This window comes from Acidobacteriota bacterium (assembly GCA_016196035.1).
Taxonomy (GTDB): domain Bacteria; phylum Acidobacteriota; class Blastocatellia; order RBC074; family RBC074; genus JACPYM01.
Genome location: JACPYM010000090.1, coordinates 1 through 57,671, shown reverse-complemented (window position 1 = coordinate 57,671; position 57,671 = coordinate 1). Strand labels below are relative to the sequence as shown.

Annotated in this window: 33 protein-coding genes (1 of these 33 running past the window's edge); 5 read left to right on the top strand and 28 right to left on the bottom strand. The window is 58.8% G+C overall.

What is annotated here, in order from left to right; translation table 11 throughout:
* From HY011_26130 to HY011_26095, 8 genes are all read right to left on the bottom strand, one after another.
* Positions 1-3,285, bottom strand: the 5' portion of a protein-coding gene (locus HY011_26130; GenBank protein ID MBI3426424.1) for an immunoglobulin domain-containing protein. 564 nt of this gene lie to the left of the window's left edge; the window shows 3,285 of its 3,849 coding nt (coding positions 1-3,285); it begins with the start codon at positions 3,283-3,285; its stop codon lies beyond the left edge, outside the window.
* Entirely contained in the window at positions 3,282-5,075 is a 1,794-nt protein-coding gene (locus tag HY011_26125; protein ID MBI3426423.1) for an alpha/beta fold hydrolase, read from the bottom strand. The genes HY011_26130 and HY011_26125 overlap by 4 nt, the downstream gene beginning before the upstream one ends.
* 128 nt (positions 5,076-5,203) lie before the next feature.
* The gene (locus tag HY011_26120) at positions 5,204-6,505 is read right to left on the bottom strand and encodes a Gfo/Idh/MocA family oxidoreductase (protein MBI3426422.1); all 1,302 of its coding nucleotides are present in this window, start codon (positions 6,503-6,505) and stop codon (positions 5,204-5,206) included.
* 307 nt (positions 6,506-6,812) lie between these two features.
* Positions 6,813-7,337 (bottom strand): DoxX family membrane protein, encoded by a 525-nt coding sequence (locus tag HY011_26115; GenBank protein MBI3426421.1) that lies wholly within the window; start codon positions 7,335-7,337, stop codon positions 6,813-6,815.
* On the bottom strand, positions 7,330-8,328 hold the full coding sequence (locus tag HY011_26110; GenBank protein MBI3426420.1) for an FAD:protein FMN transferase: 999 nt from the start codon (positions 8,326-8,328) through the stop codon (positions 7,330-7,332). The genes HY011_26115 and HY011_26110 overlap by 8 nt, the downstream gene beginning before the upstream one ends.
* Positions 8,328-9,266 (bottom strand): hypothetical protein, encoded by a 939-nt coding sequence (locus HY011_26105; protein MBI3426419.1) that lies wholly within the window; start codon positions 9,264-9,266, stop codon positions 8,328-8,330. The genes HY011_26110 and HY011_26105 overlap by 1 nt, the downstream gene beginning before the upstream one ends.
* A 142-nt stretch (positions 9,267-9,408) precedes the next feature.
* On the bottom strand, positions 9,409-13,014 hold the full coding sequence (locus HY011_26100) for a carboxypeptidase regulatory-like domain-containing protein (protein ID MBI3426418.1): 3,606 nt from the start codon (positions 13,012-13,014) through the stop codon (positions 9,409-9,411).
* 145 nt (positions 13,015-13,159) lie between these two features.
* A complete protein-coding gene (locus tag HY011_26095; protein MBI3426417.1) occupies positions 13,160-16,804 on the bottom strand; it encodes a TonB-dependent receptor in 3,645 nt (1,214 codons plus the stop codon).
* Positions 16,805-17,239: 435 nt separating this feature from the next.
* Between HY011_26095 and HY011_26090 the strand changes: the two genes are divergently transcribed.
* Positions 17,240-18,175, top strand: a complete 936-nt coding sequence (locus tag HY011_26090; GenBank protein ID MBI3426416.1) for a LysR family transcriptional regulator — start codon at positions 17,240-17,242, stop codon at positions 18,173-18,175.
* Positions 18,176-18,266: 91 nt separating this feature from the next.
* On the opposite strand, the gene HY011_26085 is transcribed toward HY011_26090, so the two are convergent.
* From HY011_26085 to HY011_26060, 6 genes are all read right to left on the bottom strand, one after another.
* Entirely contained in the window at positions 18,267-20,978 is a 2,712-nt protein-coding gene (locus HY011_26085) for a glycoside hydrolase (GenBank protein MBI3426415.1), read from the bottom strand.
* 441 nt (positions 20,979-21,419) lie between these two features.
* Positions 21,420-22,238 carry a rhamnogalacturonan acetylesterase gene (locus tag HY011_26080; GenBank protein MBI3426414.1) on the bottom strand — a complete coding sequence of 273 codons (819 nt, stop codon included), beginning with the start codon at positions 22,236-22,238 and terminating at the stop codon, positions 21,420-21,422.
* A gap of 19 nt (positions 22,239-22,257) precedes the next feature.
* Positions 22,258-22,668: a VOC family protein gene (locus tag HY011_26075; protein MBI3426413.1), complete on the bottom strand. Its 411-nt coding sequence runs from the start codon at positions 22,666-22,668 to the stop codon at positions 22,258-22,260.
* 31 nt (positions 22,669-22,699) lie between these two features.
* A complete protein-coding gene (locus HY011_26070) occupies positions 22,700-23,923 on the bottom strand; it encodes an oligogalacturonate lyase (protein ID MBI3426412.1) in 1,224 nt (407 codons plus the stop codon).
* Between the two features lie 60 nt (positions 23,924-23,983).
* Complete coding sequence (locus tag HY011_26065) at positions 23,984-25,945, bottom strand: rhamnogalacturonan lyase (protein MBI3426411.1); 1,962 nt, start codon at positions 25,943-25,945, stop codon at positions 23,984-23,986.
* A gap of 151 nt (positions 25,946-26,096) precedes the next feature.
* Positions 26,097-27,755, bottom strand: a complete 1,659-nt coding sequence (locus HY011_26060) for an alpha-L-arabinofuranosidase (protein MBI3426410.1) — start codon at positions 27,753-27,755, stop codon at positions 26,097-26,099.
* A gap of 708 nt (positions 27,756-28,463) precedes the next feature.
* Here HY011_26060 and HY011_26055 point away from each other — a divergent pair.
* A complete protein-coding gene (locus HY011_26055) occupies positions 28,464-29,114 on the top strand; it encodes a hypothetical protein (GenBank protein ID MBI3426409.1) in 651 nt (216 codons plus the stop codon).
* Positions 29,115-29,167: 53 nt separating this feature from the next.
* Here HY011_26055 and HY011_26050 read toward each other — a convergent pair whose 3' ends face one another.
* From HY011_26050 to HY011_26010, 9 genes are all read right to left on the bottom strand, one after another.
* The gene (locus HY011_26050; GenBank protein ID MBI3426408.1) at positions 29,168-30,124 is read right to left on the bottom strand and encodes a DUF1080 domain-containing protein; all 957 of its coding nucleotides are present in this window, start codon (positions 30,122-30,124) and stop codon (positions 29,168-29,170) included.
* Between the two features lie 38 nt (positions 30,125-30,162).
* Positions 30,163-31,809 (bottom strand): Gfo/Idh/MocA family oxidoreductase, encoded by a 1,647-nt coding sequence (locus tag HY011_26045; GenBank protein MBI3426407.1) that lies wholly within the window; start codon positions 31,807-31,809, stop codon positions 30,163-30,165.
* A 123-nt stretch (positions 31,810-31,932) separates the two neighbouring features.
* Positions 31,933-32,937 carry a sugar phosphate isomerase/epimerase gene (locus tag HY011_26040; protein ID MBI3426406.1) on the bottom strand — a complete coding sequence of 335 codons (1,005 nt, stop codon included), beginning with the start codon at positions 32,935-32,937 and terminating at the stop codon, positions 31,933-31,935.
* Positions 32,938-33,053: 116 nt separating this feature from the next.
* The gene (locus tag HY011_26035; GenBank protein ID MBI3426405.1) at positions 33,054-35,048 is read right to left on the bottom strand and encodes a carbohydrate binding domain-containing protein; all 1,995 of its coding nucleotides are present in this window, start codon (positions 35,046-35,048) and stop codon (positions 33,054-33,056) included.
* 424 nt (positions 35,049-35,472) lie between these two features.
* Positions 35,473-39,027, bottom strand: a complete 3,555-nt coding sequence (locus HY011_26030; GenBank protein ID MBI3426404.1) for a TonB-dependent receptor — start codon at positions 39,025-39,027, stop codon at positions 35,473-35,475.
* A 260-nt stretch (positions 39,028-39,287) separates the two neighbouring features.
* Entirely contained in the window at positions 39,288-40,559 is a 1,272-nt protein-coding gene (locus HY011_26025) for a PD40 domain-containing protein (protein MBI3426403.1), read from the bottom strand.
* Positions 40,541-40,756: a hypothetical protein gene (locus HY011_26020; protein ID MBI3426402.1), complete on the bottom strand. Its 216-nt coding sequence runs from the start codon at positions 40,754-40,756 to the stop codon at positions 40,541-40,543. Before HY011_26020 ends, HY011_26025 begins: the two co-directional genes overlap by 19 nt.
* A 221-nt stretch (positions 40,757-40,977) precedes the next feature.
* Entirely contained in the window at positions 40,978-42,276 is a 1,299-nt protein-coding gene (locus tag HY011_26015; protein ID MBI3426401.1) for a hypothetical protein, read from the bottom strand.
* 119 nt (positions 42,277-42,395) lie between these two features.
* Complete coding sequence (locus tag HY011_26010; GenBank protein ID MBI3426400.1) at positions 42,396-46,514, bottom strand: carboxypeptidase regulatory-like domain-containing protein; 4,119 nt, start codon at positions 46,512-46,514, stop codon at positions 42,396-42,398.
* A gap of 647 nt (positions 46,515-47,161) precedes the next feature.
* Here HY011_26010 and HY011_26005 point away from each other — a divergent pair.
* The 3 genes from HY011_26005 (at position 47,162) to HY011_25995 (ending at position 50,541) form a co-directional block, all read left to right on the top strand.
* On the top strand, positions 47,162-48,397 hold the full coding sequence (locus tag HY011_26005) for an MFS transporter (GenBank protein MBI3426399.1): 1,236 nt from the start codon (positions 47,162-47,164) through the stop codon (positions 48,395-48,397).
* Between the two features lie 315 nt (positions 48,398-48,712).
* Positions 48,713-50,281 (top strand): hypothetical protein, encoded by a 1,569-nt coding sequence (locus HY011_26000; GenBank protein ID MBI3426398.1) that lies wholly within the window; start codon positions 48,713-48,715, stop codon positions 50,279-50,281.
* Between the two features lie 26 nt (positions 50,282-50,307).
* Complete coding sequence (locus HY011_25995; GenBank protein ID MBI3426397.1) at positions 50,308-50,541, top strand: hypothetical protein; 234 nt, start codon at positions 50,308-50,310, stop codon at positions 50,539-50,541.
* 74 nt (positions 50,542-50,615) lie between these two features.
* Here the strand turns inward: HY011_25995 and HY011_25990 are convergent, their stop codons facing one another.
* From HY011_25990 to HY011_25970, 5 genes are all read right to left on the bottom strand, one after another.
* A complete protein-coding gene (locus tag HY011_25990; protein MBI3426396.1) occupies positions 50,616-51,188 on the bottom strand; it encodes an NADH-quinone oxidoreductase subunit I in 573 nt (190 codons plus the stop codon).
* 94 nt (positions 51,189-51,282) lie between these two features.
* Complete coding sequence (locus tag HY011_25985) at positions 51,283-52,332, bottom strand: 2-oxoacid:ferredoxin oxidoreductase subunit beta (GenBank protein ID MBI3426395.1); 1,050 nt, start codon at positions 52,330-52,332, stop codon at positions 51,283-51,285.
* Between the two features lie 365 nt (positions 52,333-52,697).
* A complete protein-coding gene (locus HY011_25980; GenBank protein ID MBI3426394.1) occupies positions 52,698-52,934 on the bottom strand; it encodes a hypothetical protein in 237 nt (78 codons plus the stop codon).
* 10 nt (positions 52,935-52,944) lie between these two features.
* On the bottom strand, positions 52,945-54,804 hold the full coding sequence (locus HY011_25975) for a 2-oxoacid:acceptor oxidoreductase subunit alpha (GenBank protein MBI3426393.1): 1,860 nt from the start codon (positions 54,802-54,804) through the stop codon (positions 52,945-52,947).
* Between the two features lie 617 nt (positions 54,805-55,421).
* A complete protein-coding gene (locus HY011_25970; GenBank protein MBI3426392.1) occupies positions 55,422-57,290 on the bottom strand; it encodes a PQQ-binding-like beta-propeller repeat protein in 1,869 nt (622 codons plus the stop codon).
* Positions 57,291-57,671: the final 381 nt, after the last annotated feature.

Here is a 57,671-nt window from a genome sequence, read left to right as displayed (position 1 = left end):
GATCGCGTCATCCGCCGCATTGGCAAAGCGCAGATTGCGCACGATGACGTTTTTGACCGCGTCAACCGGCGGTTCGGTGACGCCTTCGCGGAAGGGCAAGCCGATGAGCAAGCCGCCGTTGGTGAAGCCCGAGTTCGCGCCGACACCAATGAGCGTTTTGTTGGAAGCCACGCTGTGCATACGCGGCGGCAAGGCGAGCATGCCGCTGACGCGAATGATGAGCGGTTCGGGCCGCGCGATGGCTTGCAGAAATTCATTCGCCGTTGTGACGGTGACGGTTTGGCCGCCCGCGCCGCCGGTCGTGCCGTTCTGCCCCCAGGCCTCGACGGCGGCAAAACCGATGGGCACATCGGCGCGGCGCAACGGCGCGGCAGGCACCGTGACAATGTTGCTGGTCGCCACGCGCGCACCGTCGCCGCGCAGGTAACGAAATTCATAGCGGCCTGCTTGTGCGGGACGCGCAAAGCGCAACACGCCGTTTTGCGCGGCAGCCAGACTCTGGCGCGTCAGCGATTCGGCGTCGGCGGCGCTTACGCGATAAAGCCCGACGGTGTCCGAAGCCACTGTGGCAGCGGGCGCGAGTAGATTGACCGTCAGCGTTTCCTCCAACGCCAAGCTGGGCGAAGCCGTCAACGTCGTCGGCGTCCAATTGCCAAGCACGAAAGCCGGATCGCTCCAACGCGCGGCTTCGTCGGCGGAAAGTTGCCGCGCGAACGGCGCGCGCTGGCTCACATCCAGTGGCGCATCGTTCAGCGTCTTGCTGCCGTATTCCCAGAACTGCACGTTGGGCGCGGTCGCCGCGTTATTCAATTGCCAGCCGACCGGCAGGATGTGCGGCCCCATTGCGCAATTGATGAACGCGACCTGGCTGTAGGGGAAAACCGTCGGATCAATGCGCGCGAGATAAACACCGGTCAAGCCGGGCGTGCTCGTCAGGCGGCAATTCACATACACGTTGCCGTTGCCGCTCTGCCCGTTGCGAATCTGCGTATAAAAGCCCGCGTTGTTGGCTTTCAACTCGCAGTTTTGAAAAAACACCGCGCCGCTGCCCCACATGAAATCCACGTCGCCCTCGATGTAACTGTCGTTCACGAACGCGCGGCCTTGCAGCATCAACGTATCCTGAAAGCTGAACAAGGAAACGCGGTTGAGGGTGAGGCGCTGGTTATTCCCCCTGAATGCCTCGGCCTGCGAACCGCCTTTCGCGGTCGTGTTGTGCAGCGTGATGTTTTCGAGCGTGAAATCGGGCGCGTCCACGCCGAACATCGTGCGCGTGACGGTGCTGGTCGGATTCAACACCGCGTTGTTGGCGTATTGAATGCGCGTCAAGTCGCGGTCTGCGCCGCGCACGGTGATGAAAGGTTTGTTCGACGGGACATAAACGATCTCGTTGTAAGTGCCGCGCGCCACCGTGATGTTGACCGGTTGCGTGTTGTTCACCGGCACAAAATCAAGCGCGCCCTGCACCGTGCAAAAATCGCCCGTGCCATCCACCGCCACCCACAACGAAGTCGCGCCCAACGGCGGCCCCAGCGTTTTGGTCGTGAAGCGCAAGGCTTTGGTTTCGTCGAGTCCGGCAAAAGGCGCGCCGCTGGCATCGGTCAGCACGCCGGGTTCAAGCGTCACGTAATAACGTTGTTGGTAATCGAGCGCGCGATGCAGCGTGATCGTCGCCGTGTTGCCATCGAGCAGCACCGGATAGTAATTGAACGTCGTGCTGGCCGAGCCAACGCTACGGCTCTGCCCCGCCAACGACAGATCAATTGCGTCAACTAACACACCATTGTCGTTCGCGTCCAGCCGATACACTTGAATGCGTCCGCTCGTGCCCTGGCGCGGCGCTTGATCGAAGGTCAGCGTCAGCGGTGCGTCAATGCATACATTCATTGCGCCGCCGAGCGGCGCTGTTTGCACAACACTCATTGCCGAAACGACCAACAGCCTGGCCGCCGCGCTCAGCACACTGCCGCTAGAATTGCTGATGACGACCGTGTAATTCGCCGCGTCGCTGATTTGCGCGCTGGCAAACCGCAAGGACGCTTCGTTCGCCTGCGGAATCAGCGCGCCGTTCTTGAACCATTGATAAACCAGATTTGCGCCCGTCGCCGTGACCGACAGACTCGCGGCAGCGCCAGCCACGACGGTGGTGTCGCGCGGCTGTTGCGCGATCGCGGGCGCGGGCGGCACCTGATCGGTCGTGACATTCAGTTTGGCGGGATTGCTGCGCACGCTGCCGCCCGCATTGCTCACCACGCAGGTGTAATCGCCCGCGTCGCCCAATTGCACATTCGTCAGATTCAGCGTCGCCGTGCGCGCCGAAGCATTGCCCGCCACGTCCACACCATTTTTTTGCCACTGGTAGGCAGGCACATCGCCACGCGCCGCAATGGCGAACGTGACATTGCCGCCGACCTGTACGGTCAACGTCGAAGGTTGCGGCTGGCTGGTGATGACGGGGGGTTGCGGCGTGTAATCCACCAGCAGGCGCGTGAACGTCAGCTTCGTGGCAAAGGTCGGCCCGGCAATGCGAAAGGCGAAATAATCAAACGTGGTTTGCGGCGCGATGCTGCTCTCGACGACTTTGTAAGTCAGCCCGTTCAGTGCGCCCCCGGTCACGGCGGCTTCGATTTGCGTCTCGTTCGCCGACACACGGGTGATCGTATAACTCAACGTATAAGGCACGTTGTTTTCGAGCGGCTGCCGCGCGGTGGCTCCGCTGGTGCCCGTCGAGATCGTCGCAAAATCGCCGAAGTTGTTGAAGATATTCCCGCCCGTCAACAACGCGCGTCGGCCAATCACGAACGGGTTGCCCGCGCCGCTGGCGTAGTACTGCAAGCCGTAGCCGGTGTCGTTGATGAACGTCGCATCGTTCATCCCCGCCGTCAAATTCGTCGTGTTGCGCGTGCCAAGCGAATCCAACACGCCAAAGCGCACGTCCTGCCCGGTGCCGCCAAATCCGCTGACCGAAAAGTCTAACGCGACCGACAGCGCATCGCCTACGCCCAGCGTGACCGGCGCGCCCGCGTTGGTGAAGTAGGCCCAAAAGGCTTCGGAACCACCCGCGTTGGTCACCTCAAACGAGACGGAGCCGGTGGCGTCGGTGCGCACGGTGTTGGCGCGCCCGTTGAAAACCCGCAAGGAGTTATTCGCCAGGTTTTGATTCTGGCTATTGCCGTCGGCAAAGCGGTCGTCAATCAACGCGGCGGCCAGTCCGCGCCAATCAACCGCCCACAGCGTGAGGCCCAGCAGGGTTGCCAGCAGTAAATAAATTCTTGGCGATCTCATAGCTTCAATTGTTGCGCGAGCCAGTCAGCAACCTTTTCTTTGTATTCGGGCGCGAAGCTTTCCCACCGCGCCATGCCGTGCACGCCATCGGGGATCGTGATGAGGTCACACGGCACACCTGCCGCTTTGAGCTTCGCCTGAAACTGCGGCGACCAGTTGTACAGCACGCTCATATCGCCCGTGCCGTGCACCAGCAGGAACGGCGGCAAGCCAGGTTTAATGTGATTGATTGGCGAGGCCTCGCGCAACTGTTGCAATGTCGCTTCATCCGCTTTGGCGTCAGTGCGCCCGAACAAACCCCGCATCGAAGTGCTCAAGCCGCCGCGCCGCGCCATATCGGCGATGAAATCCACCGGCGCATAAAACGGCACGACGGCGGCCACCTGCGTATCGTCTTTCGCCAGCACAGCAGCTTGCGCGACGATTTGTCCGCCTGCCGATTCGCCCACCAAGGCGAGGCGTTTAGGATCAACGTTGAATTCCGCCGCGTGCGCCTTGACCCAGCGAATGGCGGCGTAGACATCTTCAATCGGCGCGGGGTAATTGTGCTTGGGCGCGAGACGATAGCTGATCGTGAACCAGGCGATGCCGCGCTGGGCGACCGGCGCAAACAACGGATCGTTGCCGCCCGTGCGAGTGCCCGCCGACCAGCCGCCACCGTGCACGAAGATCACCGCTGGAAATGGCCCTTTGCCAGTTGGCACAAACGCGTCGAGCTTCAGGCTTTCGCCGCCCGCCTGTGCGTATTCGATGTCGGTTTTGACGCGGCCTTTGAGCAGCGGATGGTCGTAAGGATTGCGGCGCACAGGCGCGACTTCGGCTTTTGGCACAGCTCTCGGATTCCAAGCGCCAAGCACTTTGGCGACCGTCAAGGCTTCGGCTTCAGCAGCGGTCAGCTTGCGCGCCCAAGCCACGCGCGCGGCTTCATTCGCGCCTGCGCCTGTGCTGCCGAATTCGCCGTAACGTGCCGTCTTTTCGCGCTCCGGCCCTGTCCAGTTGTGCCAGCCCACCGGACGCACGGCATCGGACATTTCCGTATTCAGAAAAACCGTATGCGCAAAGCCGCGCCAAGGGCGGCCCAGATAAGTTTTCACGCCCGGTTCGCCCGTGATCTGGCAGTTTGAAAAGATGAAACCATACGGCTGCGTTTCCGGCGTCGAGGCCGCCGTGATGTAACCGTCTTTCAATACTTCTTTCAACACGTGAATGTGGCAGCGTTCAAACCAGGCCGTTGCGCCGCCGAAGATGAAATCCACGTGCCCGGTGATGTAGCAATTCTCGAAATACTGCCGCCCGCGATTGAGCAAAATCGTATCTTGCCAGCCCAGAAAGCGGCAGTTTTTGAAGCTGACCTGATCGCCGTCCACGCGCAAGGCCAGCGCCTGTCCGACCGGCCCGGCGGAATTTTCAAACGTGATGTTTTCAGCGCCAAAACCATCGCCATCCACTTGCACTGTCGGTGTGCGAAAGGTGCCGAGCGGCCTGCCATCAAAGAAAATCATGTTCGCGTTTAAGTTGAACGTGATGATCGTCGTCTTGGGGTCTTCGCCAACCAGCTTGATAAAGCGGCGTTCGCGCTGGACGTAGATGAGTTCTTTGTACACGCCCGGTTTGACGCTGATGATCCAGGGCCGCTCGGCGCTGGGCAGTCCCTGTGGCGCGGCCATGATCGCATCCTGAATGGATTTGAATTGTCCATCGCCGTTGGGCGCAACGGTGGCGTCGGCGGCGTTGGCGTAACCAACGCAAACCAGCAACAGCACTGCTACGCAACTTAATCGGGGAACCATTCTATTCATCCTGCTTTACCTTTGGGGTGAACAACTGATTCCCGATTCCCGAATTCCGACGCCTGGTAGCTTAACTATCAGGCGTCGGAATTCGGGAATCAGGAGTCAGTTCACAATGTCCTGTCAATTCATGCGGCTGAAGGCGTTGCCGGTTTGATCTCAACCCGCGCGCGTTTTTCCGCCGCCTGATTCGCCGTCAACACGGCCAGCGCCGATTGCATCGCTTTTTGCGGGCCGCAACGCACCGGCTTGCCTGTACGAACAGACGCGCAGAATTCAGCAATCTCGTTGCGATACGAAATGTTTCTGTCCACCTGCCCTGCCGTCGCGGCGTTCACTGTGCGTCCGGGCGCGTCCGCCGGACGTGTGGCGGAAGTATCAGCGACCGGCGCGGCGCTTTGCCGGGAGACTTCGACTTTGGTCGTCGCGGCTTCGCCCTCGTAAAACAGATAGACCTCGACTTCGTTTTGCAAAATCAACGTGCCTTTGGTGCCGAGGAACATTTCGTAATGATCTTCAAAGGCGTTCGATTCGATGGATGAAAACGTCGCCGCGCGTCCACCCGGATATTCGAGCGTGGCGTAAACGTGATCGTAAACTTCACGCCCGTCGTTGAAGCGCGCGATGCTGCCGGTCGAATAAGCAGCGACCGGCGGGGCTTCAAAAAACCAGTTCGTCGCCGTGATCAAATGGCTGCCTAATTCAGCCATCAACCCTTCGGAATACTGCTTGTAAAGCCGCCAGTTCACCAGATGCTCCCAATCTGGATAGCCCCACTTGCCGGGGTTGAAATCGGGCGCGGGCGGGTCTTCTTTGCGCCGCCAGTTGCCGTTGCGATGCCAGACGAGGCGCGCGAAATAGACCTCGCCGATCAAACCCTGTTTGATGATGTTGCTGTACGAAGCCTGATAGACGGGGTTGTAATAGCGCTGATAGCCGATTTCGAGCAGGCGCTTGTTGCGCTTCATCGCGTCAATCATGCGCAAACAGTCGGCCTCGCTTTTCGCCATCATCTTTTCGCACAGCACGTGCTTGCCCGCGTCCAAACAGCCGACCGCGATGTCGGCGTGCGACCAGAGCGGTGTGGCGATGATGACGGCTTCTAGGTCTTCTTTTTGCAGCATCTCACGCCAGTCGTCATATTCTTTGGGTTGCGGCCAGCCGTTTTTGACCAGCGTCTCGGCCACCGCGCGCCGCCGCTTTGGATTGATGTCGCACAAGGCGCGTAGGTCAATCAGGTCTTTCTGACATTGCGCAATCAAGCCGCGTCCCATCCCGCCCGTGCCGATGACTGCAGCTTTGACCGGGCCACCTTTGATCGGGCCATGCGTCGCCGCAGCAACACCAAGCGCAGCGAGCGCGGGCGTGCCCGCCAGGGCTTTTAGGAAATTGCGGCGGCCTTGTTCTTTCTGTTCGTCAGTTAGATTCATAGTCAATCCTTTCAAATTTGAGTAACCGCCCGACCGGCCGAGATGGGCGCATAATCTAAGAGCATGGAGTTCAGGCTTCAGCCCAAATCCACGGTTAAGCAGTTGAAAACACAGTTTCGACCAGTAACAGCGGGCTCTTTTGTCAGTCTGGCTGCTCACCCATTGAGTGAAATGCGCCGCCGTACAGCAGACTGCCAGGCTGCTGAAGACACGGCCAGTGGGCTACTCGCCGAGACCACAGCAGACTAGCAGTCTGCTGTACGGCGTTAGCCGTGGATTCAGGTTAAAGCCTGAAACCCATGCTCTTCTAACTTGCCTGCCGTACTTGCCGATGCGCAACCAACAAGTCCAACCCGGCAATGCCGCCGGTGTTGAACAGCAGCAATACGGCGGCGGCAGCGGCTTCGATCAAGGTTTTGTTGACGAGCAGATAGGCGCCTTCGCTGCCGGGCTGTTGTGTTCCGGCGAGCGGCACCATCAACAAATAAAACAACGACAGCAACAGCAACGCGCCCCAACAGCCGATGCGTGTGAACAATCCAAGCATCAGTGAAAGGCCAATCAGCACGAGACTGATTTTCACCGTGCGATCCAGCCAACCGGCCCAACCTGCATCCAGCATTCGTTGAAAGAGCGCGGCCAGCGGCCCTGTCGCCGCCTTGAGATACCCGGCGGATGTCCAGGCGCTGAGCCGTGTGCCGTCGGCGCTCCAACCCGGCAGTCTGAATTTGTAATAGCCTTCGTAAAGAAAGTGCCAGCCGATCAGCGTGCGCAACGCGATCAAGGCGATCTGCTGTTTGTTTGAGAGAAGAAGCTTGTTGCCGTTAGTCATGGAAAAGCTCTACTGCGCAATGCGCGTTGTGCCCGATGACAAGGGGTTGCTCGGCGTCACGTTCCAGCAGCACGGCCAGCGTGCCGGGATGTGCCGCGCAATACGTTTCGGCCAGCGCACGTCCACCGACATAAAACGCCGTCGCCAGCGCATCGGCGACTGCCGCAGCATCGGTCACGACGGTTACGCCCGCAACACCTTCGGCGGGCCAACCCGTGCGCGGATCAAGGATGTGGGCGTAGCGTTGGCCCGCGTGTTCAAAAAACTGCTCTTCGCCGCCACTGGTCGCCAGCGCAGTCTCGCACAATCGCAAGACCGCCAAGCGCTGATCCGGTTTGCGCGGATGACGAATACCAACCACCCAACCCTGACCGCGTGCGCCACTGCCCAGCGCGCGCATGCTGCTCGAACCGGCACTGAGCAAGGCCGTGCGAACCGCGCCGCGCATTTGTCCGGCCACGCGATCCAGCGCGTAGCCTTTGCCGATACTGCCCAGATTGATCTCGACGCCGGGTTGCGCCAATCGAATGGTGCGCGCCTCGGCATTCAGCCGCAGCTTTGCGCTGCCGGTGTTCAGACGCGCCGCTTCGATTTCCGCCGCCGTGGGGATGCGTCCCTGCCGCCGCAGAAAGCCCCAGCAATGGCTCAAGGGGCTGGACGTAATGTCGAATGCGCCAGCGGTCGCGCGCGCCAGTTCCTGACACAAACCGAGCAAGGCAAAGAGCGCGGGTTCGACTGGCACGGCCTGGGTAGCGGCGGTTTGATTGATGTGGCTGATTTCGCTGTCAGCGCGAAAGACCGTCAATTGCTGTTCGAGACGGGCGACCTCATCCAGCGCGGCACTCGCCACGCGCACGCCGGCCTGCGCAGTTTGCGGCAACGTAATTTCAAAGCGGCAAGCCATCGCCATGCGACTGACGTGCAGCCAATAGCTGCTGGCAGCAGGTTCGCGGCGTGGAGCGAGTTTTAGGAATTCGCGGCGTTCGTACATCAGTTCAACACGTCCGGCAGAATCAGCGAGCGAGCATTGGGATGCAACCGCACCCACAACCCCGGATTCGCATCGAGTTGCTGCGCGCGCGCTGCCGGGTCGGCGGCGATTTTCGTTTCGAGCACGCGGCGATAAGTGCGGCGTTTGGCGGGCGCGGTGGCGGCATCCACGACGGATTGCACGATGCGGCGCGCGCCCAGAATCAACGCCGGGCCGAGTGTCAAAATGTGCGTGGCCGCGCGGCATTCGGCCTCATCCGCCGTGCTCACGGCGCTGCCGCCCGCTTTGAACTTGGTGATGTGGTGATCGAGGATGAGCGGAGAAATCGAGATCAGCCCCGCCGCATCGTTCACCGTCGCACCCGAACCGGCGCGGATGTAAGCCAGATGCGAGGCATCATCGGGTTCAGGCCCGTGGCCTAAAAAGAAAATGTCCGGCCCACCCAGCGCTTCCAGTTTGTTGAGGTAAGCCACCAACTCGCCTTCGACATCCGCCGTCTCGGTCTGCATCGGCGTGAAGCTTTTGATCTGTTGGAAAAACGCCTCGCCCAGCAAACGTTCAAAATCGCGGATGAAACTGAGGCTGCTTTTCATCGGCAAGGGCGCGAGGGCATCTTGGGTAAACACGTGCAGCCGCGCCAGCAATTCATCGGGGCCACGGCGCGCGCGTTCGCCCAGCAAGCGATGCAGCGCCTGTGCGCCACGCCCGCCCAGCAAGATCATCACGAGGTCGCCGTCTTTGGCGCGCCCGAGGGCTTCGAGTTCGGCCAGCAGCGCCGCGCCGACGGCTTCTTCAGAAGGTAAAATTTCGGGTTGCAACTCGCGCGCTTTCAGACAGCTCAGCGCGGCCAGATGTGCGGCTTCGTCAGCGGCGTAAGCGAGCCAGGTGTTTTCGCCCACAGTGCGGCGCTGCAACTTGCTACGATCCTGTTCGGTCATCACGGGAACCCAGCTTGCAAGAAAATTTCACCACGAGGCGACGAAGAAGACGAAGTGAAGGCGCTGGCGCGCGGGAGGTTCTTCTTAATTCTTCGTGCTCTTCGTCGCTTCGTGGTGAAAGCGGTTTTAACTTCAGCACAACTCAGAACGTAAGCTTGAAGCCGTACTGAACCTCGCGCCCGATGTAACCCGGACGCTTGCTGATGACTTTGCCGAAGTTCGCCGTGTTGTTGAAATCCACCACCGGATTATCCCAGTTGATATGATTCGCCACGTTGTAGCCTTCGACACGGAACTCGAACTTCCAGCCTTCGTGGATGCGGAAGGACTTGCTCAGCGTCATGTCTACTTGCGAAGTGCCGGGGCCGACGACGCCGTCATACGTCCACGGATTGGTGCGGCGAATGTTGACCGGATCGGTTTGCGCGGATAACACCGGCAAGGCCGCAAACACAGACTTGTCGAACCACGCGCCATTCGGGCCTAGCGTGCGGTTGTCGAGGTGCGGATTGCCGCTCACGATCAGGTTTTGATTGAAGATCAACTGGCGGCCCGAATACCACCGGTTGGTCGTCGTCAATTGCCAGCCGCCCAGCGCCAGATCAACCGGGAGCGGCGCACTCTTGAGCAACCAGCGGCCTTTGCCCACCGGAATTTCCCACGTCACCGCGTGATTGAACCGATGATGCGCAACGGGCAATGGACGCCAAGTCAACTCGCGCGCATACATCGCGCGGTCGTCGAAGAATTCCGTTTGCTCTTCGGTTTGATAGGCGTAATTCACCAACAGGCTCAGGCCCTGCGCGAAGGGGCGTTGGGCCTGCACTTTGTAAGACATCACGTGCAATTTGCGCAGCGCCGTGTTGGTTTGCGTGATCGCACCATATTGCGGATAAGGCCGCAACAACGTCGCCACCGTCACATTGGCCGCGCCGTTGCGCAACGCGCCGGGGAAGACGTTGGTCGTCAGGTAATTGCGGAACGGATTTGCTACCGAAGCATTCGTCACCGAACGCGGTTGGTCATACAGGAAGTTCGGATCGGCCTGATTCAGGTCAACGTCAATCGGCAGATTGGTGCCGTTGTTGTAAAAGAAATCGAAACTCACGATGGTGCGCTTCCACACTTCGCGTTGATAAGACAACGAATAGCGGTCGTTGTTTTGCGGCTTCAATTCGTATTGGTCGAGACTGACCGCGTTGCCCAGATTGGTATAACGCCCCAACGCTTTTTCGGTCGGCTGTTGCAAGGGATTCGCAAACGTGCCAGTGGTCGGAAACGGATTGGAAAGAAACGCCACTGGCACGCCCGTATTGCCGTTGACCGTTGACAAACCCAGCGGGTTCGAACTGGTCGAGTAGCCCGCATATTGGGTGACGAAAGCCCCCAGCGGGTCACGAATTTTCGAGGAAGGTGACAGATAGCGCGCATAGCCAAAACGCAGCACCGATTTGCTGTCGAGCTTGAACGCGCCGCCGATGCGCGGCAACAGATTCAAGGCTTGCCGCGACCAGGCGTTGCGGTTGTTGGCATCCGTGAACACCCACGCGCCGTTATAAGTCGGCTTGTAGCCTTTGGTCGCCAACAGCGCCAGCACCGAAGCAGGCATGTTCGGCGGCGTCGTTTGAAATTCAGGAATCGGATTCGTGAGATCGAGCCGCTGTGACAAACGATTTTGCCGATCTACCGGGCCAGGTTCATATTCCCAACGCAAGCCCAGATTGAGGGTCAACCGGCTGTTCACTTTGAAATCATCTTGGAAATACGCTGCGTAACCCAACGTCACGACTTCCTGCACGGGTATGCGCTGCGCGACGGTGTTGGCGTCCAACACGCCGAGCAACATCGTCGCCCATTCGTTGCCGGAGGTGTTGATGTTGGCGCTGGTGTTCTGGCTCGCGGTGTTTTGCGCGCGGAAGTTCAGATTGAGCGGAATGAAGCGCGCGCCCTTACCTTTATCCACGCGCAGTTCGCCGCCGAACTTGAGGTTGTGATTGCCCGCGTACCAGTTCATGCGCGCCGAGCCGCCCCAGCCTTGCGGGCGTTGCCAATACTCGCTGCTTCCGGGACGCCCCAGTTGGTTATTCGTAGTGCCAGTCAGCACATTCACGGCGGGGTAATAAATCAAATCGCGCGTGAACAGCGACGTGTACCACGGGTTATTCGGCCACAGCGACTCGATGCCCGACTTGCCGAGAATGTAGTCGTCACTCGTCGCGAACTCGTCAATCAGCTTGTGATAATTGGCTCGCACGTTCAGCACCTTGGACGAAGAGATCGTGTAAACCGTATCCGCCGCAATGCTCAAGCCGTTGCGATGGCTGCCCGCCGCCGGAAACAGCTTGCCCGTCGTGTTGTCTTGCGGCGCTTCGAGCAGGTTGGTTTTGAAATAGCCATAACGCACAAACGCTTTGAGCTTTTCGTTGACGTTCCAATCCACGCGGTTCGAGAGATTCCAATAACCTACGTTTTCGGTCTTGGTGCCTTGCCAGTTCAAATCATTGCCCGGCAGATTGGGCAGGGGCGTTTCAGCAATCAGCTTCGCCGCCGTCGGATCAAAGCGATTGGCCGGAATGATGTTGTTGAGAAATGGTATGGCGCGCAAACCGCTGGTACCAGTTGAAGTGAGCGGATCATAGACGGGACGCGCACAGGTCGCACCACTTCCGCCACATAAACTTGCTGTAGCTCCGGGAGTGACCGTATAGGTGTAAGCACCGATTCTGGACTGACTAAAATCGCCTTTGCGTTCGAGCGCCGTTGGAACGGTAAGTTTCACAGTGATGGGGCGATGGTCGTACCACTGTTCCCACGAAGAGAAAAAGAACACTTTGTTTTTCACGATGGGGCCGCCAATCGTGCCGCCATACATTTTGAGCCGCGTGCCGCGATAGATGGTTTCGTCAGCACCCGCCGTGCGCGGAATGGTCGGGTCGCCGAATGCGTTAAAGCGCGGATCGCGGTTGTGGTAATAGCCCGAACCGTGAAAGCGATTCGTACCGGATTTCATGTTCAACGTGATGACGCCGCCCGCGCTATAACCGTATTCGGCATCCACCGCGTTCTTTTGAAACGACACTTCCTGCACGGCTTCAATCGAAGGCGTGTACGAAGTTTTGTAGCTTGAAGTCAGCGGCACGCCGTCGAGTTGAATGTCGTTGGCGCGCGTGGTGCCGCCGCCCGCGTCGAATTCGTTGGCGAAGGCGTGGTGATAAGGGCGGTTTTCGCCGTTGGCGTTTTCGCCGCCGTTGATCGTCGGGTCGAGCGCGACGACGTTGTAAGGATTGCGTCCGCGCAACGGAAGCTGGTTGATGAGTTCGTTGCCGATGGTTGTCGAGTCGCTGCTGGAATTGAATTGCACAGCCACGGGTGTGTCCTGAATGGTGACGACTTCGCTGACGCCGCCGATTTCCATCTTCACGTTGACGGTGATGTCGCCGCGATTTTGCACGAGGATATTGCGCTGCTCGAATTTCTTGAACCCCTGCGCTTCGACAAGGACGGTATAGGTTCCCGATTCGACGAAATCGAAAATATACAGTCCTTCGCCGTTGGTCTGGCGCGTCACTTCGACGCCGGTGCCGACGTTGCGTAAGACAACTTTGGCGCCCGGTAGCGCGCCGCCCGAAGCGTCGGCCACAGTGCCTTGTAATTTCGCACGATAGTCTTGCGCGTGGCCGAGCGTCATCAAGTTACAGCTAATAACGCAAAAGAGCAGCACACGCAGGACGCAGATCGAATGTTTCATACTGCCTCCAGAGATGTTGTGGTTAAGTCTATTAATTGTCTGGCAGCGCGAACCAACCAGAGTTGAGTTACTTGAGCGGGCGGAAAAGCAGGCAGCCGCCGGAATGAATCGAGCGGCTGCCACGTGTTTGGCATAACAGACCGGCCTAAAACACAAACTTCAGCGTCAACTGCACGCGCCGCGCGTAGTTGGCCTGATTGCTCGCCACGATTTGCCCGAAGGCCGCCGAAGTCACGCCCGTCGTCGGGCCTGGGAACAAGACGTGGTTAAACGCATTGATGAACTCGGCGCGGAATTCGAGGTTTCTGTTTTCCCAAAGCTCGGTCTTCTTGATCACCGAAAGATCAATGTTGCTGATCTGATCGGAGCGCAAGAAACCCAGGCGCAACGGGGCCGTGCGCACATTGCTGGCCGGCTGGAACGAACCATCGCGGTTGAAACCGGTCGGATTCGCCAGCGGCGTGCCCGGACACGACGCTGCGTTGTAAGTAGTCTTGCACGGGTCGTTGAAATCAACCCAGACCGGTGTTCCGGCGGCGTTGCGAATGACGGTTGCGCCGTTGCGCAGCGCGACAAAGCCCTTGGTGTTGAACCACTGCGCAACTGTTTGCTGGTCACCCGGCAAAGCAATGTCGCGCAGGCTGCCGAAATAAAACACATTGCCAAAACCAATCGGCACGCCGCTCTGGAACTGATAGACGCCCGACATTTGCCAGCCGCTGATGGCGTATGAAACGCCGCGATTGACGTTCGCGCCCCACTTGCGCCGTTTGCCGAAGGGCAGCTCTAAAATGCCGCTCGCCGAGAAACGATGTGGACGGTCTGAGCCGGAAATGGTTTCGACCGGGTCAGGGTCAGCCGCGTTGAGAAACTCGACGGCTTCCATGAACTTCGACCAGGTGTAGTTGAAGCCCAACGTGTAACCTTTGGAGAAACGCTTATCCAGGCGCGCTTGCAACGAGTGATACCAGGAATAGCCTTCGTTGGTCGTCGTGTTGATGTCGCCGAATTCCGGGTAAGGCTTCAGCAATTGCGAACGCGCAATCGAAGCCGCGCGGAACGCCGTGCCCGCGTTGGCCGGCATCAAGCCGACGAACGGATTGGGCAGCAACGCGCCCAGATAATTATTTTGCGTGTCATCGCGCACCGTCGCCGTGCTCAGGTATTTCAACGGCACGGTGTTGAGGTTGCGGCCCGTTTCGATGTGCGTGCCGCGATTGCCGACGTAAGCCGCTTCGGCCACCCAGCCTTGGGGCAGTTCGCGTTGCAGGCTCAATTCCCAACGCTGGTGATAAGGCGCCAGCGGATGCGGATTGAAAAAGCTGATAGTCTGCCCCAAAAAGGTTTGTGTGCCATCCACCGCGCCGCGTGGTGCACTCAGACCATTCTGAAACGCCTGAAATGGATTCGACAGCGTTTCGATAAACGACACGCCGTTGTTGAGCGAAGGCGTCAGCGTCGTCGAAGTGCTGAACCCGATCTGGTTCACATCGCCACGCCGCTGTCCCAAAAAGCCGAAGAAGATGCCGTAACCGCCCCGCGCGACCATCTTGTCGGTGAGTTTGTAAGCAAAGCCCACGCGCGGCATGAAGTTGCGATGGGGCGTGAAATACAACCCGCGCGGATTACCGTTGACGCCCGCGAAATTCAAACCGCCGCGCACATTGAGCGTCGCCACTTCAGGCGTAGGATTCTTGAGATACGCCGCGCGCGCGGCTGCCTCGATCGGTTGCGCCGCGTTGTAATCGAAATCGCGCACGCTCTTGTTATAACGCTCGGTCAGCGCGCCTTCATATTCCCAACGCAGGCCCGCGTTGATCGTCAGTCGTTGACTGAACTTCCAATCGTCTTGCAGAAAGACGCCCCAGGTCGTGGATTGCTCGGCGTAATCCGCCGGTTGCGCAATCGAACCGGAAGTCGGAATGCCCAACAACAATGCCGCGAACGAAAAGCCCAACTGGCTGGGCACGGCGGCGTTATCTAACGGCCCGCGCACATAGGTCGAGTCAAACGTGAACTGTCCCGTCTGATTGTTGCCGAAAAACTTGTCGGTCTCGCGGTACGAGCGAAACTCCATACCGTATTTCAGCGAGTGCTTGCTGATGACGTGATTCATCGTCGAGTTAAAGGCGTGCGTATCGGTCGGGCGGAACTCGCCGCCGACGGCAGTGCCTTGATAACCGGTGAAGTCAAAGCGCGGGAACCGCCGGATGTCGTCAGGGATCAGCTTGTTGTAATAGGCAGGAAAACCCAGCGTGGTCAGGTCCATTCCGCGATTGCCGGGGTTGGAATCAGTGCCGCGAATGAAGCGGTTGTAGCCGTAGCGCGTGTTGACGACCATCGTCGAATTGATCGTCCAGACGTGATCGAGCGCGCCCTGCCGCGACTTGAACAGAAACGTATTCCCGGTCGCAATGTTTTGGTAATAGTCGTCGTAATCGCTGTTGCGATTGTACCAACTCGCGCGTCCAAAAAGGCGATGCCGCTCGTTCAGTACGTGATCAATGCGGATCGTGTTCGAGAGGTATTTGATATTTTCGAGCAAGCCCGGTTGCGCGAAATTGCCCGTGCCATCCGCCGCGCCGGTGGTCGTGGGCTTGGGCAGGAAGCTGTCTACGAATTTGCGCGCAATCGGATTAATCAGATTTGCCGGAATGACATTGCCCACAAATGGATCGCGCTGTATGCGGCTGCCGTTTACCCGCGCGGTGAAGGGGTTGTAAAGCTGATAGCCCGCGTTGGCCGCCAACAATTCAGAGAAATCGCCGCTGCGCATCTTCACGCTCGGAATGGTAAACGTCCCATCGTTGCGCGGGCGCGCTTCGGGAATGTTTTCGATGCCGTACATGAAAAACGTGCGGTTGTGCCCGTTGTAAAGTTTCGGAATCCACACCGGCCCGCCAATCGTGCCGCCTAAGCGCCGGTAATTGAAATTCGGCAACGGTGTGCCCGTGCGGTTGGCAAAAAAGTCATTGGCGAACGTGCCCGGCGTCAGTTTCGTCCAATAGGCCGTGCCGTGAAAGCCATTCGTGCCCGATTTAATGCTCAGGTTGGTCACGCCGCCTTCGGTGTTGCCAAAGCTGGCGTCAAAGGTCGCCGTTTGCACTTTGAATTCCTGAATCAAATCCTGCGGCGGCACGAAAGAGGCGATGACCTCGTTAGCGTTGGCCGTCGAAGTGCTGGGGACGCCGTCAATCGTAATATCGCTGCGATTCGCCAGCGTGCCGTTGATCGAATAACCCACGATGTGCGTCGGCTCGAACGGGCGATCCAAGCGGGGATCGCGCGTGTAAGAAACGCCGCCCGCCAAACCAATCAACTTGAACGGTTCGCCGTGCGGGATGGGCAATTCGGCCACGCGCCGCGAGTCCACCACCGTGCCCAACGAACCCGAGCTGGTTTCGAGCGCGGGCGCGTCGGTTGTCACAGTGACAGTTTCGCCGACATCGCCGATTTCCAGCGCGACATCAATTTCGACCGTGTCGTTGACTTGTACTGCGACCTTTTCGCGCAGGTATTTCTTAAACCCCTTGGCCTCGGCTTGTATGCGATAAGTGCCCGGCAACAAATACGTCGCCTGGTAAAAACCCGCCGCGTTGGTTGTCAACGTATTTGTCGTCCCCATCGCATTATTGGTGATTTTGACCGTCGCGTTGGGCACGGCGGCCTGATTCGCATCGAGCACCCGGCCCGTGATCGTGCCGCGCGCCTCTTGTGCGTGCAGGGCAGTGCTGAGACAAAGTGCCAGCAGAGCCGCGAGTGAAATGAGTTTTACTGCCAGGTGTTTCATCGAGTCCTCCGTGAGTGCAGGACGGATGTACGTCTGTCCTAGCCCGTTCACTAGCCGCCAGACGTCCGTCCGTCCCATCATGATCTTCATATATTCAAGCCGAATTGCTGATTAAAATTGGCACCAAAGAACATGCGATTCAGGCAGCCGCCTGTTTCGGCAAGCACACGCACAGGCCACAACCTGAACCTCATGCTCTGTTGCGAATAAAACGATTTGATAGAAATAAGCCCAGCAAAGAAAGGTGGAACTTCTGTGGCGTGCTCAGCCGCGTGGCGGGCGAGCCGGGTTCCTTTTGTCGTGTCAGTCATCGTCCGCGTCGCAGTAACGACACCCGTGGATATTCAAGGTTTTACCGCATCCACATTTATCTGTAAAATTCATAATTCCAAACGTTTCAATCGCAAATACCGATCAATCACAGGAGCCGGAAACATGGACTTACACCAACTCAAAATCTTCTATTCCGCCGTCCGCACCGGTGGTTTTACACACGCCAGCCGCGAAATGCACTTGTCACAATCCACGATCAGCCAGCACATCAAACAACTCGAGCACGAACTCGGTTGCCAGCTTTTCATGCGCGTCGGCAAGCGCGTTTTGCTGACCGAGGCGTGGCAATTGCTGCGCGACCATTGCGAGCGCATCCTGCAAGACGTCAAAAACGCCGAGATGGCGATCCGCGAACTCAACGGCATGCAACGCGGCAAAGTCCGCCTGGGCACTGGCGCAACGACGCTGATTTATCAATTGCCGCACGTGCTCGAAACTTATCAGGCGCGTTATCCCAACATCGAACTGGTCATCGTGTCGGAAACCACCGATGTCATCATCCGTGACGTGCAAGCCCAACGCCTCGATCTGGGGCTGGTGATGCTGCCCGTCGTGGAAAACGACCTGCAACTCACTCCGCTGTGCGATGAAGAATTATTGATCGCCCTGCCCCGCCGCCATCCGCTGGCGCGCAAACGCTCCTTGACGGTCAATGATCTGCGCGCGTTGCGGTTCATTCTGTACGAAAAGAAAACCGTGATGCGCGGCTTGATTGACAACTTTTTCGCCTCGCTCGGCGTGACGCCGCAACTGGCGATGGTCATGGAAAACATCGAAGCCATCAAAAGTCTGGTCGGCACCGGTCTGGGCGCTTCCGTCCTGCCCAGTCACGCCGTCGGCAATGATGCGTTGGATAAAAAAGTGCGCCTCTTGCGCGTCGAGCGGCATCGCCTCCATCGCCAACTCGCGCTGGTCACCTTGAAATCCACGTTTGTGCCCAACGCCGTGCAGGAACTGTTCAATCTGATCGTGCAGGAACTCGGCACGAAACAACCTGGCCGCAATGGCGCGAAACGCGGAACAGTACCGCGACAGTGATGGAGCGGTCTTGGTCAGCAAACCTAGCGGAACAGCGTGCAATGAAACGCGACCGCTCCATCACTGTCGCGGTACTGTTCCAACAAGTGTTTCAGTTCCCACGGCCCGCCACCAACCGCACCGGCCCTAACAAACCTGACGGCAACGGTTGCAGGTTTTCCATGTCCTGCGGCTGGAAACGCTCGCCGTAGCGCTGATTGAGTTCTTTGTAATCGGGCTGTTTGTGCCCGGCCAGATAGTTAATCGCCGTGTTACCGACGACGATGCGCAAGCGATTCGCGCCTGGTTTCAACAGCTTCGTCACCTCAAGCGAATACGGCGGACACCAGACCGCGCCCGCGCGCTGCTCGTTGACATACACTACCGCCGCATCCCGCACCGGCGCATCGAACCAAGCCTGCATACCGTTTTTGCGCGCTTGCACGGGCACCGCCTGCCCCGCGCCGAAATCCAGCCGCACACTGAGCCGTGCCAGCGGTTGCAACAGCGCCGCCGGCACATTGATTTCTTTTTCGTATGTCGCGGCGCCCGAATAGAAACGCGTCGCCTCGTCTTCCGTCCACGAACGCAATTGCGCGCGCGTCTGGCTCACTTGACCGATGGTCACCCGCCAGTCGTTGCTGATTTCCACGGGCGCGGGCAGCGCGGCAAGCAGCGACGGCGCGGGCACGGGCAAACGCCGCCGGGTGAAGACCAGCACCCGCGCTTCATAAGGCGCAAACGACAGCGCGACGGTCGCGCCTGGCGCGCTCCATTCGGCTGGGAGCGGCGCGACGCCGCCATCCAGCGGGTTCCAGCTTTCGGCTTGCCCCGCCATCACGCGAAACGTGGCGGTGACGCGCTGCGTTTCATTGGTCGAATTGGCGAGAAAGTAAATCTCGGCTTCCGCAGTGCGGCGATGAATAAAGCCAATACCCGGCACGGCAGGCGTCAGCCGCACATCGGGTTGCGTCAACGAGGCCAGCTTGCCGCCGAGTTCCCGGTCATCCGCGACAAAATGCGCGAGCGGTTTTCCCCCCGCAAACAGTTTCTGAACCAATGCGCTGAATTGCGCGCGCTCGGCCTCAGTGGTTTTGAAGCCCGGCAACAGCGCAGGTTTACGCCGCGCCGCAATCACCACGCCGCCCTGCCGCGCAAAAGCTTCCAGCGTTTGCAACGTCGCCAGCGGCAGGCGTTCGACGTTCGGCAAGACGACGGCCTTGTATTTGTTCGGCCCCAAGGCCAGCCCGCCTGCTTCAACCTTGCCGAGTTGCCGCAACACCTCGTCGTCAAAGAAATCCAAGTTGAAGCCCGCTTCCAGCACTTGCGCGATGGCGTCTTCGCCGATGCGCTCTTTGAGCGCTTCGATCATGTAATGCACTTTGGGATTGACGAAGCCGGCCCAGGCATCGCTGTTGGGCAGATAGAACGCCACGTCATTGGCGGACGCGCCCTGTCGCATCAGATAGCTGATGCGTTGCAGATACTTTGAAACCTCCGGCATCGCAATCCACCAGGGATTCTTTTCGTCAAAGACCGCCGCCGCATAAAAACGATTGCCCGGATATTCGACGCTCTCAGGCGTATACGGCCAGCCATGCCCGATGAGTTGATTGATGCCTTGCAGGAAGTGCAAATCGGCTTCGGCTTTGACATCGAGCGGTGTCGCGCGGAACGACGGCGAATGCAACCACGTCCAGGTTTCTGAGGACGTGATATTGCGCCCGTACAGATGATTCGCTGACGAGGCCCAACGCGCGGCGCGCAGGGTTTTCCACTGCGGCCCCTCGCCTTCGGTCAAATCCACATTGGCATTGCTGCCAATCGTCGCGGGCGGGATGCCATAGCCTTGCAGGCGGAATTTGGTATGGTGCTGCTTGGCCCACTGTTGCAACGGCGCGAGGAAGCGTTCGTTGAGTAACTCGGTCAGCGTCTGCCCCCAATCGTGGCGGACACTCGCGGTTTGCGGGCCAATGTCACGCACCAGCGCGGGCAACAACGGTTTCAAATCGTAGCCGCGCCGCCGTTGGAACTCTGGCAGAAAATCGCTCGTCCAGTCAGAGCTAAACACTTCGAGGCTGTCGCAAAAGACGGCGTAAGGCGGCTGCGTGCCGAACGCCTGTATCAGCGGTTCGCCGACATTTTTCAAATACGTGTCGAGCGCCGCGCGGTCGTAATGATTCAGCACGAAGCCCTCGGCTCCATACGCCGCGCGTTTGACCTGTTGGCGCGTGCGGCCCGCGATGAAGAAAAGCACTTCGCTCTTTTTGGATTGCTCGGCGGGCAGCCAGACCGCGCCGTCTTTGACCTCGGTCAACTCGCGTTGCCCCGCAAAGGCCGCGATGAATTCCTCGCCATCGCCCAGCTTGGGCAGGGGCACGCGCGCTTGTTCAGCCGTCACCCGTTCAACGCGCAACCGCCCCGCCGCCTGGGTCGCGGGCACCAGCGGCCCGCCAAAGGGCCAGCCGCTGCCGAGCGTCAAATCCACGCGCAAGCCCAATTCACGGGCCTTTTCGTTGGCGAATTTCAGCGCGTCGAGGAACTCAGCCGAGAGGAAGCGCAGATTTTTGAGGCCCTTGCTTTCGTCATCCAAGGCCAGCGGATAGACGGGTTGAATCTCTACGCCGCCAATGCCTGCGTCTTTCATCTGGCGCAACTCGCGTTCGATGCCGGCCTTGGTCACGGCCGGGCCGAACCACCACCAGCGCATCATGATCCGCGCGTCGTCGGGCGGCGTTTGGAATTGGCGTTGCAATTCAGCCAACGAATCGGGCGAGGCGCCCGGATGTTGCAAGATGGACGCGGCCAACACCAAAGGCAGCATGAACAAAGCCAGCAACTTGGGCATGTTCGTCGAACGCTTTTGAAATCTCATGCGATTGGTTCTTCCCAGCTTCAGAGCAAATTGCAATTGGGTGTACGGTCAGGCAGTGCGTCCCCAGGTTCCCACTTTAGAAATCGAATTCCACCGCTCCCTGAATACTGCGCGCGCCACAGGCGCCGTTGAACTCGCCGAAAACCGTGCCGGAGATCGCAGCGCGGCTGGCAGACCGCGTATGCTTGCAATGTTTGTTTGATTTCGTTATTCGTCCCAGCAAAGAAGGCTAGTCGTACCCGGCTTGAATAAAGCAGCCGCACGTCTTTAACAATGAGCGGAGGCTGAAAAGTTTCCAAAAGAAATCTAAAATCGCAGGCTAAACTGCTGAGGCTGGATAGATTGGCTGCGGCCTATGCGTAACTCAGTAAGGGGGCCAACCTGGACACGCTACTTTTCCAACAAATAAGCTTGCAGCGCGCAGCCCTTTAAGCCGCGCAATCCTTCGACCACCGAAACCGCGTTGCGCCGCGCGCCCACTGGGCTGGTGTGCGTATTGTCAGCCTCGGTGAAATACTCGGCCTTGACCTTTTCAGGGCCGAGCGTTTCGTAATGGGCCGCGCTGATTTCATTCAAATCAATGAAGAACGCGCCGCCCTGTTTGGCCGCTTCCGCCGCCCATTTGCCGTAATCGTTGCTGGCGCGTGCGATTTTCCCGTCTTTCCCGCCATTGGGCCAGTTATTGCGCGGCACGGGCGACAACACGATGGGCGTGGCGCCTTTTTCCTTTGTGCCCGCGATGAACTGGCGTAAGTACCAACCGAAACTGTGCACGACCTCGTGCTTTTTGGTGATGAGGTTGTCAATCTCCTGCGTCTCTTCGCCGGTGCCGCGAATGGAGCCACGCGCGCGCGAATCATCATTGAGCGCCCCGCCATCGTTGTGGCCGAACTGCATCAACACAAAATCGCCTGGTTGCAAGGCGTCGAATACCTGCTGCCACAGCCCTTCGGTCAGAAAGGTGCGGCTGCTGCGTCCGCCGCGCGCGCGGTTTTCAATGCTGATTTTCGTCAAGTCGAAAAACTCCGGCAGCGGCGTGCCCCAGCCCTGCTGCCCTTTGGTCGGCGTATTCACCGTCGAATCGCCGATGAGGTAGAGCACCGGTTTGCGCGCGGCAGGTTGTTGGGCGGCAGGCGCGTCAAAGAAAGCGTGCGGCGCGCTCAGCAAAAGCAGCCACGCCACAAAGCTAAGTGCGAGACGTGTTTTCATAGGGTTCTCCTTGCAAGCTTTACAAACTACCGGCTTCACTGTCGGGGCTGGCGATGACCACGGTGTAACCATCTAAATCGCGCAACCAGATTTCGCGATGATTCGGGCCGCCATCACCATCCGGCGGATTGCGGTGGGGCGGCAGGACGATTTCCGCTTTCAACTCAGTCGCCCGCGCTACGGCAGCATCGAAATCATCAACTTCGAACCAGAGCAAAACGCCGTTGCCATACGGTTTATCGTGCGGATCACCTAGGCAGCCGTGATGATGGTCAACTTCCCAGTGGTGCAATTGCATGATTAAGGCGTCATGCGACATCAGCCGTTCGTATTCCTTACCGCCGTGCGCGCTTTGGCAACCGAACAGGTGTTGATACCAGCGGCTGCTGGCTTCGACATCGGCGACGACAAGCATAGGTTGGGGACGCATCAAGACCTCCGGGGCTATGCACGATGCTGAACTATTTCTTCGCCACTTCCACCGCATACACGTGCGTCGGCCCGTGCATGTTCGAGCGAAACACCAGCCATTTCATATCCGGCGTAAAGGTGACGTTCGGTTCCAACTGATAGTTGTGCCTGGCCAGATTGACCAGCTTTTCGGCTTGCAGCTTCATATCACCTGGGCCACCTGGGCCGTTGCGCGGCGTGAACAGATAAATCCATTGCCCGTTGCCCGGTGCTGCCACACTGCTCGGCCCGCCGCCATCGCCCGCGAACAATTTGCCGTTCGGCGCGATGTTGAAATGCACCGACCATTGGTCGCGTGGCACAGGGTAACGCGTCTGTTTACCGGTCGCGATGTTTACGCCCGCCAGCCAGAAGACTTCGCGCTTGGGCGTTTGCAGGTCGTACCAGATCGTCTGGCCGTCGGCACTGAAAAATTCGTGCCCGGCGATTTCCATGTCCAGCGTGCGTTTGTGCATCAACCGTTTTTGTGTGCCGTCGGTGCGTATCGTCCAGATGCGATCCACCTTGTGCCAAGGGCCTTCGTGGCAAAACATCATCAACGTCGGATCGGTCGGTGAAAACTGCACATGATTCAGCCAATCAGTCGCCCGATAAAACGGCTTCACCTCGCCGGACTTGATGTTGATGGTGTAAAGCGCCATCGGCAACTTGGCCGCCAAGCGCCGCTCCATCATGTCGCCCTTGCCAGGATAACTGTCCAACCGCTGGCCGGGTTGCGTGCTGGCGGGCGCTTGAAACCCGGCCAGCGCATCGTTCTCGACATAACTGCCGCCGAGCAACGTTTCGTCGGCATTCACCGCCAAGCCGGAGCCAGTGCGCAATTCGGGCCGCCGGACGATCTCGCGCGTGGCTTTGGTGTCGAGGTGCGTAACCATTACAGCGCCGTCCTTGATGTAAAACACCTGCCGCGTTTTGCGCCCAACGACCAAACTGCCCGCGCGGCCTTCGACAATCTGTTCGAGCTTGCCGGTCTTGAGTTCAATCGTGGCGATGCCTTTGGGCGTCGTGACCACCAACTTGTCGCCATTGGCGGTGTAGGCGTTTTGATGAAAGTACAGACTCGCCGTGCCGGGTTCACGTGACAGGCGAATGACGCGATGGCCGGTGTCAGGTTCGATCCAGTCGAGCGGCGGTTCAGCCATAGACGTAGGTTGTTGCGCCGCGTGCGGAACAGTGATGAGCATCAAAAACAATAGACTCAATTTCATTTTCATAAACGGCCTCGCTTTTCGCCCTCTCAAGACTTCCTCGGACTTCTCAAGACTTCCCCAGACTTACCTTTTCCCCTTCACCACAATCGCCGGACGTGGCGGCGGCTTCATCCCTTCGCCCAAATGAAAGCCCGTATGCGGTGGCTGGTTGTACGCCACGTTTTGCCACGCAATGCTCAGCCGGTATTGCGGGTCGTGCATCAACGTATAAAACCGGTGCGGCGTCGGAATCGTCGTGGTGTAAATCCGCAACTCTTTATTGTCAGTCGTGCGCCAGATGACTTCTTCGCGCCAATCGCCAAAGAGGTCGGCGCTCAACGCGGGCGTGGCCTTCGTGCCATTGTTCGAAGTGCAACCTTCCGCCGTCAGCAAAGTGGTTTCCGTGCCATCCAGCCAATTCCATTTGGTGATGACGTTGCGATCCAGCAATTCGCGCAGCACGTCGCCATCCCACCAGACACCGAAGTTGCACGAACGCGGTTCGCGCTCGGCAATCTTTTCGCCTTTGGCGCTGAACAAGCCCGTGACGCCCGCCCCCTTCACCCAGCACTCGCTACCCGGATAGCGCGGATCAATATCCAGCGCCAAGCCGCGCCCCGGCCCTTCGCCATCCGCGCCCGCCTTGATCGAAGGCTTTTTCCACAAAATCTCGCCCGTGCGCGCGTCGCGAAAATGTGCTCCCGCATCGTCAAAGCGCTCCTGAATGTCGAAGACCTCCAAGCCTGGTCGCGTCGGGTCAAGATCACTCAAATGCAACGCATCGCCGTGACCCAGGCCCGTCGAATAAAGCCCCTTGCCGTTGTCATCAATCACCATCGCGCCATAAACGATCTCGTCTTTGCCATCGCCATCCACATCGCCAACGCTCAAGTTGTGATTGCCCTGCCCCGCAAAAGCCTTATTGCCCGGCGTGCCGTCGTCACTATCGAATGTCCAAACTTTGCTTAGCTTGCCGCCGCGCCAGTTCCACGCCGTCAACACCGAGCGCGTGTAATAGCCACGGCACATCACCAAGCTCGGCTGTTTGCCGTCTAGGTACGCGATAGCGGCGAGGAAGCGGTCAACGCGATTGCCGTAACCGTCGCCCCAAACCGCTTTCAATTGGTCAGCCGTCGGATCGGTTTTCGTTGGGTGACGCGGCGGAATGAAAGCGGTCGTCGCCAATGCCGCGCCCGTCAATCCGTCAAAAATCGTCAGGTATTCCGGCCCTTTCAAAACGTAGCCGGTCACGTTCTGCTTGCGCTCGACGCCGTTGCGATCCAGCGAAGTCAGAAACGTGCCTTCGGGATTGCGCCAATCGGCGTTGGCATCACCGATGACCTTGCCTTTGCCATCCACCGTGCCATCGGCGGTTTTGCAAGCGATTTCCGCGCGTCCGTCACCGTCGAGGTCATAAACCATGAACTGCGTGTAATGCGCGCCTTCGCGGATGTTCTTGCCCAGATTGATCGTCCACAGCAATGTGCCGTCGAGTTTGTAGGCTTGCAAAATCGGCGGATCGGTCAGCCCGGCTTGCGAATTATCGCGTCCGCGCCCCGCTTGATGCAGCACGATTTCATATTCACCATCGCCATCCAGATCACCTACGGAAGCATCGTTCGGCGCGTAGCCCGTTGGCGTTTGCAGCGGAATCGCCAGGTATTGCCGCACAGGCGCATTAGCAGGCAGCGTAAACGTCGCGCTCGCCGCTTGCTCTTTGCCGTTGCGCACGGGACGCACAAAGTACGCATTGGCCTTGGTCAAATCAGCCTTGTCGTCTATCCAATTAGTCGCCGCCGTGATGGGTTGCGCGTTCAATTTGACTGGCGTGCCGCCGGCAGTGCTGCGATATAGGTTGAACGCGATGTTCTCTGCATCCAGACCCAACAAGCGCCAGCCAACCCAAACCTTGTTTTCGGGTTGGCGCACGGCAACCACGCCGCGCCCCAGGTTTTCCATTTGTCGTTGCGCGAATGTCTGCGTTCCCAACATCACGCTGACCACGGCAACGATCCGCGCAATTTGAAAACTGGTCATCTTCTTCATGCTGTTTTCCGGCTTCAGCCGAACGAGGCGGCACCGCACGAGTAGCGCAACCCGCCGAGGTTGCGCGGCTTCATCAGTAACAACACGGCGCCAAGTCTGTAACTCACGAAGCCGCACAACCTCGGCGGGTTGCGCTACTCGTGCCTAATCGCTAGGCCAGCGTGATCTGCAACCGCGTCACCGAAGCGGGCGCCAAGCTGCACGTCACGACGCCATCGCCGCGCACAACCGCCTTCCCTTCTTTCAACTCAACTGCCCGCGGCTGCTCGAACGTGTTGTGCGCATGTGCATCGCCACCGCCCAGCGTCGTGACCTTGACCTCTTTGATCGTCGCGCCGCGCAAGGCGATTTCAGTCTCACGTGTTTGCGTCAAATCAGGATTGGTCACGGTCACGGTCACTTGCTTATCTTTGCGCGAAGCCGAACTCGACAGGCCACGCACCGACGCAGGTTTGCCTGCGCGCGTATAAACCGAACGTGGCGCGCTGACCAAAGTGCGCAACGAATCAGCGCCCTGATGCGGCAAATACAGATCAAATACGTGATAGGTCGGCGTGACGGCGAATTTGTCTTCGTGCGCGAAAAAGAGCGCCTGCAAACAATTGACGAGTTGCGCAAGGTTCGCCATCGCGACTTTGTCGGCGTGGCGCTGGAACGTATCCAAAGTCAGCCCAGCCAGCACGGCATCGCGCATGGTGTTCTGCTGGCCCAACAGATGCGTGTTGTGCAATTCGCTGCCGGGCTTGTACCAGGCGCCCCATTCGTCCACGACGAGTTTGACGCGGTGCTGGCGGTCGAATTCGCCCATCACCGACCAGTGATCGGTAATCAGACTTTCCATCTGATCGGCGTGCGCCAGCAATTCGTAATACTCAACGTCGGGATAGTTGAGACCTTCGCCTTTGCCCTGGTACCAATCGGTCGTGCGGCCCTGGCTGACATTCCACGAATAGTGATGCAGCGCCCAGCCCCACATACGACCGAAGCCGCCCTTCTCGGCCAGCTTGCCAAAGAACTTGCGCGACCAGCTTAGATCGCCGCCGTTCGGCCCTGAACCGATGTAGGCCATGTTCAAGCCATAACGCGGCACCCATTCGGCGAAGCGGCGATACTCAATTGCGTATTCATCCGCCGAGAAATTGCCGCCGCAGCCCCACGATTCGTTGCCGATGCCCCAGTAACGCACCTTGTATGGTTCGCGCGCACCGTGCGCACCGCGCAGATCGGCCAGCGTGGTCGTGCCGGCGGGCGAGTTGCAGTAATCCACCCACTCATAAAAATCCTTCGGCGTCAGGCTGCGCAGGTTCGCGGCCAAGTATGGTTGCGCGCCCGTCAATTGGCAGAAACGCGCAAAATCATCGGTGCCGAATTGATTGGGGTCATACTTCCACGGGCCATCCGGCGCGCCCTTCGGCCATTCTTGCGCGTCCACCCAAAAGTTCGGGCGGCGCGGGCGATCTTTTTTCGGCCCCACGCCATCGCGCCAGTTGTAGCTGTCGGCGAAACAGCCGCCGGGCCAGCGAATCACAGCGGGGTTGATCCGTTTCAAGGCCTCCACCAGCGCCTTGCGCAGGCCGCCGATGTTGGGGACTTTGGAATCCTCGCCAACCCAGATGCCGTCATAGACCACGCCGCCCAGATGCTCTACGAAATGGCCGTAGATTTCCGGCGCGATGCGACCAATGGGTTCATCAAGCAAGACCTCAATGTGCGCATCGGCCAGTTTGCTCTGCCGCGCCGCCAGCGTATGGCGCGTAACGAGCGTCATACCACTCGCGACAGTTGCTCCAATAAATTCACGTCGTTTCATGAAAGTCTATCGCCTCACGTTGTTTTTAATTTGATAAAACGGTAGTGGTAAAAATGTAAGGCTCATCAGTTTTTGTCGCGTAGCGACAGTTGAGTTTAGCCGTGGTTTTCAAACCACGGTAGCGGTGCGCAGCAGTTCCGCGTCGCGTCAGCGCCGCTTGAATTCAGGCGGCGCTGACGCGACGCGGAACCGTTGCCAAGCTTTCCCGGCGTTGAAACCTTGTCATTACCCAAATCTTTCGCGTTTGGCGATTCGGGCTTTTGGCCCTGAAAGGGCTGTGGATATTAGCCGGTGGTGAAGCGCTGCGCGGAACCACCGGAAAAGATACCACCATTTTCGCGCCCTGAAGGGGCGCTGGGACCGAAGCTGATTTACGAATAAATCAGAGTCCGGCGTCCCTGCCGGGACGTAAACCCAATAACGACGCGGTTCCGGTGGTTTCACCACCGGCTAATGTCCGTCGCGCCTTCAGCGCGCAACTGAAAAGATTTGGGTAATGACAAGGCGTTGAAACGCCGGGCTAAAATCGGGTCGCCGCTACGCGGCTGCAAAACCACAGCCTTACATTTTTACCACTACCGATAAAACTTGTCGCGAACAGTAGCAGTAAAGAATTAAAACCGAACTTAGCCTAAACCTGTGCGTGGCCTTCAGCAGGTAGGCCATTCCGCTTACTGTAGAGAATACCTATAAGGAATACCTCACAAGATGCTGCAAAAAATATTTCCGCTCACTTTTCCCTTTTACCTGCTTCTCTTTTTCTCAACCACCGCGTTACCACAAAGCGATCCACCCAAGTATGAGATTGGAGTTCATGCGACAAGCGTCCAACCCGCCCAAGCCCCTAGCAGAACGATTGGGGGAGGCCTTCGCGTTACTTACAATTTCAATTCAATGCTCGCGCTTGAGGGCGAAGCCAATCTCTTTAACCACGCGGGCATTGGAGGGTACATGCGCGGACAGGGATTGGGCGGATTGAAAGCAGGCGCGCGTTTCAGCAAGTTCGGTGTTTTTGGCAAAATCCGTCCTGGCATCGTGCGTAATAAATTTGGGGAGTATACGAAAGCGCCTTGTTTTGGTATCAACCCACCGCCGAACTCAACCCTGCCACGGTGTCGTTATGAAATCCTGACGCGCCATGATTTTGCCTTGGACATGGGTGGTGTTCTTGAATTTTACCCAACCCGCCGTTGGGTAATTCGTTTCGACGCTAGTGACTTGGTATCACGTCGTCGCTTGCCGGACTTTACCGTTGACACCACTTCACTTCCTATTAGCGTGACCATCGCGCCTGCCCCTGATGTAGTAGTCGTGCGCCATCATCTGCAAATCAATGCTGGCGTCGGAATTCGTTTCTAACCGAAACGCAAGGACTGCCAGAAATATCCATAAACAAGCTCGCGTTGCGATCCTTACGAGGCCTTGCGCGGCGGCGGTGTACCGGCTTGCGGCACGACTTTCGGCGCATCAGGCGGAATCGGAGTTTGTTCGGGTTTGATAAGTTTCGCGTCGGGCAAATGCTTGATGCGCCAGTTGCGAAATTGCACTTTCATCGGCGGGCCGACGTGAACCTGTACGCCTACTAAGCCTTCGAGGCGGCGACCGATGGCGTCGTGGTCAACTACGTCTGTGATCATTACGCCGTCAACCCAATGCTGATGATGATTGCCCCGCACCACCACACGGTAATCGTGCCACTCTTCGGCGGTGAGGGTTTTGCCTTCCTGCTTTTTTCCCACCGCACCCACGACCCACGGTTGTCCGGCAGCGTCCACGACAACCTTTTCGCCTGTGTGCGCCAGAATGCGGCGGCCACGCTCTTCATAGAGCATGCCGTTGTAATCGCTACGATTTTGCACGATGTCGCATTGATAGCCGGTCATGACATACGGCCCGGCTTCGGGCAAAAGGACGCTGCGATATTGCAGGCCGGAGTTGCCTTCGCGGGTGATGTTGACCTGCACGCGCATCTCGAAGTCTTTGACCGTGCCGCCGCGCCAGATGATGAAGCTGTTCATCCGCAACGTGCCATTCGCGATGCCAGTCAAGGCGCCGTCTTCGACCCGCCAAAGCTTTGGGTCGCCGTCCCAATCGGTCAGGTCTTTGCCGTTGAAGATGTATTTGAAGCCGCGCTCAAGTTTGGGCTGCGTGCTTTGCGCCGCTGCCGACACCGCGAACAGCAACAGGCAAAGCGCTAGCGTCTTGGGGTGAACCCGCTGTCTCATACAATCCCTTTCAACTCCGCCAGCGAGCGATAGCGCTGGCCCCGCTGCGTTTTCAGCCTCACTTCTTTGTCGCACAGAAAGTAGGGGCAGACCTGCGTGTCTGCCCCGGTCGGATTGGTCGCACCGAAATTCGTCTAATGCCATTGAGGGCAGACACGCAGGTCTGCCCCTACGCTAGTGTGCTACAACGTCCAGCCCTTGCGATACTCACGTTGCAGGTACTGGTTGGCATCGGAGTTGTTGGTAATCAACCCCTTCTCGCCGTCGTAGTAAATCTTCTTGCTCTGTCCGACCTTCATCGCAACGACGCCGAGCAGCATGGTTTCGGTCAGCCGCGTGGCGTATTCAAACGGGCAGGTCGCCTTCTCAGTGCCTTTGATGGCCCTGATCCAGTTCATGCGATGTTTGGCCGAGGCGAAGGCCCCCGCGCCGCTCGACTCGACGCGGAAGTAAGTCTTCGGCACTTTGGCCGTGGCTTCCATCAGCGATAGCGGATAAAGCTTCGGATTCGCGGCGTAGGTGCCGTGGACGAGGATGCCTTTTTCGCCAATGAAGATCGCGCCGCCGCCGCCGTCGAGTTGCACATCGTCCGGCAAGGCGTCAGGCCGCGCGGGCATCAGGCCGCCATCCATCCAGGTCAGTTTGACGGGCGGTTGCGCGCCGCGCGCCGGGAAGTGATACACGACGTGCGAACCCATTGGATAACTGACGGGTTTGTTTTTCAGGTCGGTGCCAAACGGCGTGAAGGTCGCTTCGACGCTGGTCGGATAGGTCAGCCCCAAGGCCCAATACGGATGGTCAATCAAGTGCGCGGCCATGTCGCCAATGGCGCCCGTGCCCCAATCCAACCAGCCGCGCCAATTGAACGGATGATAGATCGGATGGTAATCCACCTGCGGCCCGGGGCCGAGGAACAAGTCCCATTCCAGCCCGCTGGGTACCGGATAATTGCCGTCCATCGCGGCAGCCAGCGTGCGGTTGACCAAGCGCGCCGTCCAATCCGAACCCATATTCGCGCCAGGCCCGCTGGCAGGTGTGTTGGCCGGCGCATCAGCGACAATTTTGCTGGGGCGCGGCACGCCTTGCGGCCAGAAGCCCAAGGGGCGATTCGTCCAGACGTTGACCTCTGTGACTTTGCCGATCAGGCCAGCCTGAATCCACTCGTTGACAAGCGCCGCGCCTTCGCTGGAATGGCCCATGTTGCCCATTTGCGTGGTGACCTTGGTGCGCGCGGCGGTTTCGCGCAACACGCGCGCTTCCTGAATTGACCAGGTCAGCGGTTTCTCGACATAGGCGTGCTTGCCCAGTTCCATTGCGGTTTTGGCAATCGTGGCGTGCAAGTGGTCAGGCGTGGCGACGACAATCGCGTCAATGTCTTTTTGCGATTCGAGCATCTTGCGGAAGTCGGTATGCCGCTTGGCGCTCTTGTAAGCGGCCTGCAATTTCTCGGCTTGCAAGCGGCGCTCTTCGGCCTGCTGCTGCATGCGCGCGGCCTGTTCTGGCGTGGGCGCGGGCGCATTCGCGCCGCCGGGTCTGCCGCCGCCACCGGGGCCGCCGGGGCCACGCTGCCGAGTGAGATTGGCGACTTCGCGGTCAACGTAGCCGTAATCCACATCGCACAGCGCGACCATGTTTTGGCCGCCCGTGACGAGTTCAGCCGCGTCGGTCTTGCCCTGTCCGCCGCAACCGATCAACGCAAAGTTGACCGTATCGCTGGGCGCGTTGTAACCCACGCCGCCCAACACGTGACGCGGGACGATCATGGGGGCGGCTGCCGCCAGCGTCGCGCCCGCGACAAATTTTCTTCTGGTGATTTTTTCTTTGGACATTGTTGTTCCTTGGTTGATTCAACGTAGGGGCAGACCTGCGTGTCTGCCCCGGTCGGGTTTGACGCCCGCGAATTCGCTTGTGGTCACCGGGGCAGACACGCAGGTCTGCCCCTACGATTTCTGCTACGCCAGCGCGGTCTTGATGAATTGGAAACACTTGCGCACCTCGGCGACGGCATCGTCGCCGCGATACTCATATTCGATGTTCGCCGGAATGTCATACTTCTTCGTTTTCAGCAACTGCAACACGGCTTTGATCGGCGTGTCGCCTTCGCCCCAGGGCGTGTTTGGCCCATTGTCCTTCTTGCGGTCTTTGAGGTGCAAGTTGGTGATGTGCGCGTGATGTTTCTCAATGTAATCGAGCGGATCGAAACCTGCCGCAAAGAAATGGCCCACATCCAAATTGATCGCGAAGTATTTCGACATTGCCAAGGCCGCCTCAAAGCTTTCCGGCTTGGCGAATTCGTTGGGATCGGTCAGGTTGGAATGCCCATGCATCGCGACCTTGATTTTGTGCTTATCGGCAAAGGGTGCCACACGTTTCGCCGCTTTCAAGGTGGAAGACGCCGTGATGAGGTTGACGCCCAGCGCTTTGGCCATTTCAAAGCCGCGCTCAATCTCTTCATCGTTAAAATTGTCGTTGAAGCTCAGGTTGTAGGCCTGCAACTTGATGCCCGCCGCGTCGAACTTTTTGCGGATGGCCGTGAAATGATCGAGCGAGACGGTCAGCCGCCAGTTGCGCACTTCTTCGGCGCGTTTGCGCATCGCCTCGCGCTGTTCCGGCGTTGGCCCTTGCCCCGGCGGACGGCCTCCTGGCGGCGGGCCACCTGCGGGCGGGCCTGCCAAACCGGGCTGTTGCGGGCGTGGCCCCATGCCAGGAGGCGGCCCCATGCGCGGCTCGACGTGGCCGGAAAACAACTCGCACTCGCCGATGCCAATGTCTTTCATGGCGGCGATGGCGGCGTCCAGTTCCAGATTGCGGAAGCTGTAAGACTGAATGCCGATGCGCACGCCGCTGACTTTGCCTTGTCCGAAGGCCCCTAAGGATGACCCAAGGGACCCTAAGGACGAGATAGACAATGGCAATCCCACCAGCGTCAGCTTGCCAAATTCTCTTCTTGAATACATTGAATGTGTTCCTCTCTTGGTTATTGGCGATGCAGTACAGGGAGCGGTAGCGACCTGGTTGCTCCAAGGAGTAGCAACCGGGAGCAACCAGGTCGCTATCGCTCCCTGTACCGCACCTACTTCGCACACAGCACGCGCAAAACTGTCAGCGATTGCGGCGGCAACGTTTGGTCGAACTCGGCTGCTTTGAGCACGGCTTGCTGTTCGACTGGCGCGAGCCGCTTGGGCGCGTCCAGACTGTTTTCCGTTTTCAGATCATCACTTGCCAGGCGGATGACTTGCGCGGGTTTTGTGATCCGGCCAGCGCCGGAAAGATTGATGTGCACTATCATAGACGTTGGAGAGGTATTGACCAGTTTCAAAATGACTTCGTTTGTTTTTCCCTGCCACAAAGCCGACGTGTAAAGCTGCTGCTGGCCGTTTTGGGCCGCGCCATTCACCGTCACGGGCAAAATGTCTGTCCCGCGCTGCTGGCTGAACAGTTTTTGCACGTAATAGCTGGGCGTGCCGAAGCTGCGCAGGTTGTCGAACCAGATCAGATTCGGCGACCACTGCCAGGCATCCACGTGCGCGAAGAGCGGCGCATACGAGGCCATCGTCACCACGTCGGCATTGCGATCCAGGCCGGTCAGAAAGGCCGCTTCGGCCAAGGCGGCTTCCCAATTATTGGGCCGGTCAGGGCGGCCCTGCACCGTAACGTGCGCGGCGTATTCGCCCGCAAACACCTTCGGCCCGGTGCGCGGGTAGTCGTTGTAGCGGTTGGCATTGTCCAAAAACCATTTGGGCGGACGATAGTAATGCTCGTCCACCGAATCGGCGTTGAGCGCGCGCAACTTGTCCCAGAGGAAATTGAACCGGTCGCCATCCGGGAACGGCCCGGCGCTCGAAACCAGTGTGATATTCGGATACTTGGCCTTGATCGCTTTGGCAAAGGCTTCGTAACGCGGGATGTAATCCGGCCCCCACTGCTCATTGCCGACGCCGAGCAGCTTCATATTGAATGGCGTGGGGTGTCCCAACTCGGCGCGTTTGCGCCCCCAGGGTGTGACGACCGAGCCGTTGGCGAATTCGATCAGATCGAGCGCGTCTTGAATGTACGGATCGAGTTGATCGAGCGGCACGAGTTCGCCCGTGTTGAACTGGCAGGCCATGCCGCAATTCAAAATCGGCAGCGGCTCTGCGCCCACGTCCTCGCAAAGCTCGAAGTATTCAAAGAAGCCCAGCCCGAAGGATTGGAAGTAATCGGCGGGCGCGCGTTCGGGGTTGCGCGTTTTGAATTCGAGATTCCAGCGATTGATGAGCAGCTTGCGTTCCGCCGGGTCGCCGAGCGTGGTCTTCCATTGGTAGCGTTCGCTCAGATTGCGGCCCTCGACGATGCAGCCGCCGGGGAAGCGTATGAACGCGGGTTGCAGGTCTTTGAGCAATTGCACCAGATCGGCGCGCAACACCTTGGCGCGCCCTGACCAGGTCGCTTTCGGGAAAAGCGAAACGACGTCGAGATCGAGCGCGCCGCCGCTTTCGGGAATCAGGTTGAGTTGGGCGTTGGCTTCGGTAGCCGTCGCGCGCAACGTGAAGCGATAGGTTTTCCAGTCACCCTTGATCCCGCGCAGCCGGGCTTGGGCCACAGGTTTCCCGCTCGCATTCACCAGTTCGACGCGCAAACCGACGGGCGCGCCACCTGTGTTGCGCGCTTGCAGCGAGAACAGGTATTCCGCGCCTTGGCTGATGCCGATGCCGCGAAAGCCGTTGTTGCTGATGCCTGTGCCGCGCAGTTGCAGGTAATGGCGATTGTTGGTTTGCCGGTTTTCGCTTTCCAGCACGCGCGCCTCGCCTGTCGCCCCTAACTTGCTCCAACCCATCAATCCAGCGGGAAACTCAAACGAACGGTTCTTGATCAGTTCGGCGTAAATACCGCCGTCAGCGCCAAAATTGATGTCCTCAAAAAAGATGCCGTATTGATTGGGGCTTACGGCAGCGCGCGGTTTGTCCACTTGCACGGTGATGGTGTGGCTTTGCGTGTGGGCTTTGAACGGTTGGGCCAGCAGCCAAAACGCCAGCCCAAACGCTCCCACGGTAAAGCAGCCAGTGCGGATCAGTTGTTTCATTTTCATAAAGTGATTGGTGTGGGACAAGCAAACGGCTTGTCCCACGCTCTAGCACAATAAACTTGTTCGGCCTGCACTTGAATGCTTGTCATTACCCAAATCCTTGCACGAAACGTGTGGTCGGGTTTTTAGCCCGCGAAGACGGGCGGCAGCATAAAGCCCAGGGTGGAGCGCGCCCGCGCGGAACCCTGGGAGCATTGGCGAAAACCCGCCCAGCCCGCGAAGGCGGGCGGCAGAGCGTGGGCAGTCAATCAATGTCTGTCGCCCGCCTTCGCGGGCTGGGTGCTTCAATTTGTCGCTTTCCTGGGGTTCCGGCTATGCCTTCACCCCAGGCTTTATGCTGCCGCCCGCCTTCGCGGGCTGAATTTGTGCAAAGATTTGGGTAATGACAAGCACTTGAATGTAGGGGAAAAACCAGTCAATTCGCGCCTCAGAATTCAAGTCTGAGCTTGAACTGGAAGACGCGCGGCAAATTGGCTTGCGAACCGACTTTGCCAAAGCTGGCGCTGGTGATGTTCGTGTTGATCGAACCGAAGCGTACCACATTGAAAATGTTGAACGCATCAGCCCCAAAGGCGAACTTCAGATTTTCATGCAGGTAAAAATTCCGCGAGAGGCTCAAGTCCTGATTCACGAAGTGCGGATTGCGCAAGCCATACGCGCCCGTCGCGGGCGTGTTGCCATACGTGAACGACGCGGGCGAGATGAAGGCATTCACGTCAATAAACGGCGTAGCGCCCGCCACCGCGCCCAGCACATTGCCGTTGCCCCAGGCGCCGTTGATGCGCACCGGGCCGGTAAAGTTTGGGTTGTAGCTGGCCCAGCAGGTGCCCGCCTGCGGCACGTTGCAATTCGCCGTGAAGGGGCCGAGCGGCGCCCCCGTGGCATAGCGCGTGATGCCCGAAATCTGCCAGCCGCTCACTGCCGAGCGGGCGACGATGTTCTTGGGCTCGAACATGCGCCCCTTCCCGAACGGCAGTTCGTAGGAATAAAACGCGTTGAGAATGTTCGGTTGATCGGTGGTCGAAAGGTGTTTTTCTTGAATATAGGCGCTGCGATTGCCGTTGATGGTGCCCAGCGCCTTGCTGCGCGTGTAGTTGAAATTAAACGTCAGCCCGTTGGAAAGGCGTTGCTGGATGGACAACTGCAAGGCGTTGTAATTCGATTGGCCGACGTTGCCGTAAACATCGCTGACGCTGTTGTATTGCGGGAACGGGCGCAACATCTGCGCGATGGTTCCGGCGAAGGTGGCGAAGGGCAGCTTGACGCCCGGCACGATGACCGCTGCCGCCGTGACGTTCGCGGGTGTCGCGGTTTGCGTGAGCAGATTGCCCAAGACCAGATATTTGGGATCTAACTGGTTTGAATAAATGCCGCGTCCGCCGCCGCGCAATTGTTTGCCGTTGCTGCCGACGTATGCCGCCGTCACGACCAGCGAATTGGTCAGCGAACGTTGCACCGAGAGGTTCCAATTCTGATAGCGCGGCGGCTGGCTATATGGGTCGCCAAACGTCACGGCGCCGCCTGAACCGGTGCCGTTGAAGCCGGTCTGATAGGTCTGATCATAGATCGGCCCTTTCGCATACGCCGGGATGCCGTTGTCCCAATAGAGCGCCGGCGTGAAGGAGCCATTCGGGCTGACAATCGGCGCGTTGGCATTGATGCCCGTCAAGCCCGTGCCGATGCGCGCGCCATCGCGGCCACCGACCGCGCCGCTGCGCGAATACATCATGCCGTACCCGCCGCGCACGACCGTCTTGTCATTCCAGGCATACGCAAAACCGAGGCGCGGGCCAAAGGCTTTGTAATAGGTGTTGATGATCTGATCGCAATTGCAGCTAATCGCTGACGGCGCGCGCTTGCCGCCGAAGCGCAAGGCGCCCGGAAGGCCGCCCGCCGCCGGATTGGGCGCGGTGATGTCGAGGAAGGTGAAGTAACTGTCCCGTTCAGTGTAAGGCAGCATGATGTCATGGCGCAGCCCCAGATTGAGCGTCAGCCGCGAGTTCACTTTGAAATCGTCCGCCACCCACCAGGCATAGCTGCTGAACTGCGCGTAAGTCAGCACGACGGCATCTTCGTTCACCGTCGCCGAATTGAGCGCGCCCAGCAAATAGCTGGCATAGGCGTTGCCCGTGCCGCTCAACAGTCCGCCGGTCGCATTGAAACCCGCCGTCTGTAGATTGCTGAAATTCGTCGTCAGCAAACTGCCGGTGTCGTTGGTTTTGGTATGGTCGGAGGTGCGTTGGTATTGAAAGCCGAATTTGAACGAGTGCTTGTTCTTCACCCACAGCAGGCTGTCCTGCAAGGTGTAGTTGTAATTGTTGTCTTCGAAATCGCGCGAACCTGTGCCGCGCCAGCCCGCCGGCGCATTGGGGCCGCCAAAGGCCGCTTCCAGAAAGGCATCGCTGGCGTCCCCGGCGGGCAAGCCTTTGAGGCCCGATTTGGTTGACCACTTGCCGTCAGATGTGGCGTTGGTGATGGGAACGAACAGATGGTTGAAGCCGAAGCTGAGTTGATTGACCAGCGCGGAATTGATCGTCCAGCTATGTTTGCCCTGGATCACCGTCGGAATTTCTTCGACCAGCCGCGTATCGGTGTAAGGCAGCGGCAAGGCCGATTGCGGCGTGCCGGCACTGGTTTCGCGATACGGCCCCGGCTGGCTGCGCTTGCCGTGGGTATAGATGCCCGACAGGCGCTGATTGGCCGTCAGGTTGTAATCAACCTTGGCGTTGTAGCTGTTGTTGTTGTACGCCACCGGCACCGAGCCGAGGTAATTGTTCGCAATGCCCGTCGTGGTCGGGTTGGGCAGGAGCGATTGATAGACTTTCGAGATGGACGAAATGCGATTGGCCGGAATGATATTGAGGCCCAGCGGATTGGCCGTCGTCGCGCGCGTGGGGTCGCTGAACTGCGTGCGGCTGAAGCCCCCAGCCACCGCGACCGTCGTCAGCGGATCGTAAATCGCCACCGGCAATTCGGTGAAATCGCCCTGCCGCATTTTCAGCGTCGGGAGCGAAACGAATTGCGTGGGGCTGGTCACGCGATAGCGCCAACCGTCGTAGGAGAAAAAGAAAAAAGCCTTTTTCTTGACGATGGGGCCGCCGATGGTCGCGCCAAATTCATTTTGATGTTCGACCGGGCGAATGCTCGGAAAGAAGCCACGCGCGTCCAACGAGGTGTTGCGCAAATACTCAAACCCGGAGCCATGAAATTCGCTCTTGCCGGATTTGATCGTGTAATTCTCTGAGCCTTGCCCGTTGAACTCGACACCCGTCCCGCTGGTTTCGACCTGGAACTGTTCGACGGCTTCGACCGAAACGCCCAGGCTGATCGTGCGGCCTTCGCCCTGCTGAATCGGGTCGGTGATGGGCACGCCCTCGATGAAAACATCTTTGGAAAAGCCCTGCGCGCCATTGATCGTGCCCCAACGATTCCCTTCGGAAACGCCGGGCAACAGGAAGATAAACGCACCCGGATTGCGCGGCCCCTGCCCAATGCCGGAACCCGCGACAGCGGTGCCCATCGCCAACGGCAAATTGGTATACAACTCATTGCGCATCGTCGTGCCGAGCCGGGCGTCTGAGGTGCTCAATTGCGCGGGCGCGGAGGTCACGGTGACGGTGTCAGTTGTCGCGCCGACCTGTAGCGCCAGATTGAGGCCCACGGTGCTGAGCGCGTCCACGATCACCTTTTCCTGCACGAGCGGTTTGAACCCAGTGGCCGTAACGGAGACGGTGTATTCGCCCGGCGGCAGCGGCGTGAGTACATACAAGCCCGCCGCCGTCGTCTGTCGCGTAAGCTTCACGCCCGTGGCGAGGTTGGTCGCCGTCACCGCCGCAGCGGGCACGACTGCCCCCGTCGCATCGGAGATGACACCCTGTATTGAGCCTGCGCCGCCGATTTGCGCCAACGCCAGCGGCGCGGTGAACAGCGCCAGGAATAACAAGCACCAGAGCCGAAGCTGCCTTGAGTTTGTCTGCGTCATACATTGCCTCTCTTTCTGAAGGTAGGGCCGATATTGGGGTTGAAACTGACGCCGGTTCCCGCTGTTTCAGCGGACTGGCGTCATCCGTAACCAGGCAAAAACAATCAGGCTTTTAGACAGGATCAACAGGATCGAAGGGCGGATTAGCAGGATTCAAATCACGTATTACTGACGCCCTGTAGCGACACTTGCTGTGAATCCGTTAGCAACCCTGTTCATCCTGTCTAGACCTGCTTACTTTTTGCTCGTGAATTTAGTGTTTAAGGTTTTGCAAGCTCGACGGCGTACACGTGTGAAGCCCCATGCATATTCGAGCGAAACACCAGCCATTTGCCGTCGGGCGTAAACGTGAGATTCGGTTCCAGCCGATAATCGTGTTTGCTCATATTGACCAGCCGCTCCGCTTTGAAAAAGCCGGGTTTGATTAACTCTTTGGCGTTCGGCGCTTTGATCCCCGCCACGTCCGGGATGCCTTCCGGGCGGAAGAGATAAAGCCATTTGCCGTCTTTGGCGTGCGCCACCATCTCGTTGTCGCCGCCATCGCCCGCAAAAAGTTTGCCGTCATTCGAAACGTTGAAATGCACCGACCATTCGTCGCGTTGCAGGTGATACCAGGTGCGCGCCCCCGTGGCGAGTTCGTAACCGGCGACCCAGAAATCTTCGCCGCGCGGCGTTTGCAGGTCGTACCAGATCGTCTGGCCGTCGGCGCTGAAAAATTCGTGGCCCGCGATCTCCATGTTCAGCGTGCGTGTGTGAATCTTGGTCAGCTTCGTGCCGTCCGTGCGCAGCGTCCAGATGCGATCCACCTTGTGCCAGGGGCCTTCGTGACAAAACATCAGCAGCCCCGGATCGGTCGGCGAAAATTGCAGATGATTGAGCCAGTCGGTCGCGCGATGAATGGTTTTGAGTTCGCCCGTTTGCGTGTTGATCGTAAACAGCGCCATCGGCAGCCGCTGTTCCAGCCGCGTGTTCAGCCGCACTTCTTTTTGCTCGGCGAAGGTCAGCGTTTGCCCCTGCGGCCCGCGCACCTCGGGCGGCGTCGGACGCGGCGCATCGGGAGCCGGGCCTTGCGCGTAACTGCTTTGCGTCTCACCTTCCATCAAGCTGCCCAAGAGCAAGGTCTCGTCGGCGTTGACCGAAGCGACCGACCCGCGCGGCGGCAGCTTGGCGATTTCGCGCGTCGCTTTGGTTTCGAGCTGCGTGGCAAAGACGGCGCGATCTTTGACGTAATAGACCAAGCCGCTCTTGCGTCCGGTCACAATCACATTGACGCGGCCCGCTACGACCTGCTCGATGGCGCGTGTTTTCAGGTTGAGCGTCGCCAACCCGTTCGGCGTGGTAATGATGAGTTTCTGGCCGTCGGGCGTATAGGCGTTTTGATGAAAGTACAGACTCTGGCTGCCCGGTTCACGCGACAGACGCACGACTTTGTGGCCTGTGGCGGGATCAATCCATTCGGTCGGCGGTTCTTGCGCCAGCGCGTTCAACACGGCGCAGGCCAACAAGACAGCCATCAAGATGCATTCACGCATAAGCCCTCACATTTCAGTAAAGTCCAAAAATTCTTTGACAAAACTCTTTCACCACGAAGAGACGAAGAGCACGAAGCAAGGCAGTTAAAAGCCACGCCGTGCCCCAGTTTTTCCATCTGGCGCGGCGCGCGTTCTTGCGTGGCCGCGCCGTTGAACACGGTCAAAGCAGAGATGAAAATGCGGAGACGTTTCAGCATGTGTTCTTTTAACCTAGTACTCCATCAAGGTAAAAATGATGGATGCTGAGAGCGCATCCGGGATGTAGGGCGGGATTAAATCCCGCCCTACATCCCTCATTTTCAGCTTGATGGAGTACTAGGTACGCACCGCTTCCAGCGTGCTCTCGGCATAAGACCAACACCGGCCGGAAGGAAGTGCGCCACAGCCGAGAGCACGCTGGAAGCGGTGCGTACCCAGGTCAATTCCCCAGCGGTTTGACATTCGTTTGTTGCGGACTCGGCGGCACGGCGAATTGCGCAAAGGCAGCGGGATGCGCGGGGTCAAACGTCCGCAGGTCTTTGACCAGATACTTTGCCAAGCCCAGCTTGTTCGCCCGGATGCCCGCGACAATGCATTGCGCCAGTTCGTAACTGCCATAATTGCTGTGATGCGTGCCGTCGCCCTCTTTGAACAGCACGCCGGAGCCGACCGGCCCCAACGTTTCATAAAGCGTCTTGCTCATGGCATGCAGATCAATCAGCGCGACCTGCTCTTCGCGCGCCAACTGCCGCACGGCGTCGGGATAATCGCCCAGCGAATTCGTGATCTTGCCCTGCGCATCACCCTCCGTTCCAAAAGTTCGCCGCTGCACCGAAGTCACCAGCACCGGCACGGCGCCGCGTGCGTGCGCGGCGACGACGAACTTCTTCAAATCGCTTTTGTAACTCGTGAACGCGCCAAGGCCCTCGCCCTTTTCTTTCTGATCGTTGTGGCCGAATTGCAGGAAGAGGTAATCGCCGCGTTTGATGAGGCTGAGCACTTTGTCCAGGCGTCGCGCGCCCAGCGAGCTTTTCAACGATTCGCCCGATTCGGCGTGATTGGCGACGGCGACGCGGTCGTTGAAAAAGCGCGACAGCATCTGGCCCCAACTGTTATACGGCTCGCGCGGCTGATCGCAGACGGTCGAATCGCCGAGCAGATACACCGTCGGCACTTCGACCGGCGTGATTTCCAGCGCACAGACCGCCGGGTGCGCGCCGTTGAATTCGAGCGTCAGTTTTTCATCCCAGGCCCACCATTCGGTCGTTTTCTCGCGGTCTTTGAGCCGGACTTCGCCACCCGGAAACTGCGGTGTGCGCACGTTGACGATGAAGCTGCGCGTGATGAATTGGCCTTTGCTAGTGGCGACGCTCTCCAGCATTAACCGCCGGAGCTCGGCTTTGATGGTCGTCGCCGTGGCTTCGGCCTGATCGCCCAGCGTAACGGTGACGCGGTAATTGCCCGGCGGCACCGCGACAGAAAAATAAAAGGGTTGCGTGCTGGTGATGAGGTCGCTGCGCAGCGCGTCTTTGCCGTCCCGCACCACACCTTTGAGGGCCGCGCCGGGTTCAAAGCCGTAGCCGCGTTCCTGGTTGTAAAGCGTCTCCGGTAAAACCTGTGTGTAACCGGCAGCGGTTTGGCCTGGCCCGAAATCAAAGCGGTGGCTGGATTGCGCGGGCGTCACAATTACCAGCGTCACACACAATGACAGCAGCCATAACAACCGCTTGAGATGCATTGCGCCTCCGTCGGTGGGCGGTGAGCGGTACGGTACAGGGAGCGGTAGCGAACTGGTGACTCTGAGTGTTGCAGAACTCAAAGTCACCAGTTCGCTACCGCTCCCTGTACCGCATCAACCTAGAAAAAGATGCGAATACCGAACTGGATGTAGCGCGGGTTGCTCACCGCGAACAGCGTCCCGAAGTTCGGATCGTAAGTCTGCCGCAAGCGGTACAGCTTGAAGCCTTCGAGCGTGTTGAGATCGAAGGAATTCGCATTGCGGGTGGCGAAGCCCTGCGGAATCGGAACGTGGAAGAAATCCGCCGGCAGCGCCGAGGCGGGCGCGTTCGTCACAACGGTGTTCGGCAACCGGGTCGCATTCACGCGCGCGCGAATGGCCGCGAGTTGCGCCGCGCCCGCCGTCGTCGTGGAAAGCGGCTGCCCGTTGAAGGCCGCCCAGGTGTTGTATTCCGCCGCCGTAATCACCGCTCCGCGCGTGCCTGCCACGCCGTTGGGCAACGTGACCGCCTCGGCCTCGGTGGTAATCTCAGTCGGGAAGGTGCCGAAGCCCGGCGGCGTGTTGCCCGTGTTTACGTAGCGGAAGTTGGGGTGATTAAAGACATTGATCATGTCCACACGGAACTGCACGCGGCGTTTCTCGCCCAGATGCGGAAGCTGGAAGTTTTTCTGGATCGAAAGATCAAAGTATTCCTGTAGTGGTGCGCGCACATCCAGCGTGCGCGGGGCGCTGCCCAATTTGCCTTTGACCGGACGCATAAACGCCGCCGGATTGATATAAGGTTCGCAGTTCGAGCCAATCACGCAACTGGGCGAATACAGCGGGTTCTTCAGCGGCACGCCCGGCACCAGGTCGAGCCGGACGGTGCGATTCGTGCCGCCCAGTTTGTTCGTGTCCGTGATAAACGGAATGAAGGGCTGGCCACCCTGATAGCGGATCACGCCCGAAGTCGTCCAGCCGCCAACGACGGCATTCACCACGCTGGGCGCGCCGGCCAGCAGCTTGCGCCCCTTGCCGAAGGGCAGATCGTAGATGAAGGTCGAACTGGCGTTATGTTTGAGATCGAAGGTCGAGATTGAACGGTCGCCTTTGCGCGGCGCGCCATACGAAACCTGGCCGCGCGTCGTGCCGGTCGTCAGCACTCTGACATCCGGGTTGGCGTCCGAGGCGTCGTCAATGGATTTGCCAAAGGTGTAATTGGCCGTCAGCGTCAAGCCATTGCGCACGCGGCGGCGCACGTCCACATAGACGGCGTGGCGAATGCTGTTGGCCGACGGATCGAAGTAACGATTGAGTTCGTTAAAGCCGAAATACGGGGTCGCGATGCTGCTGCGCTGGATCGTAACCACCGCGCCCAGCAAATTGCGGCGGCCCAGCGGATCGGCCAACGTGCCTTCCGCCGGAATGTTGTTCGCTTCCAGAAAATTGACGAAGTCCAGATTGCGCGGGTTCAGGTTGACCAACGGCAGGTACAGATGCGTGCCTTTGTTGCCGACATACGCCACTTCGACCGAGGTGTTTTTCAAGACTTCAAATTGAAATGCCAGGTTCCAGTTCTGGGCGTAAGGGACTTTGCCGTTGCTGAAATCATTGGCGAAGCCCGGCACGCCGATGCCGTTGCCATAAACGATGCCGTCGGCATTCGTGCCCAACAGGGTATTGAGCGGCGTGCCCGTGCCTTGCAAGGGTTGATTGAAGGACAGCCGCACCGGCAGGGTCGCATCCGCCGTGCCGGATGACCCCGTCAAGGTCGTGCCCACGGTGGTAAAGCCGCCGAAATCCGGCGACGGATTGCGGTTATTCCCCGTCAGCGGCGCGTGCGACAGGCCATAACCGCCGCGCACGACCAGATGGCGCTCTTGCACCCAGCGCAGTTTCGGACTCCAGGCGAAACCGAAGCGCGGTTCGAGACCCCAGTAATCCACCGGCGTGACATATTTCGAGCGCCCGCCCTGACCGGCAAACGCAAACGCCGGTATCTGAACGTTGGTCGGCACAAAACTGGGAATCGGATCGGTCGCCAGAATGCCCAAACCGCCTGTCCCGCTGGCAATGGCGCGGCGTTGCGTTTCGGTGAGCGTGATCGTTTGCGTCAGATCAGGCCGGAAGACGCCTTGCAGGTTGTTCTTTTCGGCGCGCGGATATTGCAGCGAATAGCGCATGCCGAGATTGAGCGAGAGATTCGGGCGCACCTTCCAATCGTTTTGGATGAAGGCCGCGCCGCTGTTCCAGCGGTAGTTGTAATCGAGCAGCAACGGGCGCACATCCACCGCGTTCGGCACACCCAGTAAAAAGCTGGCGAGGTCATTGCCGCCGTTGGGCAGCCCCGTCCCACGATTGTTGCTGGTGTTGACGGTGCGGAATTGCCAGCGCCCGCCGGAAGCCGCAAAGAAGGGTGTGACGTTCAGTAGCGCGTGATCGAGATCAACGCCGAACTTCCAGGTCTTGTTGCCGCGCGTCCAGTAAACCACGTCGTTGAGATTGAAGCGTTCTTCGACGTTGAAGTTATTGGTCGAACCGCCCGCACCCAGGTCGGCGTTCACATAGCCGTTGTCCTGCGTCAAAAAGAACAGCGGCAGCCCGCCTTTGGTCAAACTCGGCAGGCCGTATTCGTTAGACAAACTGCGCCCGGTCTTGATGGCGAATTCGGGCGAGAAATCCTCGCTGAAATTGCCGCGCGTGTAATTGAGCCGCAGATCGTTGAGCAGCGTCGGCGTGATGATGTTGTTAAAAGTGAAGAGGTACTGTTTGGCGTCGCTGTAAACGCCGGTGTTGCCGTTCACGTCATTGCCCGCGCCGCGAATACCGACGGCGGGCGTTTTGGTGAAGCGGAAGTTCGTTTTGAATTTGCTGGTGAAGCTGTGATCGAGCCGCAGCGTGTAGCGTTTTTCGTCCTGCCGCACGGAACGTTCCAGCAGGAAGTTTCTGACCAGCCCCGAATCGTCGAAGTATTCGCCGGGTGGCGGCATCAGTTGCAACAGCCGCAACGCTGTCGGATCGAGCATGTTCTGCGGAATCTTGTTATCGGGGAATTGGCAGAAGAACGCCGTCGTCGCCCCTGCCACCGTGCAAGTTTGCGCCAACGGCGTCAGCCTGCCGCCGGTCAGCGCGAACTGTTGATAGATATTCGCCGGGCCGGTCGAAGTCTGATTGAACTTGGCGGCCACCGCCGCCGGCAAAAAGCCGCTGGTGGTGCGCACCAGATTTGAAAAATCGCCCGCGCGTTCGGCGGCGCTAGGCAGCAACCCCGTTGATGTCACAAAATCCTTGCGATAACGCGGCTCATAGGCGAAGAAGAAAAACGTCTTGTCGTGGCCATCGTATCCGGCTGGCCCGAAGATTTTTTTGGGCAGCCAAATCGGGCCGCCAACCGAACCTGAAAATTGGTTGTAGCGCAGATTGTTGGCTGGCCGCGGCGCCGTGCCCACGCGGAAAGGTCGCGAGTTGGTCAGCGGGTTGCGGTGATACCAGAGCGCCACGCCGTTGTAACTGTTGGTGCCGGACTTGGTCGTGATGTTGATGACGCCGCCGCCGGTCGTGCCGAACTCAGCCGAATACGCCGAGGTTTGGATCGTAAATTCCTGCACCGTCTCCGGCGTGAAGCTGACCACCGCGCGCCCGATGCCGACGCCGGTATTGTTGACGCCATCCGCCAGCATCGAAGTGCTGCCGGGCCGTCCACCATTCAAACTCAAATTGAAGCCGGGCACTGGTTGCCCGGAAGTGACTTCCGGGTCTTCGCTGCCCGCGTCGCCTGAGACGTTGGGAATCGTCACGGCCAGATCGAGCACGCTGCGGTTGTTGAGCGGCACGTCCTGAATCTGACGCTCCGTGATGGTCTGGCTCGTCGTGCCTCTTTCCGCATTGATGAGCGGAGACTCGGCGGTCACCGTGACTTCGTTGGCGACTTCGCCGGGCGTGAGGGCGATGTTGGCCGTGGCGGTGCTGGCGGTATCCACTTTGACATTGTTGAGCACGGCTTTCTTGAAGCCCGTGGCTTCCACGGTGATGCGATACACCACCGGCTCAAGCGACAGCGCGTTAAACGCCCCATCCGACGAGGTCGTCAGTGTTTGAGACTGGTTTGTACCGGCATTCGTAATCGTGACTTTGGCGCCGGGCACAACCGCGCCAGTCACGTCCGTCACGGTACCGCTGATGCCGCCGCGATTGGTTTGTGCGAGGCCGGTCGCGGCCAGACTCAGAAGCAGAGCAAAAACACAGAGCAAATTCTTCATAACAACCTCTTTGGTAAACCTCATCGGCAATCCAACAATGCTCAAAGGCTATGCGCATAGCCCATGCGCAAGGGCGAACCCTCAGCGGGGCAAAGTCGGACAGAATAAAAGCAAATTTTAGGAAATTTCCCAGTCAAGCCAGCAAAGCAATTTTCATTGTGGCCGAGGACGCGCCAGTCACATCATGGCTCAGCGTGTCTGATGTTACTAACTTGCTGCCAGGCATTCAGCAATGAGTCCAGCCTGAAATCTTTCCAAAAGAAATCTAAAATTGAAACCCAACTGCTTGCATTTGCAGACATTTCAATCTGCTGAAGGAATGCCATCAAACGCCAGGCTCGGGCCAGCGTGCCGCCGCCGCACTCAGCGCAGGGCTTTTGCAAAGTCCTCAAAACATCCGCCACAGACCTTCGACTGACTCCCGCTGGCGACTTTGCAAAAGCCCTGACAGGCAGGACGATGGGCCGTGACGCAGATTGACAGAATCCATCCTCCTACCTACCATCGCGCCCTCATTGACCCTTTGGCCTTGCGCCAAGCGAACAACCAGACGACTGACGTTGCCCGCGCAAGCTTTTTTGGCGCCGGGCAATCAACGTTTTGTCACGACCAGCGACATCCATCGTGCGCCTTCCAAGCTGAACTCCATGTCTGAACCATTGCCAACTCACACCCGCCAGCGCGTCTTATGGCTGCTTTACGCGCTCGCCGTCATCACCTATCTCGACCGCGTCTGCATCGCTGCCGCCGCGCCCGCGATCACGGCGGAGTTCGGTTTCACGCCGACGCAGATGGGTTACGTCTTCAGCGCGTTCACGGTGGCTTACGCCGCGTTTGAGATTCCGAGCGGCTGGCTGGGCGACCGCTACGGGACACGACTGGCGTTGACGCGCATTGTGTTGTGGTGGTCGCTGTTCACGGCGCTGACGGGCGCAGTGTTTGGCTTCTGGTCGCTGTTTGCGATTCGTTTTTTGTTTGGCGCGGGCGAAGCGGGCGCTTTTCCGAACATTGCTCGCAGCGTGGCCGATTGGCTGCCGCAAGCCGAACAAGGGCGCGGGATGAGCATGTCGTTTCGCGGCTTGGCGACGGGCGCAGCGTTGAGCGCGCCGTTGGTGCTAACCTTGCAGAAATGGCAGGGCTGGCGCTGGACGTTTGTTGAATTCGGCTTGCTGGGCGCGGCCTGGGCAGTGGTCTGGTATCGCTGGTTCCGCAACAAACCCGAAGAGCATCCCGCCGTGAATGCCGCCGAAGTCGCTTTGATACGCGGCGGCGCGACGGACGCTAAAACCACCCCGCAGGCGCATCACGTACCCTGGCGGGCGCTCTTCACCAGCCGCAACATGGCGACAATTTGCGGGATGTATTTCGCCTATGCTTACAGTTTGTATTTTTATCTGACGTGGCTGCCGACCTATTTGATCAAGGCGCGCGGCTTCCCTGCCGACAATGCCAAATGGTATGCGGCGCTGCCGTGGGTGCTGAGCATCGGCACCTTCTGGTTTGGCGGCTGGCTGACTGACCGGCTGGCGCGCACGCACGGCTTGAAGATCGCACGCTGCGGCGTCGGCGCGTGCGGCTATGAGCGGCTTGTTGCTGCTGGCCGTGCCGCAAGTCGAAAACCGGGTCGGCGCGGCGGTCTTGTTGGCGTTGGCCTTGTGTTGCCAGTCCGCCACGATCAGCGCGGCCTGGTCGGTGTGTCTGGATGTCGGGCGGCGCAATGCGGGCGTGGTGACGGGCTTTATGAATTCATTCGGCAACATCGGCGGCGCGCTGGCTCCGTTGGTGGTGGGTTACGTGGTGGAGAAGTTCAATTCGTGGGCGCTGCCGTTTTATGTGATGGCCGCTGTTTTTGCGGTGGGCGCGCTGATGTGGCTGCTGGTTGATCCGTACAAGTCGGTGTTGGAAACCGCCGAGCAACGTTAGCCGCAGATGAACGCCGGGCAACGCAGATGAGTGCATTTCGTCTGTCACTTTCAACCGCGTCTCGCAGCGTTCATCTGCGGCAAGATCATTTGCTGTTGCCCCAGATCATTCGCACGAATTGTCGCGCTTGACTTTGCCCGGCTTGGGCGTGAAGCTGCGCGCGTTCGTTGCTCTCCCGCTTGCAGTGCAAATTTCTTGGCGTGACGCGCGCTCACGCCGTAAGCCGAAAAATCAAACCTAAGTTTTACACAAACCTTCAACAAGGAGCAGCCACTATGAACGACAAAATCATCGTCACGAACGTCGCCGCCTTGCGCAAAAAATACGGCAAGGGTCTGACCCAAATTCAGACTGCCTGGAAAAAGCTGATCGCGGCAGATAAAGCGCGCGGTCTCAAAACCCGCGTCATCGCGCTCGACAGCGCCGCCGCCATGAAACCGTTCAAGGTCGCCGCCGTCACTGATCCATCCGATACCAAACAGAATAAACAGGCCATTGACGCCGTCTATCGCGCCTTGCTGCCGGAATACCTGATGATTCTGGGCGCGGTGGATGTCGTGCCGCATCAGGATTTGCTCAACCCTGTGTTTGATGGCGACAACGATCCTGACAAATTCGCGTATGGCGATTTGCCTTACGCCTGCGATGCGCCCTACAGCCAAAAGGTGCAGGATTTCATTGGGCCGACGCGCGTCATGGGCCGCTTGCCCGATCTCACGGGCGGCAAAGACCCGGCGTATCTCGTGGGCTTGCTGACCACAGCGGCGACGGCGCAACAACGGCCCGCGAGTGAATACCAACCCTTTTTGGGCATCAGCGCAAAAGTCTGGGAAAAGTCCACCACGCTCAGCTTAACCAATCTGTTTGGCGCGGCTGCCACGTCGCGCACTTCACCAACGCAAGGGCCGAATTGGACGGCGGCGCAACTCAACGCACGCGCGCATTTCATCAACTGCCACGGCGCGCCAGCGGATGCGTTCTTTTATGGTCAATCGGGCAACAAGTTTCCCCAGGCGCACAGCGCCGCGTTTATCGCCGGCAAATTGAGTGAGGGCACCGTCGCGGCGATGGAATGCTGTTACGGCGCGGAGTTGTTTGATCCGACGCTGCTCGTGCCGCCGCAGATGCCGATTTGCAATACCTATCTGGCGGACAAGGCCTATGGTTATCTCGGCAGCACCACAATTGCCTATGGCCCGGCGGAAGGCAACAGCGCGGCGGATTTGCTCTGCCAATTCTTTTTGAAGCACGTCCTGCAAGGCGCTTCGCTCGGACGCGCGGTGTTGGAAGCGCGCCAGGAATTCGCCTCACACGCGTCGGCGCTCGATCCGGTAGATTTGAAAACCCTGGGGCAATTCAATCTGCTGGGTGATCCGTCCATCCAACCGGTGACAGCGCCATCGCCTAAACGCGCAATGGCGAAAGCCCTCAGCGCGCATGACCTGCCGCACGAACGCATCGAACGCCGCCAACAACTGGCGCAACGCGGCGCCTGGCTCATCCAAAACCAAGCCGTCGCGCAGCCCATTGCGGCGCCCAAAGCCACCGCGCGCGGCCTGAAAGCTAAAGCAGCACCGGCGGCCAGCGGTTCCCCACAACTCAAACAATTGATCGCGGCGGCGAACATGGAATCCGTGACCACGCAGAGTTTTGAAGTCACGTCCAAAGTGCAACCGAAGACACGCGCGCTGGCCAAGAGTTCGAGCGCCCAGATGCGGATACACGTCTTATTGGGCGCGCGCAAAACGATTCAACCAACCCAGGGCTTGAAACCGACGGTGGCTATTGTCGCCAAAGAGGTCAATGGCAAAGTGGTTTCGTTTCAAGAGCTGCTGGCCAAATAGCCGTGGCGTTGTGATAGGGTGAGCTTATGCAGTGCACCGGCAACGTCATCAAAAAACCCTTCGCGGCGGGTTCCAAAAGCGAACGCAACGCTGTGCTGCTGGCCACGGCTGAGGGTGAATATGTGTTGCGCCGCCAAGGTGGCAACCCCTTTCACGATGAAACCTTGGAGCGGCTGGTCGGCAAGCGGATTGTGGCCGAAGGCGTGCTGACCGGTTACACCTTGCTGCTTTCGAGTTGGGAAGAAGCGGCGGAAAAATAAAAGGCTGTGGCGCGCGGCTTTGTCAAAACTGGGCGCGCGCCACAGCCTTTTCACTTTCGGTGTTGCCAGTCCGCTTACTGCAAGACGAGATTGAACGGCTCGTGCGGATGCTTCTTCAGCAATTCTTCCGCGCGGGCTTTTTGCTTTTCATTCGGCTTTACATCCGGTTCGCGCCAGAGGTTGGCCAGCAAATATTCTTTGTCCTTGGTCATTTCGCCGGGCGTGTAAACAGCCCATTCAAAATTATGGCCGTGCTTGATGGCGTCGGTCGGACAGGCGTCTACGCAAAAGCCGCAGAGGATGCAGCGCCCGTAATCAATCTGATAAATCTTGGCGTAGCGGTGATCCTGCGAGCCACGCTGTTCGTATGGACGTGGGTCTTCAGCGCCTTCGATGTAGATGGCATCCGCCGGGCAAGCCGCCGCGCACAGGAAACACGACACGCACAGTTCCTTGCCGTTCTCATCCACACCCAGGTAATGCTCGCCCCGGAAGCGTTTGAAAATCTGCACCGGCTCGTCGGGATAACTGATCGTGTCCTTCTTGCCGGGAATGTGGCTGAGCGTCACGCTCATGCCCTGTGCAGTGGATTTCGCCACGTAGGCGATCTCTTTGACGGTGTTGATGATTTCTGAAAGGAAAGACATATATCCCTAGTTCTGGGTTCTGGGTTCTAAGTTCTGGGTTCAGAGGTTGAAAGCAGCCGTTGCGCTCCGAACCCAGAACTTAGAACCCAGAACTTCAGTTGATCGTCCAGGTTTCGCCGCTGTGCAACAGCTTGCGCAAATCGCCGGGGCCTTTTTTCTCAATGGCCGTCTTGATCTGACCGGCCAGCATCTCTTCGTAAGTCGGTCGCAAGACCTGGCGCAGGACACCCATCGGCACGGGGTAATCAGGATACTGAAAGCGTCCCAGGATATAAGCCAGATAACTGCGCGCCGAGTTTTCATCGTGCCTGAGCAGGTCGTCGGTGGTCACGCCGTTTTCGCCGACAGTCACGACTTCGGCACCCATCGTTTGGGTGTTGAGCCGGATGCCTTGCTGCTTGTTCTTGCCGAAGAGCAGCGGTTTGCCGTGTTCGAGATAAAGCAGCCGGTCGTCGCGCACTTCGCGGTCGGTGAAGGATTTGAAAGTGCCATCATTGAAGATGTTGCAGTTCTGATAAACCTCCAGGAAGCCCGAACCTTTATGCTTCGCCAGTCGCTCGACCATCATCCCCAGGTGCTTCGGGTCAACGTCCATCGAACGCCCGATGAAAGTCGCTTCGGCAGCCAAGCCGATGCTCAGCGGATTGAGCGGATAATCAATCGTCCCCATCGGCGCGGACTTGTTGATCTTGCCCAATTCCGAAGTCGGCGAGTATTGCCCTTTGGTCAGCCCGTAGATGCGGTTGTTAAACAGGATGATCTTCAAATCCACGTTACGGCGCAGCGCGTGGATGAAGTGGTTGCCACCAATCGAGAGCGCGTCGCCATCGCCCGTGATGACCCAGACCTGCAAGTCGGGATTCGCTGTCTTGACGCCCGTCGCAATGGCGGGCGCGCGTCCGTGAATCGTGTGGAAGCCGTAGGTGTTCATGTAATACGGAAAGCGGCTCGAACAGCCGATGCCCGAAATGAAGACGATCTTCTCGCGGTCAATGCCGAGTTCCGGCATGACCTTTTGCACCTGGGCCAAAATCGAATAGTCACCGCAGCCCGGACACCAGCGGACTTCCTGATTGGTGACAAAATCCTGGCGCGTTAGTTTGACGTGCCCATTCGTGCCATTTGTTTTTCCATTCTCGCTCATAAGCGTAGTTCTTAACTCTCCCAATTCTTTTCGATCAAGTGGGCAGATCAACTGCCATTGGTTGCGTGTTTTTTGAGCCAGCGCGTGAACTCCGCAGGGCTTTGGAGTTTTTGTATGACTAAAACCAACTCTCTGGCTTGTGTCAGCGAAAGCCTGTTCAATTTAGCCTCCATTGCCCGATCAAGCTGTCCGAATTTGCTGGTTGCGATGATGTGCATGAGTTTGCGAGCTTCCTCAAGACGACCTTCAAGGCGACCTTCAAGCTAACTTACCTGAAAGTTTGCCTGGTAATCTTCGTCAGCGCGCCTACGAATGAACTCAAGCAAGCTCTCTGACTTCTGCACGATTGCTGTCTCCAAACTCGGTTACTCTTTCAACTCGGCCACCGCAGCTTTCCAATCGGCGGGCTGCCCCAATTGCACAGCCCGATCAATGCCGAGATTTTCCAGGAGCATCGCCAGCACCGTCATCCGCTCCCGGTCGTTATTGAAGATGCCGCCAGCATATTCGATTTTCTCAGGCGCTTGATAAGTGCGGCGTTCCCACTCCTCGCGCGTCCATTGGCGTCCTTCCCGCCGAATGTCCCAGTCTGAGTTCCGCATATTGCCTCCCTCACAGATGCTCTTTGATCTTCTTGACCAGTTCCGAAACCTTGAATGGCTTGCCTTTCACCTTCGTGAAGCTGACCGCATCCACCAGGAACTTAGCGCGCACCAGCAGCGCCAATTGCCCCAGATTCATTTCGGGAATAATGACCGTCTCGAAATTCTTCAGCACTTCGCCCAGATTTGCCGGGAACGGGTTCAGGTAGCGCAGGTGCGCGCTCGAAACGCTTGCGCCCTGTTCGCGCATCTGTTCGACCGCCGTGGTGATTGCACCGTTGGTCGAACCCCAGCCGAGCACCAACACTTTGCCTTGCGGGTCGCCATAAACTTCCACCGCCGGAATGTCCTGCGCCATACGGTCAATCTTTTCCTGGCGCAAGCGCACCATGAAATCGTGATTGTCCGGTTCGTAATTCACGTTGCCGGTGATGTGCTGTTTCTCGATGCCGCCGATGCGATGTTCCAAGCCCGGCGTGCCCGGCACTGCCCACGGACGCGACAACGTCTTTTCGTCGCGTGAATACGGGAAGAAGCCTTCGACCTCGGTGCGGAACGTGACCTTCATTTCGGGCAGATCTTCGATGTTCGGAATCAGCCACGGCTCCGAACCATTCGCCAGATAACCATCGGATAGGAAGAATACCGGCGACATGTACTTGGTCGCCAGGCGCACCGCCTCAACCGCCATGCTGAAACATTCGCCCGGTGTTGACGGCGCGACGATGGCAACCGGCGATTCGCTGTTGCGTCCGAACATCGCTTGCAACAGGTCGGCCTGTTCGGTCTTCGTCGGCAAACCAGTCGAAGGGCCGCCGCGTTGCACGTCAATGATGACGAGCGGCAATTCAGTCATCACGGCCAAACCAATCGCTTCGGATTTCAGGCAGACACCGGGGCCGCTGGTGCCGGTCAAGCCGATGTGCCCGGTGAAGGCCGCGCCGATGGCCGCCCCGATGGCTGCGATTTCGTCTTCGGCCTGAAAGGTTTTGACGCCGAAATTTTTGTGCTTCGACAATTCGTGCAACACGTCCGAAGCCGGCGTGATTGGGTAGCTGCCGTAAAACAGCGGACGTCCGGTCAATTGCGCGGCGGTGACGAAGCCGATGGCGGTGGCTTCGTTGCCGGTGATGTTGCGGTATTTGCCCGGCTTGATCGCGGCTTTGCTGACGCGGTAATGCGTGGTGAAAATCTCGGTCGTGTCGGCGTAATTGAAGCCTGCCTTCAAGGCCATCAAATTGGCTTCGGCGATTTCGGGCTTGTTGCCAAACTTCTCATCAATCCATTTGACCGTCGCGTCGAGCGGGCGGTCATACAGCCAGTACATCAGGCCCAGCGCATAAAAGTTCTTGCAACGTTCGCGCTGTTTGAAGGGCAGCTTCGATTCTTCCAGCGACTTGAGCGTCAATTGCGTGATCGGCAATTTGAAGAGGCGATAGCCGCTCAAGCTGCCGTCTTCGAGCGGATTCGACTTGATGCTCGCCTTCTTGAAATTGCTGTCGGTGAATTCGTCGGTGTTGACCAGCAGGATGCCGCCCGGCAGCAGATCAGCCAGGTTGGTCTTGAGCGCCGCCGGATTCATGGCGACCAGCACATCCGGTTCATCGCCCGGCGTGCGGATGTCGCGGCTGCTGAAATTCAACTGGAAGCCCGACACGCCCGGCAAGCTGCCCTGTGGCGCGCGAATCTCTGCCGGGAAATCGGGCAGCGTCGAAATATCGTTGCCCAGGATCGCCGACGTCGCCGTGAATTGCGTCCCGGTCAATTGCATGCCGTCGCCCGAATCGCCGCAAAAACGAATCGTGACGGTCTCTAACTCTTCAATCTGGTGAATCGTGCTTTTACTCTCTTCAATCGTCGTTGTGGACATTTACGAACCTACTCCATTCCGGTGATGCACAAACTGCCGTTTGCTCTTCCCTGTTTAATCACGGGTTCAGCAAAAAGCCGAATTGCGCTTAGCTTGCGATGATGATTACGAAATGAGCGGTGATTATCGCACTGTTCGCGCCACTCTGCGCGTTTATTGGACTATAAAATTTACACGATGATTTAGCGAACCGCCGGAATCATAACAGCGGCTTGCCCGTCTGTCATCTCATAGCCACCTTTTACAGTATCTTCACATTATCCGTCAGTTGGTTGAACCCCGAAGGCAAGCGTGGGTGGGTGGTCGTCAACCTGAGCACCAACAAACCGCCGCCGCAGATCAAGCTAAACGAGCCCCCCTGCTCACGACTAATGAAAACGTTGGCCAGCTTGATGCCGCGCAAGGCGATCGGATGTTCGCTCAGGTCATGTCGAAATGGGGTAGAAAGATGAACCCAACATTGAGGCAGACCTGCGTGTCTGCCTCAATGATCGTAGACGGACACGGGGACACCTGACCCGACCGGGACAGACACGCAGGTCTGCCCCCTGCTCATTGATTCACTACCTTCGTTCATTCCTTCAACTAATGACAATGTCAAGCCAAACTCAATCCCATTAGCGGCTCGCGAGGGAGAGCCGGAACGCCGCTATCTCCTCGCCGTTGCGCACCAGCAGGCGGTCGCCAACCAGCACCGGATGGTTCCAGGTCTTGCCTTTGATGGCGGGGAACCGCGCGAGTTCGGTGAATTGGTCTGCGGCTGCCGTGACGAGCGCCAAATCCCCCTCTTCTGATAGCACCAGTAGCAAATCCTGGTCGGGCAACAGAATGATTTGCCCGTGGCCGTAGCGTCCGCCCTTCCACTTGCGCTTGCCGTCTTCAAGGTTGATGCATCCGAGGATGCTGCCGTCAAAGCCGAAGGCATGGCCCTTGTGAACAACAAAGTCGTTGAAGTAGGGCTTCAGCCCCTGCGACGTCCAGCGCTCTTCGGCGGTCCAGCCGTCGGCTCCGTGCGTCACGGCGACGCGGCGCACTCCGCTTTGGGCGCGCCCCATGCCGGTGCCGCTGCCGAGCAGGACGTTGCCCCCCGCCATCACCGCCGGTTGCACGATGCTGTCGCCCGGCCACTCGTGTTTCCAGAGCAGCGCGCCGTCAGCAGGGGCGACGCTGATGATGCCGTCTCCGTTCAGCAGCAGAATCTGGGCGACGCCGTCAATCTTCGACAAATGCGGCGAACTATAGCCCGATCCGCCAGCCGGGCCGTACCAGCGTGGCTTGCCGTTGGCCACATCGTAAGCCGCGAGCGCACCGGCGGCGGCCACGACAACGGTGTCGCCATTCACCAGCGGCGAACTCGCAAAGCCCCAGCCTGGCACCTTCGTGTTAGTGTCAGTGGCCGCGTTGCGCGACCAAACGACGGAGCCGGTGCGCGCGTCGAGCGCGTTCAGAATTCCGGTTGCCCCAAAGGTGTAGACGCGCCCATTGCTGAGCGTCGGTGTCGCGCGCGGCCCCGCACCGGCATTCGATTCCCAGAACCGGGCCTTGTCCGCGTGTCGCCACACCGGCTTGCCAGTCGTCAGATTGTAGCAAGAGACGATCTCATCCTCGCCGCGCTGTTCCTGGGTGTAGACAAGTTCGCCTTGAACGGCAAACGACGACCAGCCGGGGCCGATGGGGTGACGCCACAACTCGACCGGCGGCGACTTCGCCCAGTCGGTCTCGATCCGCCCCGCGCGCACGACGCCATCACGCGCCGGGCCGCGAAAGCTGGGCCAGTCGGCGTGCGATTTCGCGGCTGCCGGAACGGCGGTGGCGGCGGCGGGCACATCGCCGACTTTGGCTGGAACTTCTTTCCCTGGTTCGGGGGTCGCGGCGATAACCGGGGCCGTCGCGGAAGGCGTTGGCGCGGCAGGCGCTGGTGTGGGAGACACCGTCGCGAGTGGTACTGGCGCATCCTTCGCTTGGGCCAGGAGCCGTTCTTCGGGAGTCGGCGTCCAGCGCCAGTGCAAATCCGAACTGGCCTCGCCGGTCATGCCGCCCGTCCGCAGGAGCGTGAACACTCCGCACCCAAGCAGGATTGCGGCAACCATCAACGCACGTCGAGGTGCGCTGGAGAGGCGACGTCCGGCGGCCACAGCGGCGACCAACGCGAGGCTCAAGATAGGAATGGAAAAGACGGGGAGCATCATCCCCATCATGCCGTTCGAAATGGACTGATGCACGAAGAGCTTGGTCACGAGGACCGCGACGGCCATCAGCACGATAGCCCCCACGCGCTCGACCCAGGGTGCCCGGCTGAAAAACAGCCACCACACAATGACGGCCACCCCGCAAGCGATCCCGCCCATGATCGCGGCGCCACCAGCATCGGGCATGACGCTGGGGACGACGAAGGTCACCAGACACAGCAGCACTGCGGCGGCCACGCCAGGCCAGAGCCGCAGTGTTTTCTGAGAAGTCGGCAAGTCAATCTGATTGATAGTCATATCGCGCTATACGTTCTTTCACGAGTCGTTGGTGCACTTTTTTTTTGCGGAAACTTTACTTGCTAAACTCAGGACACTCAATCAACCCACAGCAGCGGACAGAGGATGGCATGGCGATATTTGCGTCCCTGCATAGATAACCCGGAGTGGGAGGCCAAGCTAGTGGCAGTTGTTACTATAGATTTCAAGAAAAAGGATGCTCACCACGAAGCTCACAAAGAGCACGAAGCGAGGAAGAAAACCCAGACGATCTGGACTCCCTGGCTCTTCGTGTGCTTCGTTTCTTCGTGGTTTCATTTGCTTGAAATAGAAAGTTTGCTCGACATTATTTCTTCAACAGCTCGGCCATCGCTCCGCTGAGCTTCTGCCCTGGGATGCCTT

Excerpts from the sequence above, each read along its gene's own strand:
- HY011_26125 (MBI3426423.1), bottom strand. The coding sequence starts at position 5,075 with ATGGTTCCCCGATTAAGTTGCGTAGCAGTGCTGTTGCTGGTTTGCGTT.
- HY011_26120 (MBI3426422.1), bottom strand. The coding sequence starts at position 6,505 with ATGAATCTAACTGACGAACAGAAAGAACAAGGCCGCCGCAATTTCCTA.
- HY011_26115 (MBI3426421.1), bottom strand. The coding sequence starts at position 7,337 with ATGACTAACGGCAACAAGCTTCTTCTCTCAAACAAACAGCAGATCGCC.
- HY011_26110 (MBI3426420.1), bottom strand. The coding sequence starts at position 8,328 with ATGTACGAACGCCGCGAATTCCTAAAACTCGCTCCACGCCGCGAACCT.
- HY011_26105 (MBI3426419.1), bottom strand. The coding sequence starts at position 9,266 with ATGACCGAACAGGATCGTAGCAAGTTGCAGCGCCGCACTGTGGGCGAA.
- HY011_26100 (MBI3426418.1), bottom strand. The coding sequence starts at position 13,014 with ATGAAACATTCGATCTGCGTCCTGCGTGTGCTGCTCTTTTGCGTTATT.
- HY011_26095 (MBI3426417.1), bottom strand. The coding sequence starts at position 16,804 with ATGAAACACCTGGCAGTAAAACTCATTTCACTCGCGGCTCTGCTGGCA.
- HY011_26090 (MBI3426416.1), top strand. The coding sequence starts at position 17,240 with ATGGACTTACACCAACTCAAAATCTTCTATTCCGCCGTCCGCACCGGT.
- HY011_26085 (MBI3426415.1), bottom strand. The coding sequence starts at position 20,978 with ATGCTGCCTTTGGTGTTGGCCGCGTCCATCTTGCAACATCCGGGCGCC.
- HY011_26080 (MBI3426414.1), bottom strand. The coding sequence starts at position 22,238 with ATGAAAACACGTCTCGCACTTAGCTTTGTGGCGTGGCTGCTTTTGCTG.
- HY011_26075 (MBI3426413.1), bottom strand. The coding sequence starts at position 22,668 with ATGCGTCCCCAACCTATGCTTGTCGTCGCCGATGTCGAAGCCAGCAGC.
- HY011_26070 (MBI3426412.1), bottom strand. The coding sequence starts at position 23,923 with ATGAAAATGAAATTGAGTCTATTGTTTTTGATGCTCATCACTGTTCCG.
- HY011_26065 (MBI3426411.1), bottom strand. The coding sequence starts at position 25,945 with ATGAAGAAGATGACCAGTTTTCAAATTGCGCGGATCGTTGCCGTGGTC.
- HY011_26060 (MBI3426410.1), bottom strand. The coding sequence starts at position 27,755 with ATGAAACGACGTGAATTTATTGGAGCAACTGTCGCGAGTGGTATGACG.
- HY011_26055 (MBI3426409.1), top strand. The coding sequence starts at position 28,464 with ATGCTGCAAAAAATATTTCCGCTCACTTTTCCCTTTTACCTGCTTCTC.
- HY011_26050 (MBI3426408.1), bottom strand. The coding sequence starts at position 30,124 with ATGGCATTAGACGAATTTCGGTGCGACCAATCCGACCGGGGCAGACAC.
- HY011_26045 (MBI3426407.1), bottom strand. The coding sequence starts at position 31,809 with ATGTCCAAAGAAAAAATCACCAGAAGAAAATTTGTCGCGGGCGCGACG.
- HY011_26040 (MBI3426406.1), bottom strand. The coding sequence starts at position 32,937 with ATGTATTCAAGAAGAGAATTTGGCAAGCTGACGCTGGTGGGATTGCCA.
- HY011_26035 (MBI3426405.1), bottom strand. The coding sequence starts at position 35,048 with ATGAAAATGAAACAACTGATCCGCACTGGCTGCTTTACCGTGGGAGCG.
- HY011_26030 (MBI3426404.1), bottom strand. The coding sequence starts at position 39,027 with ATGACGCAGACAAACTCAAGGCAGCTTCGGCTCTGGTGCTTGTTATTC.
- HY011_26025 (MBI3426403.1), bottom strand. The coding sequence starts at position 40,559 with ATGCGTGAATGCATCTTGATGGCTGTCTTGTTGGCCTGCGCCGTGTTG.
- HY011_26020 (MBI3426402.1), bottom strand. The coding sequence starts at position 40,756 with ATGCTGAAACGTCTCCGCATTTTCATCTCTGCTTTGACCGTGTTCAAC.
- HY011_26015 (MBI3426401.1), bottom strand. The coding sequence starts at position 42,276 with ATGCATCTCAAGCGGTTGTTATGGCTGCTGTCATTGTGTGTGACGCTG.
- HY011_26010 (MBI3426400.1), bottom strand. The coding sequence starts at position 46,514 with ATGAAGAATTTGCTCTGTGTTTTTGCTCTGCTTCTGAGTCTGGCCGCG.
- HY011_26005 (MBI3426399.1), top strand. The coding sequence starts at position 47,162 with ATGTCTGAACCATTGCCAACTCACACCCGCCAGCGCGTCTTATGGCTG.
- HY011_26000 (MBI3426398.1), top strand. The coding sequence starts at position 48,713 with ATGAACGACAAAATCATCGTCACGAACGTCGCCGCCTTGCGCAAAAAA.
- HY011_25995 (MBI3426397.1), top strand. The coding sequence starts at position 50,308 with ATGCAGTGCACCGGCAACGTCATCAAAAAACCCTTCGCGGCGGGTTCC.
- HY011_25990 (MBI3426396.1), bottom strand. The coding sequence starts at position 51,188 with ATGTCTTTCCTTTCAGAAATCATCAACACCGTCAAAGAGATCGCCTAC.
- HY011_25985 (MBI3426395.1), bottom strand. The coding sequence starts at position 52,332 with ATGAGCGAGAATGGAAAAACAAATGGCACGAATGGGCACGTCAAACTA.
- HY011_25980 (MBI3426394.1), bottom strand. The coding sequence starts at position 52,934 with ATGCGGAACTCAGACTGGGACATTCGGCGGGAAGGACGCCAATGGACG.
- HY011_25975 (MBI3426393.1), bottom strand. The coding sequence starts at position 54,804 with ATGTCCACAACGACGATTGAAGAGAGTAAAAGCACGATTCACCAGATT.
- HY011_25970 (MBI3426392.1), bottom strand. The coding sequence starts at position 57,290 with ATGACTATCAATCAGATTGACTTGCCGACTTCTCAGAAAACACTGCGG.